Here is a 57,418-nt window from a genome sequence, read left to right on the forward strand (position 1 = left end):
TGGCCTGATAGCCTGCCGCTTCGATGGCCTCCAGCAGCAGCTCCACGCCCACGCCCTCGCCCGCCACCACGCTGGCGCGCTCGGTCGCGAGGTTGACGCTGACGCTGTCCACCCCGGCCACTTTCCTGATTGCTTTTTCTACCCGGCCCACGCAGGACGCGCAGCTCATGCCTTCGATGTCTATGGAGTATGTTGCCATGATGCAGTCCTTATCCTGATCTGGCCTCCAGTGTAGGCCTTCCCATGATGGGAAGGTCAAGCGGCATTCTCAGCGGCGGCGCAGGCCGTACCAGGCGCAGGCCGCCACGGGCGCGCCCAGCGTGGCGGCGGACAGGTAGTCCCACACGCCGTCGCCCACCAGCGCGGAAACCAGCCCCACCGTGGTCAGCACGCCGAACAGTATAGGCGCGCCCCACATGCGCATGAACGGCCCTTTCATTTGGATGCTCCTTCGCTGGCCAGCGCGAATTCTTCCGCCTCCTGCGCCGAAGCGGATTGCGCGCTTGCCCTGGCCGCGTTGCCGCGCTTAAGCCACAGATATAAGCCGCTGCCCAGCACGACGATGGTCGCGACATCGAGCATGGCCCACAGGAACTGCATCCACGCGCCGCCATAGTCGCCAAAATGCAGCGGCTGCGAGATCAGCAGCGCCGTCAGATACCACGGCAGTTCGCGGCGGTCGGTGATCTGGGCCGTTTGCGCGTCCACCAGCACCGGCTTGTACAGGCGCGAGGTCAGCGCCTCGTTGCCGCGCATGAAGATGCCGTAGTGGTGGGCGCTGGTGAAAGGCGTGCCCGGGAAGGCGACGAAGCCTATCTTCATGCCGGGTTCGGCCGCCAGCGCGCGCGACATGGACTGCTCCATCGACGCCAGCGTGCTTGGCGGCGGCAGGCCCTTGTAGGGCGCCACCATTTCCGCCATCTCCGTGTGCTGCCAGTATTTCAGCAGCAGGTCCGCCCAGGTGTTGATCATGCCGGTGGCGCCCACCACCAGCGCCCACACCAGCGTGACGATGCCCAGCATATTGTGCAAGTCCAGCCATTTCAGGCGCGGCGCGCGATCGCGGCGCACGGTACCGAAGTCCAGCTTGCGCATGAAGGGTGCATACAGCACCACGCCGGAAACAATGGCGATCACCAGCAGCAGGCCCATGAAGCCCAGGAACAGCTTGCCCCACAGGCCTGCGTACAGATCCACATGCAGGTGGAACATCACGCCGATGAAGGAGTCCTCGAAATTCGGCTGGGCCAGCACCTTGGCCGTGCGCGCATCCACCGCGATGGGCTTGTAGTCCGGGTCGGTCGGATGGTCGCCCATCGTCAGGTTCCAGATATTGGGTTCGTCCGCTTCTTGGGACATATACATCATGATCTTGCCCGGATACAGCGCTTTGCCAGCCGCGATCACCTGGTCCAGGTTCGCCTTGGGCGTGCCGGGGGCCATTGCGGGCGCTTCCACGTCGTTGCCCAGCAGGTGGCCGATCTCGTGGTGGTAGATCAGCGGCAGGCCGGTCAGGCAGAGCAGCAGCATGAAGATGGTGCAAACCAGACTGCTCCATTTGTGTATCCATGCCCAGCGGCGGGTGTTGGCGGGTGTCATTGCAATGCGGCGCTTCCAGTGTAAAGATTGAATAGTAATGCAAACCATTCTCATTTACTAGACAAAAGCCACGTTCGGGTCCCATAATATTTGCTTCGACGACCAAATGTAACGCTAACAAAGACCTATGCCACAGTTTAAGCCCACCCCTTTCGCCCTTGCAGCCAGCCTCCTCGCTTGTCAATTTGTTAGCGCTAGCGCAACTGCGCAGACCACCGACAGCGCGCAGCCTGCCACGCCGGTTGCCACGGTCGTCATCAGCGCCTCGGCCGACGCATCCGCGGAAGGCCTGCCGAAAGCCTACGCTGGCGGCCAGGTGGCGCGGGGCGGCCGCCTGGGCCTGCTGGGCAACGTGGACATGATGGATACGCCCTTCAACACCACCAACTACACCCAATCCCTGATGCAGGACCAGCAAGCCCGCTCGGTGGCCGACGTACTGCAGAACGATCCGTCGGTGCGCGTGGCGCGCGGCTTCGGCAACTACCAGGAGCTGTACGTGATACGCGGCTTCGCCGTGAACTCGGACGACCTGGCCTACAACGGCCTGTACGGCCTGCTGCCGCGCCAGTTCGTGGCGACCGAGCTGCTGGAGCGCGTGGAAGTGTTCCGTGGCGCGAACACCTTCATCAACGGCGCGCAGCCCGGTGGCGGCGGCATAGGCGGCACCATCAACCTGCTGCCGAAGCGCGCCGGCGCCCACGACCTGACCTCATTGACGCTGGGCACCGAGACCGGCGGCCAGGGCTACGCCGCGCTGGACCTGGCCCGCCGCTTCGGCCCGGACAAGAACACCGGCATCCGCATCAACGCCGTGCGCCGCGACGGCGACACCAGCGTGGACCGCGAAGGCCGCGAGTTGAGCTTGCTGTCGGTCGGCCTGGACTTCCACGGCGAAGGCTACCGCCTGTCCGCCGACATGGGCTTCCAGGAGCACAAGCTGCGGAACGCGCGCCCGAGCGTGACGGTGGCCGGCGGCATCGCCCTGCCCTCCGCGCCGGACGCCAGCAGCAATTTCGCGCAGGACTGGACCCACTCGAACGAGCGCGACACCTTCGGCACGCTGCGCGGCGAGGCCGACCTGGGTTCCGGCGCCGTGGCCTGGGCTGCGCTGGGCGCCCGTTCCGGCAAGGAATCCAATGTGCTGGCGGCGCCCACCGTGTCCAGCACCAAGGGCGACGCCATCATGTACCGCTTCGACAATGAGCGCAAAGACAGCGTGCACACCGGCGAGGTGGGCGTGCGCGGCAAGCTGCGCACCGGCAGCGTGGGCCACAGCCTGAGCGCCACGCTGTCCGCCTTCCACGCCGAGTCGCGCAATGCCTACGCGATGAGCGACTTTTCCGCCATCGCCACCAATATCTACCAGCCGGTGGACAAGGCGGCCCCACCCACCATCTACTTCGGCGGCACGCTGAGCGATCCGGGGCTGACGCGCAAGAGCGAGCTGTCCAGCTACGCCGTGGCCGACACCATGGCCTTTGCGGACGATAAGCTGCTGCTGACCGTGGGCGTGCGCCGCCAGACCATCAAGGACTACGGCTACGACTACGGCACCGCCAAGGAAAACGCGTCCTACAGCCAGAGCGAGCTGACGCCGATGGCCGGCCTGGTGTACAAGCCTTACAAGGGCGTGTCGCTGTACGCGAACTACATCGAGGGCCTGCAGCAAGGCGCGGTGGCGGCCGGCGCGGACGTACTCAACAAGGGCACCATCTTTGCGCCGTACAAGTCGCGCCAGAAGGAAGTGGGCGCCAAGTACGACACCGGCTCGCTGGCGTTCAGCGCGGCGCTGTTCAGCACAGGCCAGCCGTCGGGCTATGTGGAGAACGGCTACTTCGGCGTGTACGGCGAGCAGCGCAACCGCGGCCTGGAGCTGTCCGTGTTCGGCCAGCCCATGCGCGGCCTGCGCCTGCTGGGCGGCCTGACGCTGCTGGACGCGGAACAGAAGAAGACCCAGGGCGGCACGAACCAGGGCAAGGATGCGATCGGTGTGCCGGATACGCAGCTCAATATCGGCGCCGAATGGGACGTGGCCGGCGTGCCGGGCCTGAGCGTGAACGCGCGCGCCCTGCACACCGCCAGCCAGTTCGCCGACGGCGCCAATCTGCAGCAGCTGCCGTCCTGGAACCGCCTGGATGCGGGCGTGAGCTATGCCACCCGCATCGCCGAGCGCAACGTCACGCTGCGCGCGCGCATCGACAATCTGACCGACAAGAGCTACTGGGCTTCGGCCGGCGGCTACCCCGGCTCGGGCTATCTGGTGCTGGGCGCGCCGCGCACGGTGACCGTGTCGGCCACGGTGGACTTCTAAACGCGCTTCAGCGCTTCTCCATGCCGCCCGGCAGGGTCATGGTGAAGCGCGTTCCCTTGCCCAGCTCGCTCTTGACGTCGATCTTCCCGTCCAGCACGCCGTACACGATGTTGTAGACGATGTTGAGGCCGAGCCCGGAGCCGCCCCTGCCCAGCTTGGTGGTGAAGAAGGGGTCGTAGATGCGGCTCATGTTTTCCGGCGCAATGCCGCCGCCGTTGTCCAGCACGCAGACTTCCACCTTGCCGCCGTCCACGCTGCGCGCGCTCACCACCACTTCGCCTTCGCCGCGTCCGTCAAAGCCGTGGCTGAGGGCGTTCGTGATGAGGTTGATGAGCACCTGGCCGAAGGGGCCGGGGTAGCTGTTCATTTCTATTTCCTCGTGCACCTCCTGGCGCACCGTGATGCCGGACTTCTTGAATGTGGGCATCAGCACCAGCAGGATTTCGCTCACCAGTTCGGCCAGCAGGAAGACCCGGCGGTGCGAGGTGGTGCGGTCCACCGCGACCTGCTTGAAGCTGGCCACCAGGTCCACCGCGCGGTGCAGATTGCGCAGCACGATTTCGCCGCCGGCGTTGATATCCGTGACAAAGGTATCCAGCTCGGACCGCTTGAGGCCTGCGGCGGCCAGCTTCTGGAAGTCGCGGGTCTGGTCCATCAACGTGCTGACGGCCAGCAGGCTGTTGCCGATGGGCGTGTTCAGCTCATGCGCCACGCCCGCCACCAGCGCGCCCAGCGCCGCCAGCTTTTCGTTGCGCACCAGGTCGTCCTGCGCGCGCTGCAGCGTTTCCAGCGATGCTGCCAGGCCACGGTTGGCTTCCACCATCTGTCCTGTGCGTTCGGCCACCTCCAGTTCCAGCCTGTCGCGGTACTCCAGCAGCTCCAGTTCGCCGCGCTTGCGCTCGGTGATGTCGGTGGACACGCCGCCCAGCGCCCAAGTGTGGCCGTGCTCGTCAATCAGTGGAAACTTCTCCGACAGATAGGTGCGCTCCTCGCCGTAGTGGTCGGGCAGCGTTTCCTCATATGCCTTGGCGTGGCCGCTGCCCAGCACTTCACGGTCGTTGGCGCGTAGCGGACTGCCCGGGCTGGCGCCGAACAGGCACACATCGTCCTGGCCAATCGGGTCGGGTGCGCCGGCCGGCAGCGTGACGCGGAAGCGCTCGTTGACCAGCATGTAGCGCCCTTCCAGGTCTTTGATGTAGATGATGGCAGAGGACTTCTCGACAATGTTTTCCAGTTGCGACTGGCTGCGGCGCAGCGCGGCGTCGCGCGCGGCCAGGGTGCCCAGCATGGTGTTGATGGCCTCGGCCAGTTGCCCCACTTCGTCGTGGCCGGCCACTTCGGCGCGCAGGTCGTAGCGCTGTTCCTGCGTGACACGGTGCGCCACCGTCGAGAGCGCCAGCAGCGGCCGCGTGACCAGGCGCAGCACGATGATGGCCTGCAGCAGGCCGCCGACGGTCAGCGTAAGCAGCACCACGGCCAGCACCGGGCCGTAGCGCTGCAGCCGCTCGGCCAGCGCCGGCAGCGTGTACTCCACTTGCAGATAGCCGACGGTTTCGTGCCCGAAGCGCACCGGCGCCATCATGGCCAGATAGGGGCCGGCGAGCTGGTCGCCGGATGGAGAGGCGCTGGCGGGCCATGCGCAGTTGGCTGTGCCGCTGCGCTGGTAGTGCGCAAAAGGCTGGCGGTGGGCATCGAACAGGCAGGCGCTGTGCAGGTCGGGCGTGCCGCGCAGGGCCGCCAGCGTGCGGCCGGCGGCGGCGCGGTCGCCGAAGTTCAGGTCCGCGTCCAGGTTGAGGGCAACGAACTCGACGCGGCTGGCCAGTTCGGACACCAGCCTGGGCTTGGCCACGGCCACGTCATAGGACGCCAGGGCCAGCAGCGCCGCCAGCAGCGAGATGCCGGCCGTGATGACCGACACCAGCAGCAGCTTGCGCTGCAACGCCATGTCCCTGAGTGAGACGCGCAACGCCGCGCCGAAGCCGGGCATCGTCCTCATCCCCGGCCAGGCCAGGCCTGCTGTTTGGTGCCCGCCATCGCTTGCCCCATATCGGTAGGAAACATCTTTGATTCTAGCGCAAGCTATCCTGCACCATCCATGTTTCCAACGCCCAAAACAACACTTGGAATTCCGCGTTCGTTTGATCTGGCGCAAAGCCTGAATCCGGGCAGCTTTCTAGCATCGGAAGTCCGGTGCACAGTCCGCGCACTTTCACTGCCAGGAGGCCGCATGCAAACGCTGGATTCCACCCGCCGGCTTTTTGTGCTCAAGCTGCTGTCCGCCACGCACGACCTGACGCTGGCCACGCTGCGCCCGGACGGCTATCCCCAAGCCACCGTGGTGAGCTACGTCCACGACGGCTTGATTTTGTACGCCGGCATCGGCCTGGACAGTCAGAAGGCGCATAACATCCGGCAGGACAACCGGGTCTCGGCGACGGTCACGCCGCCCTACGCGGACTGGCAGCACATCCGAGGCCTGTCGCTGGCCGGTTTGGCCACCATTGTCGGCGATGCCGGCGAAGCGGCGCACGCGGCCGACCTGATGCTGTTCCGCTTTCCGCAGCTGCGCCGGATGGTGCATGCGGGCAGCGCAACATGGCCGGGTTCGGTCTTTGTGCGCATCACGCCATCGGTGATTTCGGTGCTGGACTACGAGCAAGGCTTCGGCCATACCGAGCTTTATGAAGTGCCGGCAAGCATGAATAGCACTTATTAATAGGCCATCAATACATGCAGGCTATGAATAGTCCGTTCACAATAGGGGAACGATGTAGGCCTATTCCTACCGTGCGTTGAGAAATTTCACATGTGGTTACAATTGTTACCCTGATTTGTGGGAATGTGTGCTTTTTGCGCAAAATGAGCATGCTAATATCCCCTTCGCTTTGCCAGCAGCCTCGGAAAAGAGGATGATGTAATGCACTGCACCAAATAGCAAAAGCACACAATATTTGTTGTCTTTTGGAAATAAGTGGTATCATGGCGTCCCCGTTGTCCGACCAAGCGACACGCATAAAGGTTCTCAAAGATGGAATTATTCAACAAGTCCGGCGTTTTAGTAGCAACGGTTCTGGTTACCGTTGGCGTACTGATCGGCGTACAGGCTAAAGACGACATGGTCCCGCCTGCACCGGTTATCGAAGCGACCGCACTGCAAATGAATAAAAACGGGAATTTTGCTGCGGAGCGGCGACTGCGCGAGTGGGCTGAACAGGGTTCCGCCGTGGCGCGCCGCGAACTGGCCCGCCAGTACCAGGCCGACAGCAACCGCCGCGACGAAGCCATCAAATTATTTGAAGACGCAGCGCGCGCCGGCGACACCCAGGCCGCCGTCAAGCTGGCCGAAATGCAGCGCGAAGCGCGTGACGCCGAGTTGAGCAATATCAAGGAAGCGGCCGCCACCCGCACCGCCGCCAACACCTGGAACCGCTACTAAGCTGCGCCCCTGCCGATGGATAGGCTGCGCGCACTGGAAGTGTTCGTCGAAGTCGTCCGCAAGGAAGGCTTTGCCCGCGCAGCCGAAGCACTCGACACCTCCCCCGCCAATGTAACCCGCTACATCAGCGACCTGGAAGCGCACCTGCACACGCGCCTGCTGAACCGCAGCTCGCGCCGCATGTCGCTCACCTCCAGCGGCGAAGCGCTGTTTGAACGCGCCAAATCCATCCTCGACGAAGTGGCCGAGGCGGAAGCCATCGTGTCCTCCGCCACCATGCAGCCGCGCGGCTTGCTGCGCATTAACGCGCCGCTGAGCTTTGGCGTGCTGCAACTGGCGCCGCTGTGGCCGCGCTTCATGGAACTGTATCCGGACGTGCAACTGGAAGTGGCGCTGATAGACCGCGTGGTCGACATCGTCGAGGAAGGCTATGACATGGCCATCCGCATTTCACGCGCCGGCTCCGCCTCCCACGTGGCGCGCAAGCTGGCCAGCTCGGTCAACATGCTGTGCGCCGCGCCGGCCTACCTGGCCAAACACGGCGCGCCCGCCACGCCGGCCGATCTGCCCAAGCACCATTGCATAGGCTACAGCTACAACGCCACCGACGAGTGGCAATTGCTGGATGCGGACAGCAAGCTGCATACCGTCAAGATTCCTTTCATGATGCGCACCAATAACGGCGATACCGCGCGCGCCGTGGCGCTGGGCGGCCAGGGCATCATCTGGCAGCCCACTTTCCTGGTCGGTGCGGACCTGCGCGCGGGCCGCCTGGTGCAGGTGCTGCCGGAGTACCGCCTGCCGGATATCGACATCCAGGCGGTCTACCCCAGCCGCCGCCACCTCAGCGCCAAGGTGCGGGTGATGATCGATTTCCTGGTCGAACAGTTCAAGGACACCCCGCCCTGGGACCGCCCCTAGGGCATAAGAGAGAGCGCGTTTGCCGGTGCACTGCGCTAAAGTGCCTCCATTTACACGATGGAGTATCACAATGATAGACAGCAGCGATGAAGTACAGGCATCCCGCCAGGCGGTTGCCCTCGGTTTCCTGGGAGGGTATGTGGACACGCTGGGCTTTGTCGCCCTGTTCGGCCTGTTCACCGCCCACGTTACCGGCAACTTTGTGCTGATCGGCAGCGAGCTGGCCCGCCCCAGCGGCAACAGCGTGCTGATCAAGTTCCTGGCCTTCGGCGCCTTTGTTGCGGCCGTGGCGTTTACCCGGCTGTACATCCTGGCGCTGGAACGGCGCGGCAAGGCGCCGCTGCGCTCGGTTTTCTCCCTGCAATTGATATTGCTCGTCGGCTTTATGCTGGCCGGCCTGGCCGCCGTGCCGCTGACCACCGCGGACGCGCCTCTTGCCCTGCTGGCCGGGGGCATAGGCGCGGCAGCCATGGGGGTGCAGAACGCCGCCGCCAAGCTGCTGCTGTCCCATCTGACGCCGACCACCGTGATGACGGGCAACGTCACCCAGCTGGTGATCGACCTGGTGGACGTGGCGCGCGGCGGCGCGGACGCATCGGTCCATCGCCGCTGCGCCAAGTTCCTGTGGCCGATACTGGCTTTCGGCGCAGGCGCCATCGGCGGCGCATTTGCCTATATTTACGCGGGATTCTACGGTTTGCTGCCGGCCATTGCGCTGCTGGCCTGGCTGGCGTGGGGCGCCCGGCCGCAGCCAGCCTAGGCCTGCCCGCGCTTGCAAAATAGGTGTTAACCGCGTTTAACATCTCTTAACTTGATCTGCCTACCTTGTCCGTACATCATAAATGTATGAGAAGCAACAGCGCTCGCTGCTGCAGTACGTAGGAGATCCACCATGCAGCCAAACACCATCAACATCCATATCATGCATGAAGACCCCGTCATGGCGGCGGGGCTGCGCGCCATCCTGGGCGACCATGCGGAGTTCGCCGTTTCCACCCACGCCGCCTGCCCGCAGGCGCTGAGCGTGGCGCATGTGGTGGTGGCGGACTACCAGAGCGGCATCGCCGCCGCGCGCCAGGCTCCCCAGGAACGCTACAGCCCCGTCCGCCGCGTGCTGATCGTGACCCAGTTCGACAAGGAGTGGGAAGTGCGCATGGCCATGGACAGCGGCGTGCACGGCTATCTGCTGCAAGGATGCAGCGCCGAGGAGCTGGTGAAGGCGGCCCGCCTGCTGAGCCAGGGCCTGCGCTACCTGAGCGAGTCCGTCACCCGCTGCGTGGCCGACAGCCTGAGCCGCGAATCGCTGACCGGCCGCGAAACCGATGTGCTGCGCCTGCTGGCCCAGGGCTGCTGCAACAAGTCCATCGCGCGCGAGCTGGGCATAGGCGTGGGCACGGTAAAAACCCACGTCAAGGGCTTGATGAGCAAACTGGACGCCACCGCCCGCACCCACGCTGTGGTGGTGGCCACGCAGCGCGGCCTGATCAGCGCCAGCCAGCGCGCCATGGCCCGTCCCCAGAACAATGGCTTTCACAACGCAGCACTTCAGTAAGGACCCACAATGAACAAGTTGACCACCGCTTTCGGCGCCCCCGTCCCGGACAACCAGAATATCCAGACCGCCGGCCCGCGCGGCCCGGCGCTGCTGCAGGACGTCTGGTTCCTGGAGAAGCTGGCTCATTTCGACCGCGAGGTCATCCCCGAGCGCCGCATGCACGCCAAGGGCGCCGGCGCCTACGGCACCTTCACGGTGACGCACGACATCAGCGAGTACACCAAGGCATCGCTGTTCTCCAGCATAGGCAAGCAGACCGAGCTGTTTGTGCGCTTCTCCACCGTCGCGGGCGAGCGCGGCGCGGCCGATGCCGAGCGCGATATCCGCGGCTTCGCCATCAAGTTCTATACCGAGCAAGGCAACTGGGACCTGGTGGGCAACAACACGCCGGTGTTCTTCCTGCGCGACCCGCTTAAATTTCCCGACCTGAACCACGCCATCAAGCGCGATCCGCGCAGCGGCTTGCGCAGCCCCAATAGCAACTGGGACTTCTGGACCCTGTTGCCGGAAGCGCTGCACCAGGTGACCGTGGTGATGAGCGACCGGGGCATACCGCGCAGCTACCGGCATATGCACGGCTTCGGCAGCCATACGTTCAGCTTTATCAATGCGCAGAGCGAGCGCTACTGGGTGAAGTTCACGCTCAAGACGCAGCAGGGCATCGCCAACCTGAGCGACGAGGAAGCGGGCGCCAGCATAGGCGGCGACCGCGAAACCCATCTGCGCGACCTGTACGAGAGCATCGAAGGCAAGGACTTCCCGAAATGGACGCTGTTCGTGCAGGTGATGCCGGAGAAGGAAGCCGCCACCGCGCCGTACAACCCGTTCGACCTGACCAAAGTGTGGCTGCACAAGGACTACCCGCTGATCGAAGTGGGCGTGCTGGAGCTGAACCGCAATCCCGAGAACCATTTCGCCGAAGTGGAACAGGCCGCGTTCAACCCGGCCAATATCGTGCCGGGCATTAGCTTCTCGCCGGACAAGATGCTGCAGGGGCGCCTGTTCTCCTACGGCGACGCGCAGCGCTACCGGCTGGGCGTGAACCACGCGTCGATTCCGGTCAACGCGCCGAAATGCCCCTTCCACAGCTACCACCGGGACGGCCAGATGCGGGTGGACGGCAACCAGGGCGGCGCTACGCCGTATGAGCCCAATAGCTACCAGGAATGGGTGGAGCAGCCCGATTTCCGCGAGCCGCCGCTGTCCATCGAAGGCGCGGCCGACCACTGGAACCACCGCACCGACGACGACTATTTCACGCAGCCGCGCCTGCTGTTCCAGCTGATGACGCCCGCCCAGCAAACGCTGCTGTTTGAAAACACCGCGCGCGCCATCCAGGGTGCATCCCAGCAGGTGATAGACCGCCACGTGGGCAATTGCACCGCGTGCGATCCGGCCTACGGCGCCGGCGTGGCCGCCGCAATCGCCCGCATCCACAACGTAAAATAGACGACGCCTTGGCGGGTTAGCACGCAGCGCGTAACCCGCCAACGCCCCCGCTGCAAAAAGTTCCCCTCCTCTCCTTGACGCGCCTCAGCCCGCACATCTCCCCCAGGCCAGATACTGTAGCCAACCTGAGGAGAACGCCGTGCGCGCGCATCAGCAATTCCTGGACGAGCTGCAAAGCTACACCCGCCAACACCGCGCGGACATCTGGCGCGGCCCCTTCGCCCTCTTTCTAGACCAGATATTCCCGGCCGCCCCCGCCCTGCTGGCGCGCAACGCCCACCAGTACATCTGGGACATGCTGCGCTGGAGCCGCAGCTCCGCCGGCCAGGACCTGTTCGCCGGCGAGCTGTTCGGCCTGGACGACGCCCTCGCCCGCGTCAGCGCCTACTTCCAGGCTGCGGCGGCGGGCTCCGAGGTCGGCCGCCGTCTGTTGTTGCTGCTCGGTCCGCCATCCGGCGGCAAATCCACGCTGGTGATACTGCTCAAGCGCGGTCTGGAGGAATACAGCCAGACCGACGACGGCGCGCTGTACGCCATCGCAGGCTGTCCGGTGCACGAGTCGCCGCTGCACTTACTGCCGCATGGCATGCGCAGCCATTTCCGCGACACTTACGGCGCCGTGGCCGAGGGCGAACTGTGTCCGCACTGCCGCGCGCGCCTGGAGCAGCAGCACGGCGGCGACTTCCTGCAGATGCCGGTGGAGCGCCTGTTCCTGGCCGAGGCGCAGCGCTGCGGCGTGGGCACGTATGCGCCGCACGACCCCGCCACCGCCGACATGGCCGACTTGGTCGGCTCGGTCGACCTGTCCAAGGTGGCCGAGGTGGGCGACGAAGGCGACCCGCGCGCATGGTCCTGGTCCGGCGCCGTGTACGCGGCCAGCCGGGGCATGCTGGAGATGATAGAAATCCTGAAGGCCAAGCGCGAGTTCCTGCATCTGCTGCTCACGCTGACGCAGGAGAAGAACGTCAAGGTGGCGCGCTTTCCACTGATCCATCTGGACCTGGCCATCGTCGCGCACACCAATCTGGCCGAGTTCCGCCGCTTTGTGCAGGAAAGCGAGAACGAGGCGCTGCTGGACCGCATGGTCATCGTGCAAGTGCCGTACACGCTGGACTACCGCGCCGAGGCGCGCATCTACGCCAAGCTGGTCAAGTCCGCCGCGCCGGCCTTCCGCGACGCCCATCTGGACCCGCACGCGCTGCACGCGGCGGCCGTGTTCGCCGTGCTGAGCCGCCTGCCGGACAGCGAGGGCAAGGACGACGAACTGGTGCGCAAAGTGCGCCTGCACGCGGACGAGGACGTTGGCGGCATGCTGCGCCCCGAAGCGGCGCGCACCGGCGAAGGAGCGCCGGCAGGAGGACAGGATGCGGCGCTGGCGGGCGTGTCGCCGCGCTTTGTGGTCAATGCCCTGTCCCACGCCATCATCCGCGCCAACCAGTCCGGCCACGCCAGCCTGGGCGCCATGGAGGTGCTACTGGCGCTGAAGGATGCGATCGACAGCGACGCCCGCATCGAAGCGCGCAGGAAGCGGCGCTGGCTGGAGCACCTGGCGCTGGCGCGCAAGGCCTTCTACAACGTGTGGGTGAAGGAGGATGTGCACCGCGCGCTGTTCGTGGCGTTCGAGCGCGAGGCCGATGAGCTGCTGGAGAAGTACCTGGACGAAGTGGAGGCGATGCTGGACAACCGCCAGGTCAGCGATCCCATCACCAGCGACGAGCGGAGGCCGGACGAGCGCTTCCTGCGCGCGGTGGAGGAAAGAATACATGTGAGCGAGGCGGGCAAGCAGTCCTTCAGGCAGGAGGTGGTGCGCAAGGCGATGGGCGCATACAAGCGCGGCGAACAGTTCCGGCTGGCCAGCCATGCGCCGCTGCGGGAGGCGATACAGCAATACCTGTTCGAGCAGCGGCGCGACGTGCTGCGGCTGGTGGGCTCGGAACGGCGTCCGGACGAAGCGGCGCGCGAACGGCTCAGCGCCGTGGAGCAGCGCCTGGTGGACGAATACGGCTACGACGCCCACAGCGCGCGCGAGGCGCTGGCCTACGTCACCACCTTGCTGGCCCAGGAGTAGCGGAGGCGCCATGGCAAACCAGTCCCGGTGGTATGAGCTGTTCTCGCGCGGCGAGCGCGATTGGCTAAGACACAACCAGAAAGTGCGCCAGGCGGTGCTGGCCTATGTCCCGCAATTCCTGGAAAGTCCGGACCTGATGTCCGGCGACCCGCAGCGCACGGTGCGGGTGCCGCTGCATCTGCTCGAGCACGCGCGCTTTCAATTGGCGGATCCGCCGGATGGCGGCAGCGGCGCTGGCCACGGCCCGGGCTGGCCGGGAGACATATTGCGCGCCGGGCGCGAGCAGCGCGGCGGCCAGGGCGTCAGCGCTTCCGCCGGCGACGGGGACGGCGGCGTGCGCACGCAACTGGAGTTTACCGCCAGCGACATCATGGACTGGCTGTGGGAGGAGCTGGAACTGCCCCTGCTAACGCCGCAGGCCGGCACCGGCAAGGAGCTGTCCAGCGTGCGCAACGGCTGGAACCGGCAAGGCGCGCTGTCGCAACTGGACCGGCGCCGCACCGCAATGCAGGCAGTGAAGCGCCAAGCAGTCCAGGCGGCGCCGCCCTCCCCCTTGGCCGTCCCAGCCTACATCAACGACGACCTGCGCTTTCGCCAGCGGCAGCCGCGCCGCCACGCGGCCAGCAAAGCCGTGGTCCTGTTCGCGCTGGACGTGTCCGCCAGCATGACGCTGCCCGAACGCAAGCTCGCCAAGACCTTCTTCCATTTCACGCTGCACGGCCTGCGCCACCGCTACCAGGACGTGGCGGTACGCTTCCTGGCGCACGCCACCCAAGCCTGGGAATTCCCGGAACACGAATTCTTCCAAATTTCCGGCGAAGGGGGCACGCAGGCATCGTGCCTGTTTCGGCTCGCGCACGACATCCTGCGCGCCGATTATGGCAGCGGCGGCCACAACGCCTACCTGTTCTACGCATCCGACGGCGAAAACTACAGCGAAGACCGCGCCGCCGCCGGCGCCGCCCTGGCGGCCCTGGCGCCCTCGCTCAATTTCATGGGCTACGTCGAAACCGCTGTCGGCGCATCACGCCCGCATGCCGCCCAGGACAGCGAACTGCGGCGCCTGTTCACCGCCCGCCGGCATGCCGGCGGCGCGGCGGCAATCTGTACGCTCGCGCAGCCGGACGACGCATGGGACGCCATCCGCAGCTTCTTCTGCCACGGCGCCGGACGCGCATGAGCTGCCATCTGCCCGCCATGGAGGCGCTGGCCGCCGGACTGGGCCTGGAATGCGGACCGGTGGATTTCGAGCGGGTGCCGGAAAGCTTCATGCTCGAAATCGCCATCTATGGTTTGCCGGTGCGCATGCGCCACTGGTCTTTCGGCCTGCGCTACCTGCGCCAGATGACGGCGCGCCACATGGGCCAGTCCCGCATTTATGAAGTGATGTTTCCCGGCGCGCCGTGCCGCGCCTTCCTGGCGGACAGCAACACCGAGGCTGAAAATGCGCTGGTCTGCGCCCATGTGCTGGGCCACGCCGACTTTTGCCGCCGCAATGCGCTGTTGCGCGGTTTTACGGAACCGGGCGGCAGCGGCATCCTGGAACGCAGCGCCGCCCACGCCAGGCTGGTGGAGCGCGCGGCGCAGCTGCACGGCCAGGCGGCAGTGGACGCGGTGCTGGACGCGGCCCTGGCGCTGGAGGCCCATGTGGACCCGCACGGCGGATTGCCGGAGAGCGACCTGCTGCTGTTCATCGCACGGCACGCTCCCGCCTTGCGGGACTGGGAACGCGGCATTCTGCTCGCGGTGCGCGAGGAGGCGTGCTACTTCCATCCGGTGCATGCCTGCCAGATCATGAACGAAGGCTGGGCCTGCTATTGGCATGCGCGCCTGCTGCGCGAAGCGGGCTTCCTGCCGGCGCCGCTGTACCTGGAAGCGATCCGTGTCCATTCGGACATCGTGCGCCCCTGCGGCGACGGCCGCCTGGCGCTGCAGCTGAACCCCTACCACCTGGGCTACGCGCTGTGGGACCACATCATTGAACGCCAGGGCATGGCCGAAGCGCGCCGCATCTGCCGCGACGAGGACGACTTCGGCTTCATCCGCAATTATCTGGACCGCGACATTGCCGCGCACTTGCAGCTGTTCGCCTACGTGCGGGACCGCGACGGCGCCGCCTGGCTGGCCAGCCGCGAATTGCCGGCGCTGCACGAAGCCATCCTGGCGCCGCGCTATAACTATGGCGCGCCGGCGATCCGGGTGGAGGGCGTAGGCGAAGGCGGCCGCCTGGCGCTGGCGCATGACCATGGCTGCGACGGCCGCGGCCTGGCCCGGCCGCAAGCGGAACGGGTGCTGGACTATATCGCCCGCGTCTGGCGCCGTCCGGTGGAGCTGCACACCGTGGACCAGCGCGGCGCCGCCGTCCGCCTGCAAGCAAGTCCGCCGCCTGATGCGGTTCATTGAGGCCGATCAACAAGCCCCAGGCCGCGAACGCCTACGCTGGAGCTCTACGCCCGTCCCGGAGAGATCATGCCCAATTCGTCCCTGCCCCGCGCCAGCCATGCCGTTGGCGCCATCCTCGCCGCCGGCCTGCTTGCCGCCAGCCTGCCCGCCTGCAAACACAAGCCGGATGAGCCGGCCCTGATCGTGGAAGCGCAAGCCTATCAAAAGAAAGGCGATACGCGCGCCGCCGTCATCCAGCTCAAGAACGTGCTGCAGGCTAACCCCGAGCACAGTACCGCGCGCGCCCTGCTGGGCGACGTCTATCTGGAGTCGGGCGATGTGCAATCGGCCGAAAAGGAGTACCGGCGCGCCCGCCAGGCCGGTATGGCCGAGCCCGAGATTCTGCCGCGCATTGCGCGCGTGATGCTGCTGCAACAGCAATTCGAAGGCGTGCTCGCCACGCTGCCCTCGCAGGCGGCCAGCGCCGACATGATGGCGCTGCGCGCCTACGCCCTGCTGGGCCTGAACCGGCGGGCGGAAGCGGAACACCAGCTCGACGCGGCGCTGGCCAGGCAGGACGGCAACAGCCTGGCACTGCTCGGGCGCGCCCGCCTGGCCCTGCTGGACAGCGATCAGGCGCGCGCCCTGGCGCTGGCGGACCAGGCGCTGGCGCTGCATCCGGGCGACGTGGACGCGCTGCGCTTCCGCGCCGACCTGCTGCGCGTGCAAGGCAAACCGGCCGAGGCGCGGGCCAGCTACGAGAACATCCTCAAGCTGCGGCCGGCCGACCTGCAAACCCGCATCGACATCGCCAGCCTGTTGATCCAGGGCGGCAAATTCGCCGACGCCAAGGCCCAGCTGGCCCTGGCCCGGGCCGCCGCGCCCGCCAGCCTGCCGCTGGTGTTCACGCAGGCCTTGCTGGACTTCCGCGAGCAGCACTATCCGGCCGCGCTGGAACAGCTGCAACTGGTGCTGCGCGCCGCACCCGACTATATGCCCGCCGTGCTGCTGACCGGGGCGGTGCAGTACGAACTGAACCAGAACACCCAGGCCGAGCAGCAGTTGCGCCGCTTCCTGGAGAATCTTTCCGGCCACCTGTACGCCAGCAAGCTGCTGGCCGCCACGCTGCTGCGCAACAACAAGGCGGCCGAAGCGATTGCCCTGCTGACGCCGCTGATCGAAAAATACCCGGGGGACGCCGAATTGCTGGCCACGGCGGGCGACGCCCACATGCGCTTGCAGCAGTTCGGCCCGGCCGCCGACTATTTCCAGAAGGCGGTAGAGCTGGCGCCCGGCACGTCGGCGCTGCACGCGGCGCTGGGCGCGAGCCGGCTCGGCCTGGGCGACAGCCAGCGCGCGATCAGCGAGCTGGAACGCGCCAGCACGCTGGACACCAAGGCGCCGCGCGCCGGCATCATGCTGGTGGTGGTGCATCTGCGTAACAAGGACTACGCCAAGGCGCTGGCGGCCGTGGCGGCGCTGGAAAAACAAGGCAACAATCCCGCCGTGCAGAACCTGAAAGGCGGCGTGCTACTGGCCAGCAACGACTTCTCCGCTGCGCGGACCGCCTTCCAGGGCGCGCTCTCGCTCGATCCGGCCTACTTGCCCGCGCTCGACAATCTGGGCCAGCTCGATGTGCTGGAGCACCAGCCCGAGCGCGCCCGCCAGCGCTACGAGGCGGCCCTGGCCAAGGACAAGAAGAATATCGCGGTCATGACGGCGCTGGCGCGGCTGGCCACCGGCCAGGGCAAGACCGCCGAAGCGATAGGCTGGCTGGAACGGGCACAGCGCGAAAATCCGGACGCGCTGCCGCCCGCGCTGCTGCTGGCCAACTACTATCTGCGCGCCGGCGAGACGACCAAGGCGCTGACGCTGGCGCAAAAGCTGCATGGAAGTAATCCCGACAACGCCGACGTGCTGGCCGTGCTGGCGCAGGCGCAAACCGCCGGCAACAGCCACCAGGCAGCACTCGAGAGCTACACCAAGCTGGCCGTGCTGCAGCCGGATTCGGCCATGGTGCAGATGCAGATCGCCGGCGCCAACCTGGCCTTGCGTCAACTGCCGGACGCCCTGGTCGCGGCGCGCAAGGTGCTGGCCCTGCAGCCGGACAACGGCCTGGCGCAGCTGACCACGGTGCGCCTGCTGACCGAACAGGGCAGCTGGAACGAGGCCTTCGCCATCGCGCAGCAGGCGCAGAAGCGCAATCCGCAGCTGCCGCTGGGCTACCGCCTGGAAGGCGACATCCTGATGGCGCAAAGCCGCGCCGTGCCGGCGCTGAAGCTTTACGAGCGCGCTTATCTGCTGGAGCCCAGCGGCCCGGCCGTGATCGCCATCCACCGCAGCCTGTCGGCGCAGGGGCGCAAGCAGGAGGCCACCGAGCGCGTGCTGCAATGGCTGCAGCAGCATCCGCGCGACGCGACCGCGCGCCTCTACCTTGCCAGCGCCTTGATGAGCGCGCAAGACTACGCGGGCGCGGCGCTGCAGTACGAGAAGATCATCGAAGCCGACGCCGGCAACGTGGTGGCGCTGAACGACCTGGCTTGGACGCTGCAGCAGGTAAAGGACAAGCGTGCGCTCGAGTACGCCGAACGCGCGCACAAGCTGGCCGGCAGCAACCCGGCGGTGCAGGACACGCTGGGCTGGGTGCTGCTCGAGCAGGGCCAGCCCGCGCGCGCCGTGCCGATACTGAAACAGGCCAGCGACGCGGCGCCGCAGGTCAGCGAGATCCGCTACCACTATGCCACCGCACTGATGAAAACCGGCGACAAGCCCGGCGCGCGCCGCCAGTTCGAGCTGCTGCTGGCCGACAAGAGCTTCGCGCGCCAGAACGAAGTGCGGGCGCTGCTGCCGCAGTTGTGAGTCCCGCCATGGGTTCGGCTGCACTGCGTCGCTTTTGCTTACATGCATGCCCCGCGCCGAATCCGGAATACGGTCCCCGCCCCGCAAACCGCCGTGTGGCCCGCATATTGCTATGGGTGTAGTGAGCAACCCAACCACAGGAGTTCATCATGCAGAGCTTGACCGTATTGCGCCGCAGCCTGTTTTGCCTTACCGCCGTTGGCGCGCCGCTGGCCATGGCGGCGCCGCTGGCCCCCTTCGTCCTGAGCAAATCGGGCCTGGTGGAAATCAAGTACACCGGCTACCAGGCGCGCAGCAGTGACAGCGGCAAGGCCGGCACGCTGAAGGAGGCCACCTTCGCGGCCGGCTATATGACCTCGATCAATGAAGTCGGCAACGCCTCCGACAGCTACTGGCAGCAGGGCCAGAACAACCAGAGCATTTCCTTCATGATGTACGGCGCAGGCGACGCCAGCACCTCGGCCGGCACCGGCGGCGTGGGCAAGCGCATCTACAGCGCCGGCTGCACCAACGCGGCCTTCGGCTGCGACGGCAAGATCCACCTGGACTTCTATATCGACAAGCTGAGCGGCGGCACCAATCCCAGCTTCGGCACGGGCGGCCTGAAGACGCTCGACCGCACCGCCTTCAACAAAATCAAGGGCATCACCGACGGCGAATTGCTGATGAGCTGGGAGTTCACGCCCGGCATGGTGACCGCCCCGGTCGCCGGCATGAGCAATGTGGCCTTCAATCCGCTCAATACCACGTTGTTCCAGGAAACCGACGGCCTGCCCACGCCGGCGTTCGGCACCGGCACCTATCTGGCCAATTGCATGTCAGGCCCGGCCTGCATCTACTTCCGCAGCGGCAGCCAGGCCGGTGGCGCCGACTTCTTCGGCATTAACACCATCACCAGCATACTGGCCACTTCGGCGGTGGGCAAAAACGGCTGGGGCTGGCGCCTAGCCGATCCGGTTGTCGCGCAGGTGGAACTGCCCGAACCCGGCGGACTGGCGCTGCTGGCTGCGGGTCTGCTGGGGCTGGCCGGTCTGCGCCGGCGCGGCAGCGCCTGATGGATGGCGCCATGCCGCTGCGCAAGCGAATGCCAGGTCCGGCGCTAAGCCCGCGCCGGCGGCTGGTAGCGGCCGGGCGCGATGATGCCTTGCGGGTCCAGCGCGGCCTTCAGGCTGGCGGCAACGCGCCAGTAGCTGTCGCCGCCGCCGTCCAGATCGGCCATCGACTGCAGGCCGACCCGGTAGGGAATGTAGCCGGCCTCCATGACGGTGTCGAACAGCTGGCGGTAGCACATCATGGCGCGCGCGGTCTCGTCCGGGCTGTCCTTGTCGTAGGCCACGGTGATCACGCCGCCCAGCGCGCGCTCGTTGATCATGCTGAAGGTGGCGAACAGGTCGAAGCCGTGCAGGCGGAAGATGGGCTCGGCCAGCGCGTGCACGCGCAGCAGGTCCTCGCCGCACATGGGCAGCACGGGCGACACCCACAGCAGGCCGCAGTTGTCCAGCGCCGGGTTGGCGCCGGCGGGAAATCCCGGCGGCAGGCCGCCGCGCCTGCGCCAGTAGGCGCCGGCCAGGAAGCGTCCGTTCGGTATGCCCTTGTTCATGTCGAACAGGGAACGGCCCAGCGCCACCTTGGCGCGCAGCCGCCGGGCCGCAGGCCGGTTGCCCAGCAGGCCGGCCAGCCAGCCGGCAAGAGCCAGCTTGCGCTCGTCGATGAACTGCGGCTTGGCGCCGGTGTGGCGCAGCGCCTGCCGCACGGCGCGGCGCGCACAGGCCACCTGGCAAGCGTTGCCGTACAGCGCGCCGGACACGGTCCAGGCGCCCACGCCGGCCTCCCGCCGCAGCTGCGTGCGCAGGGCCGCCGGCAGCGGCGAGGCGCCGCCGGCCCGTTCGTGCGGATAGGTGGCGCCGCCGGAAATCACCCGCAGGTCGTTGCCGATATGAACAATGCTACGCAGCGTGCCGTCCAGCCGCAAGGGCCGCAAGGCGTCCACCACCGGCGCTATGTCCTCGTGCCGCTCGACGCTGCACAGGAAATGGTTGATGGCTTCGGTTTTCGGCATCAGCCACAGGCCGACGCTGGTGACGATGCCGAAATTGGACTGCGTGAACAAGCCGTCCAGCCACGGGCCCAGACCGTAGGGAAACACGCGGCTGTTGCGGCTGGCGGGAAAATGGCCGAAACCGGTCTGCAGCACCTCGCCGTCGGCCAGCACGATTTCCATGCCGCACACGTTCTGGAAACGGTTGCCATAGGGACTGTGGCCAAAGCCGCGTTCCAGGATATTGCCCATCAAGCTGGTGTCCGGCCCCGCGCCCGTGCTGTCCATCCACAGTGGCAAATTCTCCGACAGCAAGTATTGCGACAGCTGCTGCTGCGTCACGCCGGGCTCGATCACCACGTAGGCCAGCCTGGCGTTGACTTCGCGGATGCGGTTCATGCCGCTCAGGTCGACGATCACCTGGCCGGCCGTGGCCGCGCACGCATCGCCATAGCCCCAGTTCCTGCCGGTGCTGATGGGGTACAGCGCGATGCCCCTGGCCGCCGCGGTGCGGACCAGCGCTTCCACTTCGCCGCGCGTATGCGGGCGCAGCACCGCAGCGGGCCGGGTGCTCCATGACGACGTGCTGCTCGCATAGGCCGCCAGCGTGGCGCCATCGTCCAGCACGCGCTGCGGCCCGAGCAGCATGCGCCACTGCGCCAGCGCGTCGGCCAGCCCCGCTGGCGGCGCGGCAGCTTGCGGTGCGCCCATGGCTAATTCCTCCCCTGCACCAGGCGCGAAGTAATGCCGGGCTCGTCCCAGATAGGGAAGAAATAGGGATAGAAGGAACGCTCGGTGGTCTGCTGCTCCATCAGGCCGCCGAATTTGCGGATCTGCTCGCCCATATAGTCCAGTTCCAGGCGCAGCAGCACGGCCGGCGCGCCGACCCGGCTGCATTCGCGCTGGCCGCCGAAGTCCTGGAAGCCCAGCATGCGCTTGTAGAACATCACGTGGCGCGGGTTGACCTCGATGACGTAGTCGGAAAAGCCATGAATGTTGTGCGCGTAGATATACGAGATATGGATCAGCGCGGCGAACACGCGCTTGGACACGCCCTTGTCTATCGCCAGCCGGGACGGCTCGCACAACCGGCGCTGGCGGGCCCGCAGGCCGTCCAGCTTGTCGCGGAAATTCTCATCGGCCGGCAGGCCGAGCTGGGGATCGTCCAGGCAGAGCGACATGGTGCCGACGGTGACGCCGCCGGTTTCCGCATACAGCGTAATGCGGTTCAGCACGTGGTGCGCCGACGGATCGACGTCGTAGCCGCGCCAGCCGTACATTTTTTTCAGCAGCAGCGTGGCCGCTTCGCGCCGCCCGCGTGAGTTGGCCATGCGGATATGAAAGATTTGCTGGTCGATCGGGTGGTCCAACTCCGGGGTGGCCAGTCCTTCGCCGATGACAAGGTCGCTCAACCCCGTCGTCGCGTCAAAGGAAATGATGGTGTCGTCGTCTTGGTGCACGCTCGCGCTCCTTTGCTAGTCAATTCGCGGCCGGCACGTACAGCGAACCGGGCTCAGTTCTTTCAGACAAGCAGATCCGCAAAAAGTTCCCGGCCAGTGCAAATTTTTTGCCGAGGCCGCCTGTAGCCAGTGTCGCTTTCCTTGCCAAAGCCCCTGTGCAACGCCCAATCGAAAACGTAAGCCATTGATTTTGAAGAGCAAATTCCCTTGGCACGGATGCTGCTGTTAAAGGTGCAACGGCCCCCCTCCCAGCCGTCAACCCGGAGTTCACTAAAAGGAGTAGCACGTCATGAACATCATCAAAAAAGGTTTCCTGCTCACAGCCATGGCAGCCAGCCTGGGGCTGACCGCCGCAGCGCCGGCCCAGGCTGCAACGTTCGCCTCGTCCATCCTGAACATCAGCAACTTCCGCCTGCTGCATTCGAGCGGGGTGGCGTTCAGCACGGCCGACTTCTCCACCCTGACCGGCACCAACGATGCCCACGCCACCGCCGGGCTCAACAACGTATTCGCCAACGGCGCCGATTCGCGCCCCATCCAGAACCCGGTGCCGCCCAATGTGGCCCAGCAATGCGTTGGCCCCTGCCCGGTCGCGCCGGACACCTACACCCCCATCGCCGGCATTCCGCCCGTGCTGAACACCTACGGCCACGCGGACCAGCGCCTGACGGGCGCCTCCATCATCATCGGCGCCACGCCGGCCGGCGCCAACGCCTCCACCCGCGCGGACGCCTCGACCGCCGTCAACGCCGTGGCCTCGGGCAATTCGGACGTCGGCACCTCCACCACCTTCGCCTTCACGCTGGGCGCCGCCGACACCATGACCATCGCCTTCGACGGCAATCCCTACACGCGCGCACTGGTCACGCCCGGCTCCGGTCCGGTGTCGAACGCCAACGCCCGCCTGTCCTGGTCGCTCAGCATCGTCAACATCACGACCGGCGCCACCGTGCTCAACTTTGCACCGAACGCGCTCAACGCGGCCAGCACCGTCAGCGCCACCGACGGCGCGCCGAACGACCTGATCTATGCTCCGGGCTCGGCCTTCTTCACCGCCACCACGGCGCTGCTGTCGGTGGGCCAGACCTACCAGATCACCATCCAGCACAATTCGCTGGCCAACGCCTTGCAGCAGGAACTGCCGGAACCGGGCACGCTGGCGGTGCTCGCCGCCGGACTGCTGAGCATGTCGCTGCTGAGCCGCCGGCGCCAGCGCTAGGCGGGACGGTGCGATCGCAACGCGATTTCTTGATGCGGCTCAAGCCCAGCGCAGTTACAGCCTGAGCCGCACAGGAGCGCTCCTATAATCGGACCAGCAGGACAGCATCCGCCGACGTTCAGGAGCCCGTGCCATGGAAGAGTTTATCAATCAGCTGCTGATCCACATACGCGGCATCTGGAAGTACCGCTGGCCCGCCATCGCGGTGGCCTGGCTGGTGGCGGTGGGCGGCTGGATCAAGGTCGCCACGCTGCCCGACAACTACCAGACCTCGGCGCGCGTCTTCGTCGACACCCAGACCATACTCAAGCCGCTGCTGTCGGGCATGACCAGCGTGCCCAACGTGGAGCAGCAGGTGGCCATCATGAGCCGCACCCTGCTGAGCCGGCCCAACATCGAGCGCGTGATCCGCATGGTGGACATGGACCTGAACACGACCTCGGCGCGCGACCACGAATTGCAGATCGAGGAGCTGCTCGGCAAGATCAAGATCGCCAGCACCGGCAGCTACGACATCTACACCATCACCTACAACAGCAGCAATCCGCGCCTGGGGCGCGACGTGGTGCAGTCGCTGCTGACCATCTTCGTCGAAGGCAGCTTCAAGGGCAAAAAGGGCGAGTCGCAAAAGGCGGTGCAGTTCATCGACGACCAGATCAAATCCTACGAGGACAAGCTGGTGGCGGCAGAGAACACCGTCAAGGAGTTCAAGATGGCGCACAACGCGCTGCTGCCGCGCCAGGGCCTGGACTACGGCTCGCAGCTGCTGATGTCGTCGGACGCGCTGAACGGCGCCAAGCTGGAGCTGATGGAGGCCGAACAGTCGCGCAACGCCATCCGCTCGCAGACCACCGGCGACGAGCCCATCCTGGGCGACGTGGCCCCGTCCGCCATCGAGAATCCCGAGATCGACAGCCGCATCGCCGCGCTCAACAAAAACCTGGACGCGCTGCGGCTGCAGTACACCGAACTGCATCCCGACATCGCCTCCACCAAGCGCCTGGTCGAGCAGCTCGAACAGCGCAAGCTGGAGGAGAGCAAGAACCGTCCCGCGTACAGCGACCCCGGCAAGAACTTCAGCCCCATGCTGCAGCAGCTGAAAGTGGCGCTGACCGAGGCCGACGCCAAGGTGGCCGCCGCCAAGGTGCGGGTGCAGGAGCTGGCGGCGCGCCACGCCAGACTGGAGGCGCAGAGCCAGGCCGTGCCCGAGGCCGAGGCGCAGCTGGCGCAGCTGAACCGCGACTACCAGGTCAACAAGGACAACTACGAAAAGCTGCTGAGCCGGCGCGAGGTGGCCAAGCTGTCCGGCGACCTCAGCTCCACCACAGAGATGATGAGTTTCAAGATCATCGACCCGCCCACCGTGCCCGTCCGGCCCGTCGGGCCCAACCGCGCCCTGCTCTACAGCGGCGTACTGGCGGCAGCGCTGGCGGCCGGCGCCGCCGCGGCGCTGACGATCACCCAGGTGCGTCCGACTTTCCTCAGCCCGGCCGAGCTGCGCGTGTTCACCGGCATGAATGTGCTGGGCACGGTCACCATGAACTGGACGCCGGCCCAGCAGATCAAGCGGCGCCGCAGCCTGGCCGGCTTCGGCGCGGCGCTGGGCTGCTTGCTGCTGTCCTACAGCGGCGTGCTGACCGCCGCCTTGCTGAGATAACCCGGAGATCCCATGACAGTATCCGACAACCAGGGCGCGGCGCTCGAACTGCCGCCAGCCGGCAGCCCGCTGCGCAGCCAGCGCTATATTGAGCTCGACCTGGAGCGCATGGCGCAGATGGGCATGGTCACGCACGAAGGCGGCCGCACGCCGGCGGCGGAGGACTTCCGCATCATCAAGCGCCCGCTGCTGCGTAATCTGCGCGGCGACAGCCAGCCCGCCATCCGCAACGGCAACCTGATCGTGGTCACCAGCGCGCTGCCCGGCGAAGGCAAGACCTACTGCGCCATCAACCTGGCCATGAGCATCGCCATGGAGCGCGACATCACGGTGCTGCTGGTGGACGCCGACGTGGCGCGCCCGTCGGTGCTCAAGGTGCTGGGCCTGGGCGCCGAGGCCGGGCTGATGGACATCCTGATGAACGACGAGCTGGAGCTGGCCGACGTCATCCTGAAGACCAATGTGCCCACGCTGAGCATCCTGCCGGCCGGGCGCAGCAACCGCCACGCGACCGAACTGCTGGCCAGCCGCAGCATGAGCACCCTGCTCAGCGAGATCGCCAACCGCTATGCCGACCGCATCGTCATCTTCGATTCGCCGCCGCTGCTGATCACCACCGAGGCCAGCGTGCTGGCCGCGCAGATGGGCCAGGTGGTGATGGTGGTGGAGGCCGAGACCACCACGCAGAACGCGGTGCGCGAAGCCTTGCGCCTGCTCGATTCCTGCAAGCACATCAACCTGATCTACAACAAGATCAAGGCTTTTCCAGGCACGGAATATTATGGCTATTACGAATAGCGCCAGGCCTGCCGCCAGCCGCGCCGCGGTGCAAGGCCATCCCGCCGACGCGCCCCTGGTGCTGCACCTGCTGGACCGCCTGCCCGGCGACGGCCGCGACGATAGCCTGTTCAAGCTGCTGCGCATGATGCCCGCCGGCCGCTACCGCCACGTGGTGCTGACCCTGCAGGGCGACCTGGACTGCGAGCTGCGCCACAACGGCGCGGCGGTGCAGGTGATGAGCTTGAGCCGGGGCAGCGGCCTGGGCTGGTCCGGCTGCCTGCGGCTGTACCGGCTGCTGCGCCGCCTGCGGCCGGACCTGGTGCATACCCGCAGCGTGCGCGCCCAGCTGCTGGCGGCGCTGGCGGGCATCCGCATCCGCCTGCCCAACGCCCAGCCCGGCGACGGCCTGCCGCCGCGCAGCGGCTGGGGACCCAGCCTGGGCCGCTGGCTGGGCGAGGCGCTGGGCGCGTGCCAGATCCGCATCCATCCGGCGCACGGCGCCATCGACAGCACCCAGTTCCACCCGCGCCTGGGCATGGCGCCGGCCGCCGTGGGGCCGCCCGGCTTTCTGTGCGAGCATGCCTTTGTCATCGGCGCCGCCGGCCCCATGGACAGCGAGCAGGACCATGCGGCGCTGGTGCAGGCCTTTCTGCTGATGGTGACCGAACAGGACCGCACCGACACGCCGCTGCGCCTCATCATCGCCGGCGACGGTCCCTGCCGCGACCTGTGCAAAGCCATGCTGTGCGCGGCCGGCATGGCCCATCTGGCCTGGCTGCCCGGCGCGCGCGACGACACCGCGCGCCTGATGCGCTCGATGGACGTGTTTGTCGCGCCCGCGCCCGCGCCGCCGCCGGTGTGCGGCGCCAATCTGCGCATCCTGGAGGCCATGGCCAGCGGACTGCCGGTGGTGGCGGTGATGGCGGGCGCCAATCCGCAGCTGGTGCAGGCTAGCTGGACCGGCACGCTGGTGCCGCCCGGAAAGCCCGAACTGCTGGCCGACGCCATTGCGGACTACTACCGCATCCCCGGCCTGGCGCGCCGCCACGGCCAGCGCGGACGGCGCCTGGTGCTGACCCACCACAGCCTGGCGGCGGTGGCCGACCGCTACCTGACGCTGTACGACACACTGCTGGCGCGCGCGGCGCGCTGATCCGGCCCCCTCCTACGCTGAAAGGCAGCCATGTTCTCCTCCACGTCCTTCCTGTTCGTGCTCTTCATTCTGCTGCTGTGCGGCTACACCTTGCACAAGGTACGCCTGGTGCACCTGCTGCTGCACGAGGTGCGCGACCACGCGCTGCGCGAACCGGCGGGCCTGTACCGCCAGCTGGAGGCGCTGCAAGGCCTGTACGCGGAGCTCAATCTCAGCCGCAGCCTGCCTGCCACCCGGGGCTGGGCGGCGTCGCCGGACCTGCTGCTGGAACTGGCGCGCCACGCGCAGGCCGCCTGCCCGCAGGTGGTGCTGGAGTGCAGCAGCGGCACCTCGACGCTGGTGCTGGCTCGCTGCATGCAGTTGAATGGGACGGGCATGGTGTACAGCCTGGAACACGACCCGGTGTATGCCCAGCATACGCGGCGCGAACTGGAGCGCCACGGTCTGTCGGCCTGGGCGCAAGTGCTGGATGCGCCCCTGCAGCCGCAGCAGTTCGGCGCCGCCACCTGGCCCTGGTACGCGCCCTCGGCGCTGCACAGCGCGCTGCCGCCGCAAGCCCAGGTCGATCTGCTGGTGATAGACGGGCCGCCGCAAGCAACCCGCCAGCTGGCGCGCTATCCGGCCGGTCCGGCGCTGTTCCCCCTGCTTGCCGACGGCGCCGTGGTCTTCCTCGACGACAGCGCACGTCCCGACGAGCAGCGCATCCTGGCATTGTGGAAAGAGGAATTCGCCGAGTTCGAACACAGCAGCCGCCCCTGCGAAAAAGGCTGCGCCCTGCTGACCCGCCGCGCCGGCAGGCAGACGCGCTAGCGCAGTGCCGGCGCCCTGGCCGCTTGCGCAGCCTGCCTGGCCAGCGCCGTTTCCAATGCATGCTCAAGGTGGTAGCGTTCGCGCGCCGCGCGCAAGGCCGCCAGGTGCCGCGCGATGGTGGACGGCGTCAGCTCGGCGCCGAAACCGTCCGGCGCGGCGGGCGCGCCATCAATCAGGCGCGCCAGTATCATGCGGCCCACATTCTCGCGGTAGTGCGAAGGCTCCCAGTAGTTATCCATGTCCGCCCGGCCGCTGGCCTGCGGCACCGGCTCGGTGGTCACGCTGTTGTAGCCGGAAAAGTCGTGCAGCGTCACATCGCAGCCGCGCGCCCTTCTGCCGGAGGCCTCGGCGGCGAGCGCGTGCAGCCAGGACTCCATCGTGTCCGCCTTGCCGGCCCAGTACAGCGCGTCTTGCATCAAGGCATGGGTGGGATTCACGTACAAGCGCACCCGCGTACCCTTGCCGCACAGCTCGTCCAGGCGCTTCTGGAATACCGCCATCGCAGCGGCGGACGGGCCTTCGCCGCGCACGAATTCACCCAGCCGCGGCAGCACCGCCGCCGCCGTGCCGCCTTTTTGCGCAAAGCGGTGCGTCAGGCAGGCCGCATCGCGCTGCCCAAGGAATGCCAGGCTGGAGCGGCACACCGGCTCGTAGCTGCCGCGCAGCACCCGCAGCGCATCGCCCGCCATCTCCACGCTGACCGCGCGCTTGAGGTTCAGCAAGGTGCGCCGCGCCAGATAGCCGGGGCCGTCCGCCAGCAGCGCCTCGTCCAGCTCGGTGTTGCCCGAGCCCAGGGAGAACGACGGCGCATCCAGCCCCCATACCAGCGTGTCCACCCTGGCCACTTGCGCCGCGTGGTGCGCCATCATGCCCGCGTCGTTCATGGTCGCGCCGGACAGGGCGGCGTTGAACACGGGCCGGCCGCCAAACAGGGACGGATGGGCGGGCAAGGCCACCTCGGTGCGGGAATTGCCCACATACACCAGCGACGGACGGTAGCGCGCCAATGCGTAAGTCTTGGCCCACGCGCCCAGCCGCTCGCGCACCGGGCGCAGCGACTGCACCGGCGGCGTGTCCCACTGGTGCGTCAGATAGGGATCGACCGCGTAGTTGAACGCGGCCACCGCGCCCACGACACCGGCCGACAGGCCGCAGAACAAGCTCAGGTAGGCGCGCATAATCAGAACTGGAAATAGAGGAATTCGGACACGCGGTTCATATTGAACACGCAGGAAATGAACAGCGCCGCCAGCGCCATGCTCCAACCCGGGCTCGGCCGCCAGGCCCGTCCGGGGACGGTGCGAAATATTCTTTCAATGCAGGGCTTGTAGTGACAGAATATTTCTTGCGTGTTGGGCGCTGCGAATGCCAGCACGGCCGACAGCAGCAGCACCGGCAGCCCCGGGCCGTCCAGCGCCATCCAGCGCAGGCCGTTGAACTCGGGATGCAGGCCCAGCTGCGCGAGCGGCGCGGCCAGTCCTTGCAGCCCGCGCGGCAGCGACACGCCGTTGGCGCCGGCCAGCGCGCCCAGTATGTCGCCGGCGGTGGCCAGGTCCGGCGCGCGGAACACCACCCATGCCAGCATCACGGCCAGGAAGGTCAGCGGCACGCCCCACCAGGCCGGCGCGCCCGCCGCATCGCCGCGCCAGCGCAGCCAGCCCTGGTGCAGCACCAAGCAGGCGCCGTGCATGGCGCCCCACACCGCAAAGGTCCAGCCGGCGCCGTGCCACAGGCCGCCCAGCACCATCGTCGCCATCAGATTGGCGTAGCGCCGCGCGCGGCCGGCGCGGTTGCCGCCCAGGGCGATGTAGAGGTAGTCGCGCAGGAAGCGGGACAGCGTCATATGCCAGCGGCGCCAGAATTCGCTGATATTGCGCGCCTTGTAGGGCGAACTGAAATTGAGCGGCAGCCGCACGCCGAACAGCAGCGACAGGCCGATGGCCATGTCGGAATAGCCGGAAAAATCGAAGTACAGCTGGAAGGTGTAGGCCAGCACGCCGGTCCAGGCCTCGACCAGCTGCGGATGGGCGCCGGCCGCGAACACCGGCGAGGCCAGCGGCGCCAGCGTGTCGGCCAGCAGCACCTTCTTGGCCAGCCCCACCACGAAGATGGACAGGCCAACCGCGAAATTGGCGCTGCTGGCGCGCGCATTCCGCGGGTCCGCGAACTGCGGCATCATTTCCTTGTGGTGCAGCACCGGCCCCGCCACCAGGTGCGGGAAATAGCTGACGAACAGCATGTAGTGGATGAAATTGCCGTCCCTGACCTCGCCCCGGTAGCAATCGACCAGGAAGGCAATCTGCGTGAACGTGAAGAAGGAGATGCCGATGGGCAGCACGATTTCCCAGCCCCCCCAGCCCTGCCAGCCGGCGCCGGGCGGCATCAGCGCGGCGGCGAAGAAATTGGCGTATTTGTAGTAGGCCAGCAGCAGCAAGTTGGCGCACAGCGCGCCGCTCAGCCAGCGTTTGCGGGCCGGCCCCTGCGCCCGCGCGATCAGCAAGCCGGCGCCGTAGTTCCCGCAGATGGAGGCCAGCAGCAGCGGCAGGAAGCGCACGTCCCAGTAGCCGTAAAAGAACAGCGACGACGACGCCAGCCAGGCCACGGCCCAGCGCGCATGCACGCGGCCCAGCAAAAAATAGCCCGCCAGCACCACCGGCAAGTAGAGGAACAAAAAACTGAACGAGTTAAACAGCATGCCCGGCTCCCGGCGCCAGCCGCGCGGCATCGCCCTGCCAGGCCGCCAGCGCGCTGTTCGCCCGTTCAGCGGTGACCAGTTCGGCGTAGCACGCGGCGATCTGCGTCGCCACGCGGTGCCAGGTGTGATGCGCCACCAGCGCCCGCACCTGGCGGCGCTCCGGCCGCGCCGCCATCAGCGCCATGACCGCTTCGCGCTGGCCGGCGCCGTCGTCCCAGGCCACTTCCTTGAGCGCAAATTCGCTGCCGGGCAGATACAGCGCGTTTTCCTTGGTCAGCACCACCGGCGTGCCGGCCGCCAGCGCCTCCAGCACCGACAAGGGCAGCACTTCGCCCTGGCTGGGCAAAGCCACCACGGACGCGGCCGCATACGCGCTCGCCAGCAGGGGGTCGTCGTGCGCCAGCTCGCCCAGCCAACGCGCCCACGGCATGGCGAGGATGGATTTCAGATAGGGCTGAAATTCGCGCGCCGCGTGCCCGATCAGGACCACGGGAATGCCGCAGCCGTCCAGCGCCTGCACCAGCCCCAGCTGGTTCTTGTACGGCGAAATGCCGCCCACCATCAGCACGAACGGGCCTTCCAGCGCTGTGCGGCGCCGGAACAGGTCGGGGTCGGCGCGGAAAAACTGCGGTCCTATGCCGTTGGGGAAGACGCGGATCTTGCCCGCATCGATCTGGAAGCCGGCCATGATGGCGGAACGCTCCGCGTCGCCCAGCGCAATCACCAGCTGCGCCAGCTGCAGCGCGCTCTTCATCTGCGCGTAGCTGGTCTGCACATTCCACGCGGTGAGCCTTCCCGCCAGCCGGTCCGCCACCCGCGCCCGCAGCCCGCTGGCGCGGTTCCAGCCCGGCGACACCAGCGGCGACAGCACCACCGGCACCGCCATGTCGCGCGCCGCCTCCACCACGCGGTGGTTGCCGTTGATGGCGGCAAACACATGGATCAGGTCGTATTCATCGAGGCGCTTGCGGTTCGGATCGGTCAGCTCGACCTGCAGGCTGCGTCCGTTCACGTGTCCCAGGCTGTTCAGGGCCGCGATGGTTTCGCGCACCTGCACCTGCAGGCCGCCCTCGCGCTGGAATAGCATCGGATAAGACAATATGCCCACTCGCATGGCGGCCTCCTGTTGTTGGCGTCCCGTGGACACCTAGTTGACTTTCCGGAAGCGCCAGCGGCGCCCGGCCAGCAAGCCCCGCAGCCGCCGCAGTTCCGCCGCCAGCTCGTGCTCCAGCCACAGCACGCCGGACACCCACAGCAGCACGCCGCCGGCGCCCGCCGCCAGCAGCTGGAACGGCCCCGGCGGCAAGGCCAGCCGTGCCGCCAGCGGACCCAGCGCGGTCAGCCCGGCCAGCGCCGCGCTGCGCGCCACGGCGGCCCACTGCGGCGCCAGCGGCAGCGCGGCCAGCCGCGCCAGGCAGCGCCAGGTGAACCAGCTGCGGCCCAGCGCGCCCGCCAGCACACCCCAGGCCACGTAATCGAGGCCGAAGGGCGCAGCCAGCAGCACTGCCGCGATGCGTACCGGCACCGACATGGCGTCCAGCCGGGCCTGCGCCCGCACATGGCCGCCGGCGAGGAAGAGATAGCGCGCCATACTGAACATGCTATAGAGCGCGGCCGCAGCGCACATGACCTGGATCAAAGGGACCGCCGCATCCCATTGATCGCCGTATAGCAAACGCACGACAGGCAGCGCCATCAGGGCCAGGCAGGCGAAAAAAGGCCAGGCCAGCGCCGTCATGCAGCTGATGGTTTTCAGGTAGGCGCCGCGCGCGTCCTGCCCGGCGCGGGCCTGCGCGGCATACAGCGCAAACGCCACCGGCGACACGGCGCTGGTGATGGCCTGGTTGAACAGATTGATGACGCTTTGCGCCTTGCCGTAGATGCCGGCCCCTGCCACGCCGATCAGCCTGCCCACGATCAGGTCCGGCGCCGCCACGCCCGCCTCGTCGATCAGGCCGCCGCCCGCGGCGTAGCCGCCGAAACGCAACACCGTGCCGGCACCGCGCCAGTGGGGCAGCCACGGCAGTCCGGACGGGCGCAGCGCCACACTGGCCAGCAGCGCGGCGCAGCCGCCCGCCGCCGCGCCGCACGCCAGGCTGAGGCTGCCCCAGCCCAACCATGCCAGCCAGACCGAACAAGCCAGCTGCACGCACGCGGCCGCAGCGTTCACCACCAGGATGGCGGCAAAGCGCATCTGCCGCCGCAGCAGGGCCACCGTGACCGAGGTGAAAGGCACCACCAGGAAGTTCAAGGCCAGCAGCTGCAGCACAGGCCGCAGCGACGGCTCTTTGTAAAACGCTGCCAGCGGCGGCGCCGCCAGCAGCACCAGCAGGCCCAGCGTCCAGGCGCTGGCCACGCTCACGCCCAGCGCCGCGCGCAGCTTGGCCGCCGTCAAGTCCTTTTCCTGCATCAGATACTGGCCCACGCCGAAATCGCGCAGCACTTGGGCCAGCCCGGCCAGCACCGCCGCCACCGAGTACACGCCGGTCTGCGCGGGCGTGAGCAGGCGGCCCAGCGCCATGCTGCCGGCCAGCGCCAGCAGCAGCAAGGCGTACTTCTCGGCGAAAGACAGCGCCAGCGAGCGCCGCAGCGGCAACGCGACAGGCGCGCCGGAAGGCGCGGCGGCGGCCCGGCTGTGCGCGGCGTCCGTCCTATTCATGGGCTTAGACCAGGCCGCGATAGAAGGCGTGCACCATTTCGCCGACCTGCTCCTGGCTGTACAGGCGCTCCACCTCGTGGCGCCCGCTCAGCCCCATGCAGGCGCGCCGCTCGGGGTCGCGCAGCAGCGCCGCCACCTGGCGGCGCAGCACTTCCGGCTCGTCCAGCGGCGCCAGCAGCCCGCCCGCGCAGCCGCGCAGCACGTCCGCCGTGCCCGGCACATCGGTGCCCACGGCCGGCACGCCGCAGGCCATGGCTTCGATGGTGGCGATGCCGAAGCCCTCGTTGCGGCTCAGCAGCAGGTGCACATCCATGCCGGGCAGCAGGCGCTCCACCTCGGACTGGAAGCCGGCGAACACCACGTAGTCGGCCACGCCCAGTTCCTGCGCCTGGCGCCGCAGCGCCGCTTCGAGCGGCCCGTCGCCGACCAGCACCAGATACAGATGCGGAAACTCCAGCCTGAGCGAAGCCAGCAGCGCCAGCGCCGCCTGCGGCCGCTTCTGCTCGGCCAGCCGCGCCACCGAACCCATCACCAGGCTGCCCGGCGGTATTCCCCAGCTGCGCCGGGCTTCCGCACGCAAGCCAGGCGACGGCCGGAAACGGCGCGTGTCCACACCGTTGGGGATGACCGCCAGCCTGGTCCCGGAGCGGATATAGGGGTGGTACAGCGCCATGAAGTGCTGCAGCGCCGACTCGGACACCGCATATATCCCCTTCACCGCGCTGAAGGCCTGCTCCAGCAAGCCCCGGTGCCATGGGCAGTACTCCACCGGCGGAAACGCATTGTGCACGCTGACCACCGCCGGCAAGCCGCAGCGCTGCGCCAGCCAGAGCGCGGACGCGCCATAGCCGGTCCAGCAGAACGCCACATGCACCAGGTCGGCCCGCTGGCGTTGCAGCGTGTGCCGCGTCCACAGCACGGCGCGCCAGCGGTTCAGGCGCCGCCAGCGCCATTCCTCGAAAAACAGCGGCATGGTCAGTTCCGAGGCGGCGATGCGCTCGGCCCGCAGTTCCTTGCTCCAGGCCGCGCTGCCGGGAAAACGGTGCAGCGCCAGCGTTGTGTCGCATCCCGCCGCGTTCAGGAAGCGTGCCTCTTGCGCCATCCGCAATTCCATGCCGCCCAGCGCGCCGGAGTAGCCGGTGATCAGCACCCGCCGTCCGCTCACCGGCCGGCCGCGCCAGGCCTCATGGATGTAGCCGCGCAGATAGGCGATCTCCCAGCGGCGCAGGAACTGCTGGTCGGCGTCGCGCCGCAGCAGCGCCAGCGCCAGGCCGCCGGCCTCCAGCAGCAGGCGCTTCCACATCCAGCGCGGCACGCGCAACAAATAGGGATAGGGCCCGCGCCCGGCCTGGCTGTCCTGCCGGCACTTGCCGCGCCCGAAGCGCCAGGCCCGCTGCAGGATATGCCCGGCCGTGGTCTGGTGCGCGCGGATGTGATGGGCCACGCGCGCCGCCGGACAGAACCACGGCAGATAGCCCGCGCTGCTCAGGCGCCGCGTCAGCTGGGTTTCGCTGCCCATGGCGTAGGCGCCGCCATTCGGCCCCACATGCTCGTCGAAACGATAGCCGGCCTCGAACACGGCGCGCCGCACCGCCATATTGGCGCCCCAGACCAGGCCGGGAAACACCGGCCCTTCCGGCAAACTGGCCGAGGTGATGCCGAACGTCATGCCCAGCGGCGCGAGGCGCAGCACCCATTCCGGCGGCGGCTCCGCCCAGTCCGCCACGATGCTGCCGCCGAACACGGCGTATCCCGGCTGGGCCAGGGCCGCCTCGGCCAGGCGCAGCAGCCAGTCCGGCGCGGGAGTGGCGTCGTCGTCGCTGAAAACGAACAGCCCGCCTTCCGGCTCGGCAAGCTCAAGCGCCACGGCCAACGCGCGGTTCAGCGCCACGTTCTTGCCCGGCTGTGCTTCGTACAGATAGCGCAGCGGCAGCCGCCCGGCATAGCTGTCCAGCAGCGCGCGGGTGCCGTCCGTGCTGCCGTTGTCCACCACCAGCAGGCGCCAGCCCCCGGGCGGCTGGGCCAGGCCGCAGTAGGCGTCCAGCACACGCGGCAAGGTGGGGGCGCCGTTACGGCTTGCGATGATGACGGTAAGCACGGCGGACCTCCTCGGCGTAGGGTGTCCCCCAGTCTAAGGAGGGGCCGCCCGCCCCTTATTGACCTTCCTCAAGCAGCAGCTTGCGCCAGCGCAAAGTCCGCGCTTGCTGGCCGGGGTCAAATGGACCGATGAACATAGCCATGCAAATCCGCCGCACCGCCGCCCAGCTGGGCTGGCTGAACACCCTGTGCTTCGGCCTGGACCGGCTGTTGTCGCGGCTCGGCTGGAGCTTGCACAAATACTATTTTGTGGCCCAGCCCACGGCACAGCGGCCGGCGGCCGGCCAGGTCCGGCGCGGCGACGCCTTCACGGTCCGACTGGCCAGCGCCGGGCACGACGTGCCGCTCTGCCATCCCCGCCCGCGCGCCGTCATCTGCCAGCGCTTCGCACAGGGCGCGCAAACGCTGCAAGCCTGGCACGGCGAGCAATTGGCGGGCTTCCTGTGGTTTTTGCCGCACGCCTACCAGGAGGACGAAGTCCGCGTGCGCTACCTGCTGGCCTCGCCGCGCTCCTTATGGGATTTCGACGTCTATGTGGCGCCCGAGTACCGCCTCGGCCCGGTCTTCGGCCGCCTGTGGAGCGACGCCCACGCCATGATGCGCAGCCAGGGCGTGGACTGGACCTGCAGCCGCATCTCCGCCTACAACCCCGGTTCGCGCGCCGCGCATGGCCGGCTGGGCGCGGTCACGCTGGGCTGGGCCGTATTCCTGACCTGCGGCGCCTGGCAATGGACCGCCGCCACGCAGGCGCCCTATTTCCACCTTTCACGCCATCCGGCCGCCTTCCCGCAACTGCTGTTCGACACCAGCAAGCTGGAACGCGGCCCCAACCGGGAGCCGCCATGTCCTGTCTCGACGAACTGACCGACATCCTGATCACCACGCTATCGCTGCCCGCCCAGCCCATGGACCCGTCGACCCCGCTGCTGGGTGCGCTGCCCGAGCTCGACTCCATGAGCGTTGCCAGCGTCATCGCCGCGATCGAGAGCCAATTCCACATCCAGATCGGCGACGACGAGATCAGCGCGCGCCATTTCGAAACCCTGGGCAGCCTTGCCGCCTTTGTCCAACGCAAACTTGCCGACTAGCCATGAAACCCAACACCGCCATCCTGCTCGCCTCCGGCCTTGCGCTGCTGCTCCTGATCGCCGCCGCCGCGCCGGCCCGGGCCGACTGTCCGCCATACGTGAAAACCGCCGTCGGCGGCGACTACAACGACGCCGAGGACCGCCAGGACCTGGCGGTGGTCGAGAGCTACCACTTCACGCCCGCTGTGGAAAGCCTCAAGCACGGAAACAAAAGCTATCTTGGCGGCGACTTGTCCTACACCCTGGAGCACTTTCCCAACCACCACCGCGCGCTCAGCGCCTTGGCCAAGCTGGTGCTGCGCGACAAGAACGTCCAGCCCACTGGCGCGAAGTTCAGCATCGAGTGCTATTTCCAGCGCGCGCTGGGCTACCGTCCCAAGGACGCCAAGGTGCATTCCATCTACGCCGGCTTCCTGCTCGCGCAGAACAAGCTGGACGAGGCGCGCGAGCATCTGGACACCGCCGTCCAGCTCGAGCCGGAGAATGCCACCAGCCACTACAACCTTGGCCTGCTGCACCTCAAAAAGAAGGACTACGCCGCCGCGCGCCAGTCCGCCGAGCGCGCCTACGCGCTGGGTTTTCCGCTGCCGGGCCTGCGCAACAAGCTGCAGGAAGCCGGCCAGTGGACGCAATAGGCCGCAGCCGCTGCTTGGATCACCGCTATTTGATGCCGTGATGGCTCATCAAATCGTATAGCGTCGGCCGGCTCACCCCCAGCAGCTCGGCCGCGCGCAGGATATTGCCGTCCACCCGCGCCAGCGCCTTGATCATCACCTTGTACTCGGCCGCGTCGCGCGCCTGGCGCAGGTCGATATTCTCCAGCGCCTGCACCTCCACCTCCGGCAGGCCCAGGTCTTCCAGCGTAATCTGCGAGCCTTCCGCCATGATGACGGCGCGCTTGATGCAGTTTTCCATCTCGCGCACATTGCCCGGCCAGGTATAGGCGTCGATGGCGGCCAGCGCCTCCGGGCGGAAGTGCAGCGCCTGCCGGTGTTCGCTGACGCAGAAGCGGTTCTTGAAGTGCTGCGCCAGCAGCACCCGGTCGCCCACCCGCTCGCGCAGCGGCGGGATGGCCAGCACGATCTCGCTCAGGCGGTAGTACAAGTCCTCGCGGAACTGGCCCTGCTCGGCCAGCGCCTTCAGGTTGCGGTGCGTGGCGCACACCACGCGCACGTCCACCGCGATTTCGCTGCGGCCGCCCACGCGCTCGATCACCCGCTCCTGCAAGAAGCGCAGCAGCTTGGCCTGCAGCGCGGGCGCCATGTCGCCTATCTCGTCGAGAAAGAAGGTGCCGCCGTGCGCCAGCTCGATTTTTCCCAGCGTTTGCCGCACGGCGCCGGTGAAGGCGCCCTTCTCGTAGCCGAACAGCTCGCTCTCCAGCAGGTGTTCGGGGATGGCGGCGCAATTGATGGCGACAAAGCGCCGTTCGCGCCGCGCGCTGAGCCGGTGCAGGCCGCGCGCCACCAGCTCCTTGCCGCAGCCCGAATCGCCCAGCAGCATCACGCTGGCCGACGACGGCGCCACCTTCTCCACGCTGCGGCACATCTTCAGCATGCCCGGGTCGCGGCTGATAATGCCGGCCAGCGGCGAATCGGCCTCGATCTGCAGCATGCGGCGGTTGTCCTGCTGCACCCCGTGCAGGAAGAAGGCGCGCTGTATCACCAGCCGCAGCAGGTCCGCGTCCAGCGGCTTTTGCTGGAAGTCATACGCCCCCATGGCCACCGCTTTCAGCACATTGCTCCGGTCCTGGTTGCCGGACAGGACAATCACCTTGGTCTCCGGCGCGGCGGTCACGATGTCGCGCAGCAGCGCCAGGCCTTCGGAAGCGCCGTCCGGGTCGGGCGGCAAGCCCAGGTCCATGGTCACCACGCAAGGCTGGTGCCGCCGCAGCTGGGCCAGCGCCTGCTCGCGCCGCTCGACGATCAGCACGTCGTACTCGTCCAGGCCCCAGCGCAGCTGCTTTTGCAAGCCGGGATCGTCCTCCACCACCAGCAGCTTCTTCTTAGGCATCGCTCCTCCAGAATGATTGCGCTCAGGCGGCCGCCGCGGCGGCGGCATGCAGCGGCAGCGTGATGCGGAAGGTGGTGCCGCGCCCGCACTCGCTGCTCACCTCCAGCCGCCCGCCTATACCGGCCAGGTATTCGCGGCTCTCGAACACGCCTATGCCCATGCCTGCGGTCTTGGTGGTGTCGAAGGGTTTGAACAGGCGCTCGCGGATGAATTGCTGGCTCATGCCGGCGCCGCTGTCGGCCAGCTCCACCACGGCGCTGCCGCCGTCGCGCCGCAGCAGCAGGGTCACCGAGCCGTCCGGCGGCGTTGCTTCGATGGCGTTCAGTATCAAATGGCCCAGCACCCGCTCCAGGCGGTGCCAGTCCGCCACCACCAGCAGGCCGGGATCGCGCACCGTCAGCTCGGGCCGGGGACGCGCGGCGGCGCGCGCCTGCACCGCCTGCGCCAGCACCTGCTCCAGCGGCAAGGCCACGTGGCGCTCCGGCGTCTCGCCCCTGCTCAGCTTTTGCAGCAGCAGCGTCATCTTGCGCACCGAATGGGCCAGGGTTTCCAGCATGTCCTGCTGGAACTGCGGATTGCCCTGGTGGCGCTCGGCGTTCGCCAACAGCAAGGACAGCTGCGACACCAGGTTCTTCAGATCATGCACGATGAAGGCCGACATCCGGTTCAGCGACTCGAACTGGCGCGCCACCGCCAGCGCGTCCGACGACTCCTGGTGCGCCAGGTAGCTGGCCGCCTGGCTGCCGGCGATCTTGAGCAGGTCGCGCACTTCCCAGTTCAGCGCCATCGCCGTGCGCGGCTGGGTCAGCGCCACCAGGCCTTGCAGGCGGCCGTGCAGCATCAGCGGCACCAGCAGCCACAGCTGTGGCACGCCGTGCAGCCACAGCGGCAGTTCCAGGCCGGCGTAGCGCGCCGGCTGCGCCAGGCTTTCCGGCACGTCCAGCACCCACTGGCGCTCTTCCATGAACTGGTAGAAGGCCGTGCTGGCCGCGCCGTGCTGCGGGGCCAGGTTCCAGCTGGCTGCGGGCTCGCAGCGGCAGCCGGCCGCGTCGTCGCGCCGCAGCCACAGCGCGCCCGCCGGACTTTCCACCAGTCCCGCCAGCGCCTGCACCACCCGCAGGCCCAGGTCCGGCCCGTCCATCGACAGCGTGCGGGTGATGCGCTGCCATTCATCGCGGTAGTCAAAGCCGGTCTGGTAAAAGTGCTTGCTGACAAACACCTTGGCGTAAGCCCGCGCCGAGCCGGAAAACAGCACGCCGGCCAGCACGACGGCCGCGCCGGCCAGCCAGGCCGCCTGCATCAGCGGCCCCCAGGCGCCGCCAAAGCTGCGCAGATACCAGCCGCAGGCCGCCATGCCCAGCAGATACAGCGCGCTGCCGATCAGCGCGGCGGAACGGAACAGCATCTGGCGCGACAGCGCCAACCCCACCGTCCAGCGCGGGTTGCGCACCGCCGACACGGCCAGCAGCGGCGCCCCCAGCGCGCACACCAGGCCTCGCGCGGCCCACAGCTCGCCGCTCATGCGGCGGAACAGCAAGGCGTCGCTGTACAGATAGAAGTCGTAGGCGAACAGCAGGCCGATGCCCAGGCAGGCGAACTTGATGCTCCAGCGCTCGTGCGGCGGCGTGCCACGGTACAGCTGCTCCAGCAGCAGCAGCCCGGCGACGGCCAGCATCAGCCGGCACGCCATCGGCAAGGCGGCATCGCGCTCGGCCAGCCAGCCCAGCTCTTCGGACACCAGCGGCAGCAGCGCCAGCGCCACGGTGGCGCCCAGCAGCCAGCTGCGGCTGTGCCCGGCCCGGCCCAGCAAGGACAGCAGGAACACCAGCCAGCCCACCGTGCGGGCCGCTTCCAGCGCTTCGCTGTATTGCCCCGCCCCTTGCTCCAGCCAGCCGGCCGCATGGACCGCTGCGGCGGCAGCCCAGGCGGCGGTCAGGCCGCAGGCGGCCAGCAGCGCCGTGGAGTGGCGTCCCTGGCGCCAGCCCGGCAGCAGCAGCACCGCCAGCAGCAGAAACGCCACCGCCGTCAGCGCATGGCTGGCCCCGGCCGCAAAGGACGCGGACCAGAGTGCCAGCGGCGCGTCCGGGAACGCCATCAACGGCTCCCCTTACCCAGCAGCACCACCCGCACCGTGTCTATCAGTATCAGCAAGTCCAGGAACAGGCTGTTGTTTTTCACATAATACAAATCGTATTGCAGCTTGCGCACCGCATCGCTGACCGAGGCGCCATATTGATAGCGCACCTGCGCCAGCCCCGTGATGCCCGGCTTGATGCTGTGCCGCACGTTGTAGTACGGCACATCCTGCCCCAGCTGCTCCACGAAATAAGCCCGTTCCGGCCGGGGACCGACAAAGCTCATCTCGCCCCGGAACACGTTCAGCATCTGCGGCAGCTCGTCGATGCGCAGCTTGCGTATCCAGCGGCCCACGCGCGTGATGCGCGGATCGTCCTCGGCGGCCCAGCGCGGCTTGCCGTCGCCCTCCGCGTCGCTGCGCATGCTGCGGAACTTCAGCACCTTGAACAGCCGCCCGTCCTTGCCCACGCGCTCCTGCTGGTAAAACACCGGCCCGCCGTCCTCGGCCGCGATGCACAGCGCCGCCAGCAGCATCACCGGCAGCGCAGCCACGCAAATCGCGCCGCTGGCCGCCAGGTCGAAGGTCCGCTTCACGCTGGTGCGCAGGAAACTCTGATCAAAGCCGCCGCCAAAGATCAGATAGCTGGGCTGCAGCGTATCGATGCGGATCTGGCAGGCCTCGCGTTCGAAAAAGGCCGACGCATCCACCACCCGCACCCCGCCCAGCACGCACTCCAGCAGTTGCCGTACCGGATACGCCCCGCCGCGCCGGTCGCCCAAGGACACCACCACCTCGCCGGCCCCGTGCGCGCGGGCCAGTTCCAGCAGCGACTGCCCGCCCGGCAGCAGATCGGGCAGCAGGCAGGACGCCGCCACCTGGCGCCGCTCGCCCGCCACCGGCACGCAGCCCACGATATGAAAGCGCTGGAAGCCCCGCTTGCTGACCGCCAGTTCCATGCACTCCTGCGCCAGCGCGCCGTCGCCCAGCAGTATCAGCCGCTCGGTCATGCGCTCGGTGCGCACCGTGGAAAACAGCAGCAAGCGGGTCAGCAGCACGGCGCCGCCGCCCATCAGGAATGTCCAGCTGCCCACCTGCTCGGCGCGCAGGCCCGGCAGCGCGTGCACCAGCAGGTTGTGCAGGCAGAACGCCAGCAGCAGCGCCGGCACGATGCGCACCAGCGTCTGGCGCAGCGCGTCGCCCGGATGCAGGCGGAAGTCGGACTGGTACATGCCCAGCGTGCCCATGCTCAGCACGGTCAGCAGCGCAAACAGCAGTGCGCTCCAGTACACGCCGCCCGGGTGCGGCGCAAGCCGGGCCTCGGCCAGCGAGGCCAGCCCGGCGCTGGCCAGCAGCAGCGCGACCTCCATCAGCAGCAGGATGAAGGCCATGCGCGGCACATAATGGTTGAAGATACGGATCACGGTTCGCTCCCGCGCCCTCGGGGTGGGCAGCAGTGGTTCAGCCATGATGCCGCGCGCAATCCGCATGCGTTTTGAGGCGCAGCAAGCGCAGCGCGCAAGGAAGCCGCGCCAGATCAACATCTTGCGCGAAAATGACCGGCGCATGACAGGCCGGCGCCAAATGGTCTATAGTCTTGCTTCCTTACACAGCAATTGTGAACCGAACACCATGAAATTTGATGTTGCGATTGTCGGCAGTGGCCTGGCCGGCCTGTCGGTGGCTTTGCATCTGGCGGAAACGCGCAAAGTGGCCATTATTTCCAAACGCGAACTGCTGGACGGCGCCAGCAACTGGGCCCAGGGCGGCATTGCCGCCGTGCTGGACTCCGGCGACAGCCACGACCAGCATATCGCCGACACGCTGGTGGCCGGCGGCGGCCTGTGCGACGCCGACGCCACCCGCTTCATCGTGGAAAACGGCCGCGCCGCCATCGAATGGCTGATCGAGCAAGGCGTGCCCTTCACGCGCGACGACAAGGCCGAACTGGGCTTCCACCTGACCCGCGAAGGCGGCCACAGCCAGCGCCGCATCATCCACGCGGCCGACGCCACCGGCCACGCGGTGCAGGTCACGCTGGAACAGAAAGTGCGCGCCCACCCCAACATCAGCCTGTTCGAGCACCACTGCGCCATCGACCTGATCACCTCGGACAAGCTGGACGGCAAAGTCCCGCATGGCAACAAGCAGCCCAAGTGCCACGGCCTCTACGTGCAGGACGTGCGCACCGGCGAAGTGCACACCGTGGCCGCCGAGCACACCGTGATGGCCACCGGCGGCGCCGGCAAGGTCTACCTCTACACCACCAATCCGGACACGGCCAGCGGCGACGGCATCGCCATGGCCTGGCGCGCAGGCTGCCGCGTGTCGAATATGGAATTCATCCAGTTCCACCCAACCTGCTTGTACCACCCCTACGCCAAGTCCTTCCTGATCACGGAAGCGATACGCGGCGAAGGCGGCCTGCTCAAGCTGCCGCCCGAAGCCGGCCCGGCGGCCGGCATGCGCTTTATGCTGGTGCACGACGAGCGCGCCGAACTGGCCCCGCGCGACGTGGTGGCGCGCGCCATCGACTTTGAAATCAAGAAGCGCGGCCTGGACTATGTGCACCTGGACATCAGCCACAAACCGGCGGAATGGCTGATCGAGCACTTCCCCACCATCTACGCGCGCTGCCTGGAACTGGGCATCGACATCACCAAGGAACCCATCCCCATCGTACCGGCCGCGCACTACACCTGCGGCGGCGTGGTGACCGACCTGCACGGCCGCACCGACCTGCCCGGCCTGTACGCGGTGGGCGAAACCGCCTGCACCGGCCTGCACGGCGCCAACCGCCTGGCCTCCAACTCGCTGCTCGAATGCGTGGTGATCGGCCGCGCCTGCGCGCAGGACATCGAAAGCAAGGAACGCGTCGGCGCCCCCTACCTGCCGGACTGGGACGAAAGCCGCGTGACCGACGCCGACGAGGAAGTGGTGATCGCCCACAACTGGGACGAGCTGCGCCGCTTCATGTGGAACTACGTCGGCATCGTGCGCACCACCAAGCGCCTGGAACGGGCGCAGCACCGCATCGCCCTGCTGAAAGAGGAAATCGACGAGTACTACCGCAACTTCCGCATCACCAGCGACCTGCTGGAGCTGCGCAACCTGGTGGACGTGGCCGGCCTGATCGTCAACAGCGCGCTGCAGCGCCGCGAAAGCCGGGGCCTGCACTTCAGCCGCGACTACCCGGAAACGCTGCCGAAAGCACTGCCCAGCATCCTCACGCCCAACCGCCGCTGAAGCGGCCCGGTTTCAGGGAATGTCGACGTCGTAGCGCTGGCTGAGGCGCTTCAGCTCGCCGCTTTCGGCGAGCTGCTCGAAGGCGGCGTCGAAGCGGCTGCGGATGGCGTCGTGCGTGGCCAGCCTGGGAAAGGCGAAATAGCCGTCCTGCACCTCGATCACCTGCGGCAGCGCCACCACCTGCCCGCCCAGCTTGAGCGCCGCCAGCACCGGCTCGGTGTTGCGGCGGTTGCTGGCGAACAGCGCCACATGCTTGTGGGTCAGCATCAGCAACCCGTTTTCCACATTGTTCGCCACGCTCACGCGCAGGCGCGGCCGGGCCGCGTCAAAGCCGGGACCGTAGGCCCAGCCATTCATCACCACGATGGCTTTGCCGTCCAGCGCCGCGTAATCGCCCTGCCAGCCGGCCGCCGTGCCCGCCAGCGTATAGAACACCATATCGTCGCGGTAGAACGCCGCCCGCGAAAACGCCATGCGCTCCAGTCTTTCCGGCGATTTGTAGGGTCCCACCAGGATGTCGGCCAGCCCCTGCGCCACCATGGCCTGCGCGCGCGCCCAGGGATAGATGGCGAAACGCACGGTGTCCTTGTTGCGCCGCGCCACCATGCGCACGATGTCCGGCCCCATGCCGGTGAATTCCCCGTCGGGCCGGCGCTCGAACACCCGCTCGAAATGCGCTCCCACCACCAGCAGCTCACGCGATGCCGCGCCGCCGCACAAGCAAGCGAACAGCAGGGCCAGGGCAAGCCGGGGAAGTTTCAGCACGGAATCTCCTAGAGTATGTGGCTATCATACCTAGCGGCGTAGACTAGTCAAAAGAATTGCTTTACCGTATGGCCATATGACGACATCAGAGACGCACAACACGCTACTGCGCGCCGCCCGCATGGACGACGTGCCGCGCATGGAGGACTTGATCGCCCGTTCCGGCATCGAGCTGAGCGCAGGTTTCTACACGCCCGAGCAGGCGCAGGCGGTGACCAGATATGTGTTCGGGGTGGATACGCAGCTGATCGAGGACGGCACCTACTTCCTCGTCGAGCGCGGCGGCGAATTGCTGGCCTGCGGCGGCTGGAGCAAGCGCGCCACGCTGTTCGGCGCCGACCGCACCAAGACCGGGCCGGACCGGCTGCTGGCCCCGGCGCTGGAAGCGGCACGCATCCGCGCCTTCTTCGTGGCGCCGCCGGCCGCCCGCCAAGGGCTGGGGCGCATGCTGATGGAACACTGCCAGCGCGAGGCCGCGGCAGCTGGCTTCACGACGCTGGAGCTGGCGGCCACCATGCCCGGCGTGCCGCTCTACCTGGCCAGCGGCTTTGACGTGGTCGAACCGATCGAGATTGCGCTACCGGGCGGCGTCAGCGTGCCGCTGGCGCGCATGCGCAAGCGACTGGCGGAATAAACAAGCTCAACAGGCTGCGTAGCCACTGCGGCGGCGCGCCGCGCAAGCCATCATCGCCAGCCCGGACATGAAGAGCGCCGCGGACGCCGGTTCCGGCACCTCAAACAAGGCAGCGCGCACCAGGCGCTGTGGCGGCAACGCTTCCATAAAACTGTCCATATACTCCACGCGCAAGCCGGTAGGATTGCCGGTCAACTGCGCGTAGTTGGTGACAATGAATTCCAGCACGTTCACGCCGCCGTTAAAGCCGTCGTCGGCTCCAAAACTGCTCCAGCGCGTGAAATCCGTACCGGTGGCCAGCAGCTTGCCGTTCAGGAACACTTGCGCCGCGTTGTCCGCGCTGAAACGGCCATTGAAGCGTGCCGTGTCGGCCTGGTAGCCGTTCATGTCAAAGCTGAGACTATATCGGTAGACGCCGACGCCCGCGCCGTCGAATGTGGTCTGGCCGTCCAGTTCCGGCGTAATCCACTTGGACTCCGCCGAATTCGTCAACCAGGGCATATGCCCGACCGCGTCGTCCTGCGCCACATAGCCGTAGGCGTGGGACAAGCGGGTTGCCCCCTGCTCGACGGTCAATTCATAGCGCGTATCGATGGCGCCGGAGCCGGCGCTGCCGGTGTTGACCAGGAAACTCATGGGCACGGCATGGGCGCTGCCCATGGCGGCACAGGCAAGCAAGGCGGCAAAGCAGGCGTACCGGTTCATGTGTATCTCCCGCGGCAGGTAGCAAGTTACTACTGTTGAGCTCGTATTAAGCTTGCGGGAAGATTATCCCAGCCATAAAAAAAGCGGCGCTCGATTGGCGCCGCCATTGCTGTGCGTGATATCCAGCCACCAGGGCCGGACTGCTTAACCGTTGAAGCCCTTGCCCTCGGCGGCCAGTTTTACCAGCAGCGGCGCGGGTTTCCAGGCCTCGCCGTGGCGGCCGCGCGACAGTCGTTCTATGGTGCCCAGCACATTGGGCAAGCCCACCGTGTCGGCGTAGAACATCGGGCCGCCGCGGTGCAGCGGGAAGCCGTAACCGGTCAGGTAGACCATGTCGATGTCCGAAGCGCGCATCGCGATGCCCTCTTCCAGGATCTGCGCGCCTTCGTTCACCAGCGCGTACACCAGGCGCTCGACGATTTCCTGGTCGCTGATCTTGCGGCGCACCACGCCGATATCCTCCGAATGCTTGACGATCATGGCGTTGACTTCCTCGTTCGGGTAAGCCTTGCGGTCGCCCGCCTTGTAGTCATACCAGCCGCCGCCGGTCTTCTGGCCGTAGCGGCCCATTTCGCACAGCAGGTCGGCGGTCTTCGAATAGGTGATTTCCGGCGATTCCACGTAGCGGCGCTTGCGGATATACCAGCCGATGTCGTTGCCGGCCAGGTCGCCCATGCGGAACGGCCCCATGGCGAAGCCGAACTTCTCCACCGCCTTGTCCACCTGCTCCGGCAGGCAGCCCTCTTCCAGCAGGAAGCCGGCCTGGCGGCTGTACTGTTCTATCATGCGGTTGCCGATAAAGCCGTCGCATACGCCGGACACCACACCGGTTTTCTTCAGCTTTTTCGACAGCGCCAGCGTGGTGGCCAGCACGTCCTTGCCGGTTTCCTTGCCGCGCACGATTTCCAGCAGCTTCATCACATTGGCCGGGCTGAAGAAGTGCGTGCCGATCACGTCCTGCGGACGCTTGGTGAAGGCGGCGATCTTGTCCACATCCAAGGTCGACGTGTTGGACGCCAGGATGGCGCCCTGCTTCATCACCTCGTCCAGTTTGCGGAACACGGTTTCCTTCACACCCATGTCCTCGAACACGGCTTCCACCACGATGTCGGCGTCGCCGATTTCCTCGTAGTTCATGGTGCCGGTGATCAGGGCCACGCGCTGGTCGAACTTCTCCTGCGTCAGCTTGCCCTTCTTCAGCGTGTTCTCGTAGTTCTTGCGGATGGTGGCCAGGCCCTTCTCCAGCGCCTCGGCCTTCATCTCCAGGATGGTGACCGGGATGCCGGCGTTGGCGAAGTTCATGGCAATGCCGCCGCCCATAGTGCCGGCGCCGATCACGGCCGCCTTCTTGATGGCGCGGGTGGGCGTGTCCGCCGGCACGTCCGGCACTTTGCTGGCCTGGCGCTCGCTGAAGAAGGCATGGCGCAGCGATTTCGATTCGGTGGTCTGTATCAGCGACAGGAAGCGCTCGCGCTCGAACTTCAGGCCGTCCTCGAACTTCATGGTCACGGACGCGGCCACGCACTCCACGCACTCCAGCGGCGCCGGGAACGGGCCGGACATGGCTTTGACGGTGTTGCGGGAGAATTGCAGGAAGGCCTCGTGGTTCGGGTAGTCCACCTTGCGCTCGCGCACTTTCGGCAGCGGACGCGCAGCGGCGACTTTATTGGCGAAGGCGATGGCCGATTCCAGCAGATTGGCATCGGGGGCGAACACTTCGTCGAAGATGGCGGTCTTGGCCAGCTTTTCGGACGCCACCGGGGTGCCGGACACGATCATGTTCAGTGCCATTTCCAGGCCCAGCACGCGCGGCAGGCGCTGCGTGCCGCCGGCGCCGGGCAGCAGGCCCAGTTTCACTTCCGGCAAGGCGATCTGCGCGCCCGGCATGGCCACGCGGTAGTTGCAGCCCAGCGCCAGTTCCAGCCCGCCGCCCATGCAGACGGTGTGGATCGCCGCCACCACCGGCTTGGTCGACTCCTCCACCGTGCGGATCAGCGAATGCAAGCTCGGCTCAGCCAGCGCTTTCGGCGAATTGAATTCCTTGATGTCCGCGCCGCCGGAGAAAGCCTTGCCGGCGCCGGTGATAACAATGGCTTGCACCGCGTCGTCCGCCAGCGCCTGCTGCATGCCCTGCACCGCAGCGCTGCGGGTGGCGTGGCCCAGGCCGTTGACCGGCGGATTGTTCAGCGTGATAACGGCTACGGAACCGTGAACTTGGTATTCGGCACTCATGTCTCTTCCTTCTTGTCAGTGTAAATGTCAGTGAGGGTCGGCTGCAAACCTCACTATACCTCAAAAAAACGAACGATCGTGTTATTTTCTGACAGGTGCGCAAGGGCAGGCGCGCCAGCCATAGCAACTTGCAAATCGTTTCGCATGAAACAGACACCGCTATTGAGAATTCTCAATGCACCGCTTGCGTTTATGGATTACCGGGAAAATAATGGGAGTGATTATATTGATGCGTCACTTCATTATAAATTCTCACCAAATATAACACTCCGCCTTTGTTTATTTCTATTTTACCAATACGACTGACATTTAAGGAAACGCCATGGATATGAATGCCCCCAGCCAGATCCAGGATCAAGAACTGGACTTGCAAGCAATCAATACGGCGCTGAACCGGGTGCAAGCCGTGATCGAATTCGATCTCGAAGGCAATATCCTGCACGCGAACGACAACTTCCTGCGCACGCTAGGGTATACGCTGGACGAAGTGCAAGGCAAGCACCATTCCATGTTCTGCGAACCGGAGTATGTGAAAACGGCCGAGTACCGCAACTTCTGGCTGCGCCTGGCCAATGGGGAATTCGAGCAGGCCGACTACAAGCGCCTGGGCAAAGGCGGCCGTGAAATCTGGATCAGCGCCTCCTACAACCCCATCCTGGACGGCAGCGGCAAGCCCTACAAGGTGATCAAGTTCGCCACCGACATCACCGCCGCGCGCCAGCGCAGCACCGAATGCGAAAGCAAGGTTACCGCCATAGGCAAGGCCCAGGCGGTGATCGAATTCGATACCGACGGTTGCGTTTTGGAGGCTAACGAAAACTTCCTGAAAGTAATGGGCTACACGCTGGAGGATATAAAAGGCGAGCATCACCGCATGTTTTGCGAACCTGACTACACCAATAGCCTGGAATACAAGAAATTCTGGCAAAAGTTAAATCGGGGTGAATTCGACTGCGGCCGCTATAAACGAATTGGCAATAATGGCAAAACAATATGGATTCAGGCCACTTATAATCCGATACTCGATTTGAATGGCAAGCCTTATAAGATCGTAAAATTCGCCATCGACATCACCGAGCAAGTGGAACTGGAGCACAGCACCAAACTCAAGGCGGAATCCGACGGCCGCAAGGTGGAGCTGCTGCTGACCTCGGTGGCAAAGGCCGCGCAGGGCGACCTGAGCTGCAACGTGGTGGCCGAGGGCGATGAACCACTGGATGAACTCGGCCGCGGCATCGGCAAGATGATTACCGACCTGCGCGGCGTGATCGGCAACGTGGTCACCTCCGCCGGCGGCTTCGCCGAGGCATCGCGGACCATCGCCGAGCGTTCCAGCGGCGTGGCCACCGGCACCCAGGCGCTGGGCGCCACCGTCGAGCAGATGAACGCGTCCATCGACGGCCTGACCAACTCCATCAACTCCATCGCCCAGAACACCAGCAACGCCGACAACCTGGCCAAGGCCACCCAGCAGGAAGCCGAGGCCGGCGCCAAGGCCGTCGCCAAATCGATCGAGGCGATGGAGCTGATCAACCGTTCCTCGGAAGACATCGGCGAGATCGTCAAGGTCATCAGCGAGATCGCCAACCAGACCAATATGCTGGCCTTCAACGCCGCCATCGAAGCGGCGCGCGCCGGCGAGCACGGGCTGGGCTTCTCGGTGGTGGCGGACGAAGTGCGCAAGCTGGCCGAGCGCTCCTCCCAGGCCACCAAGGAAATTTCCAAGCTGATCAACGAATCGGTCAAGCGCGTCACCGCCGGCAGCGAAATCTCGCGCCAGGCCAGCGACGCCTTCGACAAGATCGTCAACGGTGTCTCCCGCACCACGCTGGCCATCTCGGACATCGCCATGTCGGCCAACGAGCAGCTGCTCACGGCCAAGGAAGTGAGCACCGCCATCCAGTACATCGCCGAGGAGACGGAAAAGTCGGCCGCCAACTGCGACAGCATCGCCCGCTCGACGGACAGCCTGAACCAGAGCGCCACCGACCTCAACAAGATCGTTTCGGGCTTCGTGGTGTAAGCCATGGGCAGCGTCGCGGAACTCAACCCGGCCACGCTGGCGGCGCTGATCGCGCTGGTGCGCAAGCACACCGGCATCGCCATGAACGAGCGCAAGAGCGTGCTGCTGGAACGCCGCCTGCGCCCGCGCATGGACGCGCTGGCGCTGGGCAGCTACCAGGCCTATATGGACCGGGTGGAGAGCGACCGCAGCGAGGTGCCGCATTTTATCGACCTGGTCACCACCAACGACACGCAATTTTTCCGCACGCCGCAGATCTGGGACTATGTCGCCCGGCGCTTCCTGCCCGAGTGGCAGCGCAGCCATCCCGGCGCCTGCCTGAACATCTGGTCGGCCGCCTCTGCCAGCGGCGAAGAGCTGTATTCGGCCGCCATGGTGTGCGAGGAATTCAAGCTCCAGCATGGCGCGCTGCCCTACCGCATCCTGGCCACCGACATCTCGCAGCAGATGCTGGACCTGGCCGCCGCCGGCAGCTACGCCGGGCGCTCGGTGGAAAGGCTGCGCGCCGCCCACCCGGCGCTGGCGGCGCGCTACTTTGTGGCCGACGGCGCCGGCATGCGCGTCAAGGACGAGCTGAAGCGCAACGTCGGCTTTGCGCGCCACAACCTGCTGCAGCCGCTGCGCCCAGCCCAGCAGTTCGACCTGATCCTGCTGCGCAACGTGCTGATCTACTTCGACGCCGAGCACCAGCAGGCCGTGATCGACTGCGCCCGACCCAGCATGAAGCCGCACGCCCGCCTCATCCTGGGCGAATCCGAGAGCATCCAGCGCCTCGCGTCCGAGTACAGCTTCGAAGCGCCCATGATTTACGCACTGCGCGAGAGCCAGCCATGAACAGCGCAGCCTTGGACGACAAGCTGCTCCGGGTCGGCATCGGCCAGCTGAAAGTGGCCGGGCGCAGCGGCCAGTTGCAGGCCGTGCTTGGCTCCTGCATCGGCATCGCCTTCATCTGGGAGAAAGGCGGCCGCTGCGGCCTGGCCCACTGCCTGCTGCCCGAGCCGCGCGACGCCTGCGAAGCGGCCAGTTGCCCGCTGCAGGCCAGCGCCCGCTACGTCAGCCAGGCCGTGCCCTCGCTGCTGCGCCTGATGGGCGCGCGCGAGGCCGACTATCCCGACATTACCGTGGTGCTGGCCGGCGGCGCCAGCATGTTCAGCTCCAAGCGCCTCTGTGTGGGCCAGGACAACGCCGCCGCCGCGCGCAAATACCTGGGCGAGTTCGGCCTGAACGTGCGCTACTGCGAACTGGGCGGCAAATACGGCCGCCAGCTGTCGATCGATTGCGCTCGGCAAAGCTACAGCATCAAGGAAATCACCCCATCCCGGCAGGAAGCCATCCATGAACACCATTGAAAATCTCAGCATTCCCCTGCCCGGCCCGCGCGCGGAAGACAGCCCCATGAACGAACTGGCCAGCGCCGCCGCCAATGCCGCCGCCGTGGCCGCCTCCGCCGTCAAGGCCGCGTCCGCATCCGCAGCCGCCACCGAGCTCTACGGTTCCTTCTTCCTGGGGCCGGACGAATTCGCCCTGCCCGCCGTCTGCATCCGCGAAGTGGTCAACCTGCCGGCCAAGATCACCGCCCTGCCGCTGTCGCCCGCCCACCTGGAAGGCATGTTCACGCTGCGCGGCACAGTCATTCCCATCGTCAACCTCGCGCGCCTGTTCAACCCGGCTGCCGGTCCTGCCGTGCCGGGCAACAAGGTGGCCATCATCGAGCACCAGGACGTGCTGGTGGGCATGCTGTTCGACGACACCGGCGAAATCCTGCGCGTGCGGCCGGAGCAGCGCAGCGTGCTGCAATACCCGCCCGGCGCCACGCCCGGCGTCATTGCCGGCGCCATCCTGCTGGACCAGGGCAACCGCCTGCTGCAGGTGCTGGACGCCAACCAGCTGATCCGCATTGAAAACGTGCCGCAAGTGCTGTCGCTGCGCGCCAGCGGCCAGCAGCGGCTGCAGCGCGCCCAGGCCCAGGGCGAGCGCCGCCGCTGCGTGAGCTTCCGCTCGGCCGGCACCAGCTTCGCCTTCGAAATGGCGGCCATCCAGGAAATCGTGCGGGTGCCCGAGCTGCAGCCGTCCGTGCTGGTTGGCAAACTGTGCCTGGGCCGCATGAATTTCCGCGGCAGCCCGGTGGCCGTGGTCGATTTCACCGCGCTGCTGAGCGCCGGCGCGTCCGCCCGCCCGGTGGACGCCGCCGATGCGGACCAGCGCGTGATGGTGGCCCGCATCGGCGACGCCACCATCGCCTTCCTGGTCGACTCGGTCGACAGCATCATCCATTTCTATAACGACGACGTGCTGCCCATCCCGTTGCTCAGCAAGGCGCGCGCCGGCATGTTCGGCGGCTGCATCTCCCGGCCCGAACAGGGCGACGTGATTCTGCTCGACCACGCCGGCATTTTCTCGCACAAGGAAATCGCCGACATGCGCCAGGGCCACGCCAATCTGTACCCGCTGGATGGCCAGCAGGCGGCAGGCGCGGCCAAGGACGGCCGCCACGGCGCACGCAAGGTCTACCTCACCTTCCGCATGGAGCAGGCTTTCGCGGTCGAAATCAAGCAGGTGCGCGAGATCATCAACTTCTCCGGCAACATCACCCGCCCGCCCGGCACGCCCCACTATATGCGCGGCGTGCTCAATCTGCGCCAGATGATGGTCAGCGTGATCGACATGCGCAGCCTGTACGGCATGCCGGAGCGGGAGCCGGGCGAACTGTCTCGCATCCTGATTATCGAGCGCGGCGAAGAACGCTACGGCCTGCTGGTGGACGGCGTGGAAGACATCATTACGGTATTGGACAGCCAGCGCTACGCCGCCCCGCGCCTGATGCGCAACCAGTCCGCCGGCGCAGGCATGCAAAGCGAAGCCGCCGAAGTCATCGACATGGAGAAAGAAGACGGCAACCGCCAGTCCTTCAGCGTATTTGACTGCGGCAGCCTGATCGACAAGCTGGCGCACCTGCTGCCGCCGCAAACCCAGCCTTAAACTTCCAGCCACTCCTTGCGCACCGCGGCGTCGGCGCGCAAGGCGGCCGGCGTGCCCTCGAACACGATGGCGCCGTGACCCATCACATAGACGCGCTGCGAAATCTCCATCGCAATCGCCAGCTTCTGCTCCACCAGCAGCACAGAAATGCCGCGCTCGCGCAGCGCCGTCAGGTAATCCGCCACCAGCGCCACGATCTTGGGCGCCAGCCCCTCGGTGGGCTCGTCTATCATGATCAGGTCCGGATCGCCCATCAGCGTGCGGCACAGCGTCAGCATCTGCTGCTCGCCGCCGGACAGCACGCCCGCCGCCACCGCGCGCCGCTCCTGCAGGCGCGGGAACATGCGGTACATATCGTCCAGGCTCCAGCGTCCCTGCGTGCCCGCCTTCTTCTGTCCCAGCACCAGGTTTTGCTCCACGGTCAGCGTGGGAAACACGTCGCGGTTCTCGGGCACATAGCCCAGGCCCTGGTGCGCGATCTGGTAAGCCTTCAGCCCCAGGATCTCGCGCCCCTTCAGCTTGACCGTGCCGGTGGCGCTGACCTGGCCCATGGCCGCCTTCACCAGCGTCGAACGGCCCGCGCCGTTGCGGCCCAGCAGGCTGACGATCTCACCCGGCTCCACGTGCAGGTCCACGCCATGCAGCACATGGCTTTTGCCGTAATAGGCGTGCAGATTGCGGATGTCCAGCATGCGTTCCCCCATTATGCCGCCTCCTCGTGGCCGCCCAGATAGGCCGCCTGCACGGCGGCGTTGCCCCGTATCCGGTCCGGCGTGTCGCAGGCGATCACTTCGCCATACACCAGCACGGCGATCTTGTCGGCCAGGCCGAACACCACGCTCATGTCATGCTCCACCATCACCAGCGTCTTGCCGACGGTGACCTTGCGGATCAGCTCCACCGCCGCATCCGACTCCGAGCGGCTCATGCCCGCCGTTGGCTCGTCCAGCAGGATCACGTCCGCGCCGCCCGCGATGGTGATGCCGATTTCCAGCGCGCGCTGCTCGGCGTAAGTCAGCACGCCGGCGGCCACGTGGCGCTGGCGCTGCAGGCCGATCTCCTCCAGCACCTGCTCGGCCCGCTCATGCGCGTCGCGCAGCCTGGCAAGCCGGTGCCAGAAGGAGTACTTGTAGCCCAGCGACCACAGCACGGCGCAGCGCAGGTTCTCGTACACCGACAGGTTGACGAACAGATTGCTGATCTGGAAGCTGCGCGACAAGCCCAGCCGGTTGATCTGGTAGGGCTTGAGGCCGCTGATGCGCTGGCCGTTCAGCCGGATCTCGCCGCTGCTGAGCGGGAAGCGTCCGGAAATCAGATTGAACAGCGTGGACTTGCCCGCGCCGTTCGGCCCTATCACCGCGCAGCGCTCGCCCTGTTCTATGCCCAGGGTGGCGCCCCGTATGATCTCGGATTTGCCGAAGCTCTTGCGCACGTCCACCAATTCCAATGCCTTCATCGCGCGCTCCTGGTCTGCACTGCAATCTCCGCGCAGGAAGCACCCCACGCGTCCGCGAACACCGGCTGCGCCTTGCGCCACGCCACGACGCTGGCCAGCAGCAGGCCGCCCGCCAGCGTCCACGGCAGCGCCGAGCGCGTATCGACCGCCATGCCGAAAAGCTGCTTCACGCTGCCGTTGGCCGCTTCCAGCGTCAGGTGGTACAGCATCTCCACGCCGGCGACAAAACCGATCAGCCCCGGCAGCACCGCCAGGCACACCCAGCCCAGCGGCTTGCCGATGCGGCCAAAGTGGCCGAACCTCGCCGCCCGCAGCAACAGCATGATAAGGCTGCCCATGCCGCCCGGCGCGTAGCGCACCAGCAGCACAAAGAACAAGCCCAGGTACAGCTGCCAGGCCGGCGTGTAGTCGGACAGCAGCACCGAGAACAGGATGCCGACGATGGCGCCCAGCAGCGGCCCGAAGAAGAAGCCTATGCCGCCGATGAAAGTGAACAGCAATATGCTGCCGGAGCGGATAGCGCTGACGTTCTCCGCGCTGACGATCTCGAAATTGATCGCCGACAGCCCGCCCGCAACGCCGGCGAAGAAGGACGACAGTATCACCACCAGGTAGCGCACCCACTGCGTGTCGTAGCCGATGAACTCCACCCGCTCGGGATTGTCCCGCACGGCGTTGATGATGCGGCCCAGCGGCGTCTGCGTGTAGGCGTACACGGCGGCGGTGCAGACAAACAGCCAGAACGCGATCAGGTAGTACACCTGGATCTGCGGCCCGTAAGTAATGCCCAGCACCGCGCCGCCGATCACGCGGTTGGTGGTCACGCCGCCTTCGCCGCCGAAGAAGCCGGGGAACATCAGCGAACTGGCGAAGACCAGCTCCACCAGCCCCAGCGTAATCATGGCGAAGGTGGTGCCCGCCTTGCGCGTGGTGACGTAGCCGAACAGCAGGCCGAAGCCCAGCCCGGCCACACCGCCCACCAGCGGAATCAGGCTGGTGGGGATGGGCAGCTGGCCCGCGCCCGCCATATTCATGGCATGGATGGCGAAGAACGCTCCCAGGCCGGAATACACCGCGTGGCCGAAGGACAGCATGCCTCCCTGCCCCAGCAGCATGTTGTAGGACAGGCCGAAGATCATGACGGTGCCCATCTGCGACAGCAGCGTCAGCCCGCCGCCCTTGCTGAACACCAGCGGCGCCGCCAGCAAGATGAGGGCGTAGCCGCCCCACAGCAGCCAGCGCCCCAGATTGAGCGGGGTGTAGCGTAGTTCTTTCATTCGCGGGTCCCCATCAAGCCCTTAGGGCGGAAAATCAGGATCAGCACCAGCAGCAGATACGGCAGGATGGCCGAGCTCTGCGCAATGGTGACGTTCAGCAGCGCGTAGGCGGGCGTGGCCGGCGTAATGGCCACGCCTAGCTTGCCCAGCAGATGCGCCAGCGAATAATCCAGCGCCACCGCCGTGGTCTGCATAATGCCGATCAGCAGCGACGCGGCAAAGGCGCCGGCCAGCGAGCCCATGCCGCCCACCACCACCACCACGAAGATAATGCTGCCCACGGTGGCCGCCATGGCGGGCTCGGTGACGAAGGCGTTGCCGCCGATAACCCCGGCCAGCCCCGCCAGCGCGCAGCCGCCGCCGAACACCCACATAAAGATGCGCGGCACGTTGTGGCCCAGTGCCTCGGCCGCCTCCGGATGCGTGAGCGCGGCCTGGATCACGAGGCCGACGCGGGTGCGGGTCAGCACCAGCCAGATCGCGCCCAGCATGGCCAGCGCCACCAGCATCATGAAGGCGCGGTAGGCCGGGAAGCTGGTGGAGAACAGCGTGAACAGCGGGCCGTCCAGCTGCTTGGGGATGGCGTATTGCACCGCCGCGCGGCCCCAGACCAGCTGCACCAGTTCCACGATCAGGAAGGACAGGCCGAAAGTGAACAGCAGCTCGGGGATATGGCCGAATTTGTGCAGCGGCCGCAAGCCGTAGCGCTCCACCAGCGCGCCCAGCAGGCCCACTGCAACGGGCGCCAGCACCAGCGCGGGCCAGAAGCCGACCACGCTGCTGATGGTGTAGGCAATATAGGCCCCCAGCATATAAAAGGACGCATGCGCAAAGTTCAGCACACCCATCATGCTGAAGATCAGCGTCAGGCCGGACGACAGCATGAACAGCAGCAGTCCATAACTGATGCCGTTAAGCATAGTAAATAAAGTAAATTCCATGGGAACTCCGATGATGCGGATGCAAAGGCAAGCAGCCTGAGCCGCATTCGGGGTCTGACCCCGAATGCGGCTCAGCTCGCTGGGTTAGCCAGGCCGCTTCATCTGGCACGAGGTCGGCTGGCCGGCCACGTAGGCGTCGATCTTCTTGTCCATGCGCCAGCCGTAGCCGGTGTTTTCCTGGTCGTACTTGACGTCCTTGCCGTTGACCTTGGTCCAGGTGCCGATGTACAGCGGCTGCTGCAGTTGGTGGTCCTGCTTCTGCATCATCACGCCGCCGTTGAGCGACTGCGCTTTCATGCCTTCCAAAGCGAACGCCACCTTGACCGGGTCCGGAGTCTTGGCCGCTTTGATGGCCTGCGACAGCATGGTGATGATGCTGTGCGTCTGCGCGGCGTAGTAGTCGTCGTTGTACTTGGCCTTGAAGGCGTCGACCACTTCCTTGCCGGCGAAGGTTTCGTTGTTGATCATCCAGTTGCCGATGATCTTGGTGCGCTCGGCGCCCGCCGCGCCCATCGCCGTCGGCACACCGGTAGTGATGCCGTAGTAGGTGTAGAAGTTGGCTTTCAGGTCGGCGTCCTTGGCGGCGCGCACCAGCAGCGCCAGGTCGGCGCCCCAGTTGCCGGTGATGACGGAGTCCGCGCCCGAAGCCTTGATCTTGGCGATGTAGGGCGAGAAGTCCTTCACCTGCCCGATCGGATGCAGGTCGTCGCCGGCGATCTTGATGTCCGGCCGCTTGCGCGCCAGGTATTCCTTGGCCGCGCGGCTGACCGCCTGGCCGAAGGCGTAGTTCTGACCGATGATGTAGACCGACTTGATGTTCTTGTCCGGCGCCATGAA

At 66.8% G+C, this 57,418-nt stretch carries 48 protein-coding genes (2 of these 48 only partly in view); 26 read left to right on the forward strand and 22 right to left on the reverse strand.

All coding sequences use genetic code 11. From position 1 onward, the window contains the following. The 3 genes from AC07S4_RS04810 to AC07S4_RS04820 all read right to left on the reverse strand — a co-directional run. A protein-coding gene (locus AC07S4_RS04810) for a heavy metal translocating P-type ATPase (RefSeq protein ID WP_494985511.1) crosses the window boundary here: on the reverse strand, positions 1-199 show its 5' portion. 1,994 nt of this gene lie to the left of the window's left edge; the window shows 199 of its 2,193 coding nt (coding positions 1-199); it begins with the start codon at positions 197-199; its stop codon lies off the left edge, out of view. A gap of 69 nt (positions 200-268) precedes the next feature. Then, the gene (locus AC07S4_RS04815) at positions 269-439 is read right to left on the reverse strand and encodes a hypothetical protein (protein WP_494985512.1); all 171 of its coding nucleotides are present in this window, start codon (positions 437-439) and stop codon (positions 269-271) included. After that, positions 436-1,599: a PepSY-associated TM helix domain-containing protein gene (locus tag AC07S4_RS04820; RefSeq protein ID WP_494985513.1), complete on the reverse strand. Its 1,164-nt coding sequence runs from the start codon at positions 1,597-1,599 to the stop codon at positions 436-438. The genes AC07S4_RS04815 and AC07S4_RS04820 overlap by 4 nt, the downstream gene beginning before the upstream one ends. A 127-nt stretch (positions 1,600-1,726) precedes the next feature. Here AC07S4_RS04820 and AC07S4_RS04825 point away from each other — a divergent pair, with 127 nt between their 5' ends. After that, the gene (locus tag AC07S4_RS04825) at positions 1,727-3,913 is read left to right on the forward strand and encodes a TonB-dependent receptor (protein WP_494985514.1); all 2,187 of its coding nucleotides are present in this window, start codon (positions 1,727-1,729) and stop codon (positions 3,911-3,913) included. Positions 3,914-3,920: 7 nt separating this feature from the next. On the opposite strand, the gene AC07S4_RS04830 is transcribed toward AC07S4_RS04825, so the two are convergent. Further along, positions 3,921-5,909, reverse strand: coding sequence for an ATP-binding protein (locus AC07S4_RS04830; protein WP_494985515.1), 1,989 nt, complete (start codon positions 5,907-5,909; stop codon positions 3,921-3,923). 231 nt (positions 5,910-6,140) lie between these two features. On the opposite strand from AC07S4_RS04830, the gene AC07S4_RS04835 reads away from it, so the two are divergent. The 11 genes from AC07S4_RS04835 to AC07S4_RS04885 all read left to right on the forward strand — a co-directional run bounded on the left by AC07S4_RS04835 (position 6,141) and on the right by AC07S4_RS04885 (position 19,638). Further along, positions 6,141-6,629 carry a pyridoxamine 5'-phosphate oxidase family protein gene (locus AC07S4_RS04835; RefSeq protein WP_494985516.1) on the forward strand — a complete coding sequence of 163 codons (489 nt, stop codon included), beginning with the start codon at positions 6,141-6,143 and terminating at the stop codon, positions 6,627-6,629. Positions 6,630-7,028: 399 nt separating this feature from the next. Then, on the forward strand, positions 7,029-7,349 hold the full coding sequence (locus AC07S4_RS04840; protein WP_494985517.1) for a hypothetical protein: 321 nt from the start codon (positions 7,029-7,031) through the stop codon (positions 7,347-7,349). Positions 7,350-7,364: 15 nt separating this feature from the next. Further along, complete coding sequence (locus tag AC07S4_RS04845; protein WP_494985518.1) at positions 7,365-8,270, forward strand: LysR family transcriptional regulator; 906 nt, start codon at positions 7,365-7,367, stop codon at positions 8,268-8,270. 70 nt (positions 8,271-8,340) lie between these two features. Continuing rightward, positions 8,341-9,030 (forward strand): YoaK family protein, encoded by a 690-nt coding sequence (locus AC07S4_RS04850; protein WP_494985519.1) that lies wholly within the window; start codon positions 8,341-8,343, stop codon positions 9,028-9,030. A gap of 132 nt (positions 9,031-9,162) precedes the next feature. Further along, positions 9,163-9,822, forward strand: a complete 660-nt coding sequence (locus tag AC07S4_RS04855; protein ID WP_494985520.1) for a LuxR C-terminal-related transcriptional regulator — start codon at positions 9,163-9,165, stop codon at positions 9,820-9,822. A 9-nt stretch (positions 9,823-9,831) separates the two neighbouring features. Next, complete coding sequence (locus AC07S4_RS04860; protein WP_494985521.1) at positions 9,832-11,274, forward strand: catalase; 1,443 nt, start codon at positions 9,832-9,834, stop codon at positions 11,272-11,274. A gap of 139 nt (positions 11,275-11,413) precedes the next feature. Beyond that, the gene (locus tag AC07S4_RS04865; protein WP_494985522.1) at positions 11,414-13,342 is read left to right on the forward strand and encodes a serine protein kinase; all 1,929 of its coding nucleotides are present in this window, start codon (positions 11,414-11,416) and stop codon (positions 13,340-13,342) included. A gap of 10 nt (positions 13,343-13,352) precedes the next feature. After that, positions 13,353-14,522, forward strand: a complete 1,170-nt coding sequence (locus AC07S4_RS04870; RefSeq protein WP_494985523.1) for a DUF444 family protein — start codon at positions 13,353-13,355, stop codon at positions 14,520-14,522. Continuing rightward, positions 14,519-15,745: a SpoVR family protein gene (locus AC07S4_RS04875; protein ID WP_494985524.1), complete on the forward strand. Its 1,227-nt coding sequence runs from the start codon at positions 14,519-14,521 to the stop codon at positions 15,743-15,745. The genes AC07S4_RS04870 and AC07S4_RS04875 overlap by 4 nt, the downstream gene beginning before the upstream one ends. A gap of 66 nt (positions 15,746-15,811) precedes the next feature. Continuing rightward, positions 15,812-18,583 (forward strand): XrtA/PEP-CTERM system TPR-repeat protein PrsT, encoded by a 2,772-nt coding sequence (prsT, locus tag AC07S4_RS04880; RefSeq protein ID WP_494985525.1) that lies wholly within the window; start codon positions 15,812-15,814, stop codon positions 18,581-18,583. A gap of 149 nt (positions 18,584-18,732) precedes the next feature. Continuing rightward, positions 18,733-19,638 (forward strand): PEP-CTERM sorting domain-containing protein, encoded by a 906-nt coding sequence (locus AC07S4_RS04885; protein ID WP_494985526.1) that lies wholly within the window; start codon positions 18,733-18,735, stop codon positions 19,636-19,638. Between the two features lie 44 nt (positions 19,639-19,682). On the opposite strand, the gene AC07S4_RS04890 is transcribed toward AC07S4_RS04885, so the two are convergent. Continuing rightward, on the reverse strand, positions 19,683-21,332 hold the full coding sequence (locus AC07S4_RS04890; RefSeq protein ID WP_494985527.1) for an FAD-binding oxidoreductase: 1,650 nt from the start codon (positions 21,330-21,332) through the stop codon (positions 19,683-19,685). A 2-nt stretch (positions 21,333-21,334) separates the two neighbouring features. Further along, positions 21,335-22,081, reverse strand: a complete 747-nt coding sequence (locus AC07S4_RS04895) for an N-acyl amino acid synthase FeeM domain-containing protein (RefSeq protein ID WP_494985528.1) — start codon at positions 22,079-22,081, stop codon at positions 21,335-21,337. Between the two features lie 289 nt (positions 22,082-22,370). Here AC07S4_RS04895 and AC07S4_RS04900 point away from each other — a divergent pair, with 289 nt between their 5' ends. The 5 genes from AC07S4_RS04900 to AC07S4_RS04920 all read left to right on the forward strand — a co-directional run bounded on the left by AC07S4_RS04900 (position 22,371) and on the right by AC07S4_RS04920 (position 27,700). Further along, positions 22,371-23,300 carry an EDSAP-1 family PEP-CTERM protein gene (locus AC07S4_RS04900; RefSeq protein WP_494985529.1) on the forward strand — a complete coding sequence of 310 codons (930 nt, stop codon included), beginning with the start codon at positions 22,371-22,373 and terminating at the stop codon, positions 23,298-23,300. A 133-nt stretch (positions 23,301-23,433) separates the two neighbouring features. After that, a complete protein-coding gene (locus AC07S4_RS04905; protein ID WP_494985530.1) occupies positions 23,434-24,957 on the forward strand; it encodes an XrtA system polysaccharide chain length determinant in 1,524 nt (507 codons plus the stop codon). 12 nt (positions 24,958-24,969) lie between these two features. Further along, complete coding sequence (locus tag AC07S4_RS04910) at positions 24,970-25,755, forward strand: XrtA-associated tyrosine autokinase (protein WP_494985531.1); 786 nt, start codon at positions 24,970-24,972, stop codon at positions 25,753-25,755. Then, a complete protein-coding gene (locus AC07S4_RS04915) occupies positions 25,739-26,890 on the forward strand; it encodes a glycosyltransferase (RefSeq protein ID WP_494985532.1) in 1,152 nt (383 codons plus the stop codon). Before AC07S4_RS04910 ends, AC07S4_RS04915 begins: the two co-directional genes overlap by 17 nt. Before the next feature lie 30 nt (positions 26,891-26,920). Further along, a complete protein-coding gene (locus AC07S4_RS04920; RefSeq protein ID WP_494985533.1) occupies positions 26,921-27,700 on the forward strand; it encodes a class I SAM-dependent methyltransferase in 780 nt (259 codons plus the stop codon). Here AC07S4_RS04920 and AC07S4_RS04925 read toward each other — a convergent pair. Genes AC07S4_RS04925 through AC07S4_RS04945 form a run of 5 tightly spaced genes read right to left on the reverse strand, consistent with a single transcriptional unit; the run spans position 27,697 to position 35,152 of the window. Then, on the reverse strand, positions 27,697-28,878 hold the full coding sequence (locus AC07S4_RS04925) for a hypothetical protein (protein WP_494985534.1): 1,182 nt from the start codon (positions 28,876-28,878) through the stop codon (positions 27,697-27,699). The genes AC07S4_RS04920 and AC07S4_RS04925 overlap by 4 nt on opposite strands. Positions 28,879-28,880: 2 nt before the next feature. Further along, positions 28,881-30,395 carry an MBOAT family O-acyltransferase gene (locus AC07S4_RS04930; protein WP_494985535.1) on the reverse strand — a complete coding sequence of 505 codons (1,515 nt, stop codon included), beginning with the start codon at positions 30,393-30,395 and terminating at the stop codon, positions 28,881-28,883. Continuing rightward, the gene (locus AC07S4_RS04935) at positions 30,385-31,509 is read right to left on the reverse strand and encodes a glycosyltransferase family 4 protein (RefSeq protein ID WP_494985536.1); all 1,125 of its coding nucleotides are present in this window, start codon (positions 31,507-31,509) and stop codon (positions 30,385-30,387) included. The genes AC07S4_RS04930 and AC07S4_RS04935 overlap by 11 nt, the downstream gene beginning before the upstream one ends. 33 nt (positions 31,510-31,542) lie before the next feature. Beyond that, positions 31,543-33,054, reverse strand: a complete 1,512-nt coding sequence (locus AC07S4_RS04940; protein WP_494985537.1) for an oligosaccharide flippase family protein — start codon at positions 33,052-33,054, stop codon at positions 31,543-31,545. A gap of 4 nt (positions 33,055-33,058) precedes the next feature. Further along, positions 33,059-35,152: a glycosyltransferase gene (locus AC07S4_RS04945; RefSeq protein ID WP_494985538.1), complete on the reverse strand. Its 2,094-nt coding sequence runs from the start codon at positions 35,150-35,152 to the stop codon at positions 33,059-33,061. Positions 35,153-35,292: 140 nt separating this feature from the next. On the opposite strand from AC07S4_RS04945, the gene AC07S4_RS04950 reads away from it, so the two are divergent. The 3 genes from AC07S4_RS04950 to AC07S4_RS04960 are packed head-to-tail and all read left to right on the forward strand — an operon-like array spanning position 35,293 to position 36,874. Further along, the gene (locus tag AC07S4_RS04950; protein WP_494985539.1) at positions 35,293-36,015 is read left to right on the forward strand and encodes a hypothetical protein; all 723 of its coding nucleotides are present in this window, start codon (positions 35,293-35,295) and stop codon (positions 36,013-36,015) included. Next, positions 35,994-36,239 (forward strand): acyl carrier protein, encoded by a 246-nt coding sequence (locus AC07S4_RS04955; RefSeq protein WP_494985540.1) that lies wholly within the window; start codon positions 35,994-35,996, stop codon positions 36,237-36,239. The genes AC07S4_RS04950 and AC07S4_RS04955 overlap by 22 nt, the downstream gene beginning before the upstream one ends. 2 nt (positions 36,240-36,241) lie before the next feature. Next, a complete protein-coding gene (locus tag AC07S4_RS04960; RefSeq protein ID WP_494985541.1) occupies positions 36,242-36,874 on the forward strand; it encodes a tetratricopeptide repeat protein in 633 nt (210 codons plus the stop codon). Positions 36,875-36,899: 25 nt separating this feature from the next. On the opposite strand, the gene prsR is transcribed toward AC07S4_RS04960, so the two are convergent. Genes prsR through AC07S4_RS04975 form a run of 3 tightly spaced genes read right to left on the reverse strand, consistent with a single transcriptional unit; the run spans position 36,900 to position 41,747 of the window. Beyond that, on the reverse strand, positions 36,900-38,249 hold the full coding sequence (gene prsR / locus AC07S4_RS04965; RefSeq protein ID WP_494985542.1) for a PEP-CTERM-box response regulator transcription factor: 1,350 nt from the start codon (positions 38,247-38,249) through the stop codon (positions 36,900-36,902). Positions 38,250-38,271: 22 nt separating this feature from the next. Further along, complete coding sequence (gene prsK, locus AC07S4_RS04970) at positions 38,272-40,344, reverse strand: XrtA/PEP-CTERM system histidine kinase PrsK (RefSeq protein WP_494985543.1); 2,073 nt, start codon at positions 40,342-40,344, stop codon at positions 38,272-38,274. After that, a complete protein-coding gene (locus AC07S4_RS04975) occupies positions 40,344-41,747 on the reverse strand; it encodes a TIGR03013 family XrtA/PEP-CTERM system glycosyltransferase (RefSeq protein ID WP_494985544.1) in 1,404 nt (467 codons plus the stop codon). The genes prsK and AC07S4_RS04975 overlap by 1 nt, the downstream gene beginning before the upstream one ends. Positions 41,748-41,955: 208 nt before the next feature. Between AC07S4_RS04975 and nadB the strand changes: the two genes are divergently transcribed. Next, complete coding sequence (gene nadB, locus AC07S4_RS04980; protein ID WP_494985545.1) at positions 41,956-43,569, forward strand: L-aspartate oxidase; 1,614 nt, start codon at positions 41,956-41,958, stop codon at positions 43,567-43,569. A 12-nt stretch (positions 43,570-43,581) separates the two neighbouring features. Here nadB and AC07S4_RS04985 read toward each other — a convergent pair whose 3' ends face one another. After that, entirely contained in the window at positions 43,582-44,334 is a 753-nt protein-coding gene (locus tag AC07S4_RS04985; protein ID WP_494985546.1) for a substrate-binding periplasmic protein, read from the reverse strand. Between the two features lie 76 nt (positions 44,335-44,410). On the opposite strand from AC07S4_RS04985, the gene AC07S4_RS04990 reads away from it, so the two are divergent. Continuing rightward, the gene (locus AC07S4_RS04990; RefSeq protein WP_494985547.1) at positions 44,411-44,968 is read left to right on the forward strand and encodes a GNAT family N-acetyltransferase; all 558 of its coding nucleotides are present in this window, start codon (positions 44,411-44,413) and stop codon (positions 44,966-44,968) included. Between the two features lie 6 nt (positions 44,969-44,974). Here the strand turns inward: AC07S4_RS04990 and AC07S4_RS04995 are convergent, their stop codons facing one another. After that, positions 44,975-45,673, reverse strand: coding sequence for a PEP-CTERM sorting domain-containing protein (locus AC07S4_RS04995; RefSeq protein WP_494985548.1), 699 nt, complete (start codon positions 45,671-45,673; stop codon positions 44,975-44,977). A 144-nt stretch (positions 45,674-45,817) separates the two neighbouring features. After that, on the reverse strand, positions 45,818-47,905 hold the full coding sequence (locus tag AC07S4_RS05000) for a 3-hydroxyacyl-CoA dehydrogenase NAD-binding domain-containing protein (RefSeq protein ID WP_494985549.1): 2,088 nt from the start codon (positions 47,903-47,905) through the stop codon (positions 45,818-45,820). Positions 47,906-48,233: 328 nt separating this feature from the next. Here AC07S4_RS05000 and AC07S4_RS05005 point away from each other — a divergent pair, with 328 nt between their 5' ends. Genes AC07S4_RS05005 through AC07S4_RS05020 form a run of 4 tightly spaced genes read left to right on the forward strand, consistent with a single transcriptional unit; the run spans position 48,234 to position 52,907 of the window. Continuing rightward, a complete protein-coding gene (locus AC07S4_RS05005) occupies positions 48,234-49,928 on the forward strand; it encodes a methyl-accepting chemotaxis protein (protein WP_494985616.1) in 1,695 nt (564 codons plus the stop codon). Between the two features lie 3 nt (positions 49,929-49,931). Continuing rightward, complete coding sequence (locus AC07S4_RS05010; protein ID WP_494985550.1) at positions 49,932-50,762, forward strand: CheR family methyltransferase; 831 nt, start codon at positions 49,932-49,934, stop codon at positions 50,760-50,762. Continuing rightward, entirely contained in the window at positions 50,759-51,277 is a 519-nt protein-coding gene (locus tag AC07S4_RS05015; RefSeq protein ID WP_494985551.1) for a chemotaxis protein CheD, read from the forward strand. The genes AC07S4_RS05010 and AC07S4_RS05015 overlap by 4 nt, the downstream gene beginning before the upstream one ends. Continuing rightward, complete coding sequence (locus AC07S4_RS05020; protein WP_494985552.1) at positions 51,264-52,907, forward strand: chemotaxis protein CheW; 1,644 nt, start codon at positions 51,264-51,266, stop codon at positions 52,905-52,907. Before AC07S4_RS05015 ends, AC07S4_RS05020 begins: the two co-directional genes overlap by 14 nt. Here AC07S4_RS05020 and AC07S4_RS05025 read toward each other — a convergent pair. From AC07S4_RS05025 to AC07S4_RS05045, 5 genes are all read right to left on the reverse strand, one after another. After that, positions 52,904-53,611 (reverse strand): ABC transporter ATP-binding protein, encoded by a 708-nt coding sequence (locus AC07S4_RS05025; protein WP_494985553.1) that lies wholly within the window; start codon positions 53,609-53,611, stop codon positions 52,904-52,906. The genes AC07S4_RS05020 and AC07S4_RS05025 overlap by 4 nt on opposite strands. Next, positions 53,611-54,363 carry an ABC transporter ATP-binding protein gene (locus AC07S4_RS05030; RefSeq protein WP_494985554.1) on the reverse strand — a complete coding sequence of 251 codons (753 nt, stop codon included), beginning with the start codon at positions 54,361-54,363 and terminating at the stop codon, positions 53,611-53,613. The genes AC07S4_RS05025 and AC07S4_RS05030 overlap by 1 nt, the downstream gene beginning before the upstream one ends. Next, entirely contained in the window at positions 54,360-55,640 is a 1,281-nt protein-coding gene (locus tag AC07S4_RS05035; RefSeq protein ID WP_494985555.1) for a branched-chain amino acid ABC transporter permease, read from the reverse strand. Before AC07S4_RS05035 ends, AC07S4_RS05030 begins: the two co-directional genes overlap by 4 nt. After that, complete coding sequence (locus AC07S4_RS05040) at positions 55,637-56,581, reverse strand: branched-chain amino acid ABC transporter permease (protein WP_494985556.1); 945 nt, start codon at positions 56,579-56,581, stop codon at positions 55,637-55,639. The genes AC07S4_RS05035 and AC07S4_RS05040 overlap by 4 nt, the downstream gene beginning before the upstream one ends. Before the next feature lie 84 nt (positions 56,582-56,665). After that, on the reverse strand, positions 56,666-57,418 hold the 3' portion of the coding sequence (locus AC07S4_RS05045; RefSeq protein ID WP_494985557.1) for a branched-chain amino acid ABC transporter substrate-binding protein. The gene runs 477 nt beyond the window's last position; only the last 753 of its 1,230 coding nucleotides appear in the window; its start codon lies beyond the right edge, outside the window; the stop codon is at positions 56,666-56,668.

It is taken from the genome of Pseudoduganella sp. GW821-FHT05F09, from assembly GCF_059419605.1.

Bases quoted from the DNA above. Each gene is read 5' to 3' on its own strand.
- AC07S4_RS04835 (WP_494985516.1), top strand. From the start codon at position 6,141: ATGCAAACGCTGGATTCCACCCGCCGGCTTTTTGTGCTCAAGCTGCTG.
- AC07S4_RS05030 (WP_494985554.1), bottom strand. From the start codon at position 54,363: ATGAAGGCATTGGAATTGGTGGACGTGCGCAAGAGCTTCGGCAAATCC.
- AC07S4_RS04940 (WP_494985537.1), bottom strand. From the start codon at position 33,054: ATGAATAGGACGGACGCCGCGCACAGCCGGGCCGCCGCCGCGCCTTCC.
- prsR (WP_494985542.1), bottom strand. From the start codon at position 38,249: ATGCCTAAGAAGAAGCTGCTGGTGGTGGAGGACGATCCCGGCTTGCAA.
- AC07S4_RS04855 (WP_494985520.1), top strand. From the start codon at position 9,163: ATGCAGCCAAACACCATCAACATCCATATCATGCATGAAGACCCCGTC.
- AC07S4_RS04830 (WP_494985515.1), bottom strand. From the start codon at position 5,909: ATGAGGACGATGCCCGGCTTCGGCGCGGCGTTGCGCGTCTCACTCAGG.
- AC07S4_RS05040 (WP_494985556.1), bottom strand. From the start codon at position 56,581: ATGGAATTTACTTTATTTACTATGCTTAACGGCATCAGTTATGGACTG.
- AC07S4_RS04925 (WP_494985534.1), bottom strand. From the start codon at position 28,878: ATGCGCGCCTACCTGAGCTTGTTCTGCGGCCTGTCGGCCGGTGTCGTG.
- AC07S4_RS05005 (WP_494985616.1), top strand. From the start codon at position 48,234: ATGAATGCCCCCAGCCAGATCCAGGATCAAGAACTGGACTTGCAAGCA.
- AC07S4_RS05015 (WP_494985551.1), top strand. From the start codon at position 50,759: ATGAACAGCGCAGCCTTGGACGACAAGCTGCTCCGGGTCGGCATCGGC.
- prsK (WP_494985543.1), bottom strand. From the start codon at position 40,344: ATGGCGTTCCCGGACGCGCCGCTGGCACTCTGGTCCGCGTCCTTTGCG.
- AC07S4_RS05035 (WP_494985555.1), bottom strand. From the start codon at position 55,640: ATGAAAGAACTACGCTACACCCCGCTCAATCTGGGGCGCTGGCTGCTG.
- AC07S4_RS04955 (WP_494985540.1), top strand. From the start codon at position 35,994: ATGTCCTGTCTCGACGAACTGACCGACATCCTGATCACCACGCTATCG.
- AC07S4_RS04930 (WP_494985535.1), bottom strand. From the start codon at position 30,395: ATGCTGTTTAACTCGTTCAGTTTTTTGTTCCTCTACTTGCCGGTGGTG.
- AC07S4_RS04990 (WP_494985547.1), top strand. From the start codon at position 44,411: ATGACGACATCAGAGACGCACAACACGCTACTGCGCGCCGCCCGCATG.
- nadB (WP_494985545.1), top strand. From the start codon at position 41,956: ATGAAATTTGATGTTGCGATTGTCGGCAGTGGCCTGGCCGGCCTGTCG.
- AC07S4_RS04890 (WP_494985527.1), bottom strand. From the start codon at position 21,332: ATGGGCGCACCGCAAGCTGCCGCGCCGCCAGCGGGGCTGGCCGACGCG.
- AC07S4_RS04905 (WP_494985530.1), top strand. From the start codon at position 23,434: ATGGAAGAGTTTATCAATCAGCTGCTGATCCACATACGCGGCATCTGG.
- prsT (WP_494985525.1), top strand. From the start codon at position 15,812: ATGCCCAATTCGTCCCTGCCCCGCGCCAGCCATGCCGTTGGCGCCATC.
- AC07S4_RS04820 (WP_494985513.1), bottom strand. From the start codon at position 1,599: ATGACACCCGCCAACACCCGCCGCTGGGCATGGATACACAAATGGAGC.
- AC07S4_RS04840 (WP_494985517.1), top strand. From the start codon at position 7,029: ATGGTCCCGCCTGCACCGGTTATCGAAGCGACCGCACTGCAAATGAAT.
- AC07S4_RS04845 (WP_494985518.1), top strand. From the start codon at position 7,365: ATGGATAGGCTGCGCGCACTGGAAGTGTTCGTCGAAGTCGTCCGCAAG.
- AC07S4_RS04900 (WP_494985529.1), top strand. From the start codon at position 22,371: ATGAACATCATCAAAAAAGGTTTCCTGCTCACAGCCATGGCAGCCAGC.
- AC07S4_RS04885 (WP_494985526.1), top strand. From the start codon at position 18,733: ATGCAGAGCTTGACCGTATTGCGCCGCAGCCTGTTTTGCCTTACCGCC.
- AC07S4_RS04910 (WP_494985531.1), top strand. From the start codon at position 24,970: ATGACAGTATCCGACAACCAGGGCGCGGCGCTCGAACTGCCGCCAGCC.
- AC07S4_RS04850 (WP_494985519.1), top strand. From the start codon at position 8,341: ATGATAGACAGCAGCGATGAAGTACAGGCATCCCGCCAGGCGGTTGCC.
- AC07S4_RS05025 (WP_494985553.1), bottom strand. From the start codon at position 53,611: ATGGGGGAACGCATGCTGGACATCCGCAATCTGCACGCCTATTACGGC.
- AC07S4_RS05000 (WP_494985549.1), bottom strand. From the start codon at position 47,905: ATGAGTGCCGAATACCAAGTTCACGGTTCCGTAGCCGTTATCACGCTG.
- AC07S4_RS04935 (WP_494985536.1), bottom strand. From the start codon at position 31,509: ATGCGAGTGGGCATATTGTCTTATCCGATGCTATTCCAGCGCGAGGGC.
- AC07S4_RS04815 (WP_494985512.1), bottom strand. From the start codon at position 439: ATGAAAGGGCCGTTCATGCGCATGTGGGGCGCGCCTATACTGTTCGGC.
- AC07S4_RS04920 (WP_494985533.1), top strand. From the start codon at position 26,921: ATGTTCTCCTCCACGTCCTTCCTGTTCGTGCTCTTCATTCTGCTGCTG.
- AC07S4_RS04995 (WP_494985548.1), bottom strand. From the start codon at position 45,673: ATGAACCGGTACGCCTGCTTTGCCGCCTTGCTTGCCTGTGCCGCCATG.
- AC07S4_RS04860 (WP_494985521.1), top strand. From the start codon at position 9,832: ATGAACAAGTTGACCACCGCTTTCGGCGCCCCCGTCCCGGACAACCAG.
- AC07S4_RS04825 (WP_494985514.1), top strand. From the start codon at position 1,727: ATGCCACAGTTTAAGCCCACCCCTTTCGCCCTTGCAGCCAGCCTCCTC.
- AC07S4_RS04960 (WP_494985541.1), top strand. From the start codon at position 36,242: ATGAAACCCAACACCGCCATCCTGCTCGCCTCCGGCCTTGCGCTGCTG.
- AC07S4_RS04870 (WP_494985523.1), top strand. From the start codon at position 13,353: ATGGCAAACCAGTCCCGGTGGTATGAGCTGTTCTCGCGCGGCGAGCGC.
- AC07S4_RS05020 (WP_494985552.1), top strand. From the start codon at position 51,264: ATGAACACCATTGAAAATCTCAGCATTCCCCTGCCCGGCCCGCGCGCG.
- AC07S4_RS05010 (WP_494985550.1), top strand. From the start codon at position 49,932: ATGGGCAGCGTCGCGGAACTCAACCCGGCCACGCTGGCGGCGCTGATC.
- AC07S4_RS04915 (WP_494985532.1), top strand. From the start codon at position 25,739: ATGGCTATTACGAATAGCGCCAGGCCTGCCGCCAGCCGCGCCGCGGTG.
- AC07S4_RS04875 (WP_494985524.1), top strand. From the start codon at position 14,519: ATGAGCTGCCATCTGCCCGCCATGGAGGCGCTGGCCGCCGGACTGGGC.
- AC07S4_RS04950 (WP_494985539.1), top strand. From the start codon at position 35,293: ATGCAAATCCGCCGCACCGCCGCCCAGCTGGGCTGGCTGAACACCCTG.